Origin of the sequence: Streptomyces sp. NPDC046557 (genome assembly GCF_040645975.1) — a bacterium.
Classification (GTDB): domain Bacteria; phylum Actinomycetota; class Actinomycetes; order Streptomycetales; family Streptomycetaceae; genus Streptomyces.
Window position 1 is genome coordinate 1 of record NZ_JBEYZH010000013.1, and the last position, 56,805, is coordinate 56,805.

47 protein-coding genes (1 of these 47 only partly in view) are annotated in these 56,805 nt (G+C 73.8%); 20 read left to right on the forward strand and 27 right to left on the reverse strand.

The window, feature by feature from the left end:
* Positions 1–528: 528 nt before the first annotated feature.
* Complete coding sequence (locus ABZ934_RS21545; RefSeq protein WP_361315552.1) at positions 529–978, forward strand: PTS glucose transporter subunit IIA; 450 nt, start codon at positions 529–531, stop codon at positions 976–978.
* A gap of 73 nt (positions 979–1,051) precedes the next feature.
* Positions 1,052–2,722, forward strand: coding sequence for a phosphoenolpyruvate--protein phosphotransferase (gene ptsP / locus ABZ934_RS21550; protein WP_361315555.1), 1,671 nt, complete (start codon positions 1,052–1,054; stop codon positions 2,720–2,722).
* A 73-nt stretch (positions 2,723–2,795) separates the two neighbouring features.
* On the opposite strand, the gene ABZ934_RS21555 is transcribed toward ptsP, so the two are convergent.
* Both ABZ934_RS21555 and ABZ934_RS21560 read right to left on the reverse strand, forming a co-directional pair.
* Positions 2,796–3,761, reverse strand: coding sequence for a hypothetical protein (locus ABZ934_RS21555; protein WP_361315557.1), 966 nt, complete (start codon positions 3,759–3,761; stop codon positions 2,796–2,798).
* Between the two features lie 58 nt (positions 3,762–3,819).
* Positions 3,820–5,796 carry an acetoacetate--CoA ligase gene (locus ABZ934_RS21560; RefSeq protein ID WP_361315560.1) on the reverse strand — a complete coding sequence of 659 codons (1,977 nt, stop codon included), beginning with the start codon at positions 5,794–5,796 and terminating at the stop codon, positions 3,820–3,822.
* Positions 5,797–6,017: 221 nt separating this feature from the next.
* Between ABZ934_RS21560 and ABZ934_RS21565 the strand changes: the two genes are divergently transcribed.
* Positions 6,018–8,363: a TIM-barrel domain-containing protein gene (locus tag ABZ934_RS21565; protein ID WP_361315562.1), complete on the forward strand. Its 2,346-nt coding sequence runs from the start codon at positions 6,018–6,020 to the stop codon at positions 8,361–8,363.
* Positions 8,364–8,377: 14 nt separating this feature from the next.
* Here the strand turns inward: ABZ934_RS21565 and ABZ934_RS21570 are convergent, their stop codons facing one another.
* The gene (locus ABZ934_RS21570; RefSeq protein ID WP_361315565.1) at positions 8,378–8,887 is read right to left on the reverse strand and encodes an NUDIX domain-containing protein; all 510 of its coding nucleotides are present in this window, start codon (positions 8,885–8,887) and stop codon (positions 8,378–8,380) included.
* A gap of 29 nt (positions 8,888–8,916) precedes the next feature.
* Between ABZ934_RS21570 and ABZ934_RS21575 the strand changes: the two genes are divergently transcribed.
* The 3 genes from ABZ934_RS21575 to ABZ934_RS21585 all read left to right on the forward strand — a co-directional run bounded on the left by ABZ934_RS21575 (position 8,917) and on the right by ABZ934_RS21585 (position 11,376).
* Positions 8,917–9,627 carry a M15 family metallopeptidase gene (locus ABZ934_RS21575; protein WP_361315568.1) on the forward strand — a complete coding sequence of 237 codons (711 nt, stop codon included), beginning with the start codon at positions 8,917–8,919 and terminating at the stop codon, positions 9,625–9,627.
* 94 nt (positions 9,628–9,721) lie between these two features.
* Positions 9,722–10,189, forward strand: coding sequence for a zinc ribbon domain-containing protein (locus ABZ934_RS21580; protein ID WP_361315570.1), 468 nt, complete (start codon positions 9,722–9,724; stop codon positions 10,187–10,189).
* Complete coding sequence (locus ABZ934_RS21585; protein WP_361315572.1) at positions 10,186–11,376, forward strand: lipid-transfer protein; 1,191 nt, start codon at positions 10,186–10,188, stop codon at positions 11,374–11,376. The genes ABZ934_RS21580 and ABZ934_RS21585 overlap by 4 nt, the downstream gene beginning before the upstream one ends.
* 188 nt (positions 11,377–11,564) lie before the next feature.
* Here ABZ934_RS21585 and ABZ934_RS21590 read toward each other — a convergent pair whose 3' ends face one another.
* From ABZ934_RS21590 to ABZ934_RS21605, 4 genes are read right to left on the reverse strand one after another with little or no spacing between them, the layout of a single operon-like run.
* Positions 11,565–12,191 (reverse strand): ATP/GTP-binding protein, encoded by a 627-nt coding sequence (locus tag ABZ934_RS21590; protein ID WP_361315574.1) that lies wholly within the window; start codon positions 12,189–12,191, stop codon positions 11,565–11,567.
* The gene (locus ABZ934_RS21595) at positions 12,172–12,606 is read right to left on the reverse strand and encodes a DUF742 domain-containing protein (RefSeq protein WP_361315576.1); all 435 of its coding nucleotides are present in this window, start codon (positions 12,604–12,606) and stop codon (positions 12,172–12,174) included. Before ABZ934_RS21595 ends, ABZ934_RS21590 begins: the two co-directional genes overlap by 20 nt.
* Before the next feature lie 10 nt (positions 12,607–12,616).
* Entirely contained in the window at positions 12,617–13,054 is a 438-nt protein-coding gene (locus ABZ934_RS21600) for a roadblock/LC7 domain-containing protein (RefSeq protein WP_361315579.1), read from the reverse strand.
* Positions 13,051–15,885 (reverse strand): nitrate- and nitrite sensing domain-containing protein, encoded by a 2,835-nt coding sequence (locus tag ABZ934_RS21605; protein WP_361315582.1) that lies wholly within the window; start codon positions 15,883–15,885, stop codon positions 13,051–13,053. Before ABZ934_RS21605 ends, ABZ934_RS21600 begins: the two co-directional genes overlap by 4 nt.
* A gap of 433 nt (positions 15,886–16,318) precedes the next feature.
* Between ABZ934_RS21605 and ABZ934_RS21610 the strand changes: the two genes are divergently transcribed.
* Positions 16,319–16,753: a hypothetical protein gene (locus ABZ934_RS21610; RefSeq protein WP_361315584.1), complete on the forward strand. Its 435-nt coding sequence runs from the start codon at positions 16,319–16,321 to the stop codon at positions 16,751–16,753.
* A 92-nt stretch (positions 16,754–16,845) separates the two neighbouring features.
* Here ABZ934_RS21610 and ABZ934_RS21615 read toward each other — a convergent pair whose 3' ends face one another.
* The 3 genes from ABZ934_RS21615 to ABZ934_RS21625 all read right to left on the reverse strand — a co-directional run bounded on the left by ABZ934_RS21615 (position 16,846) and on the right by ABZ934_RS21625 (position 24,461).
* Positions 16,846–21,531, reverse strand: a complete 4,686-nt coding sequence (locus tag ABZ934_RS21615; protein ID WP_361315587.1) for a hypothetical protein — start codon at positions 21,529–21,531, stop codon at positions 16,846–16,848.
* A gap of 82 nt (positions 21,532–21,613) precedes the next feature.
* Positions 21,614–22,516, reverse strand: coding sequence for a hypothetical protein (locus ABZ934_RS21620; protein WP_361315590.1), 903 nt, complete (start codon positions 22,514–22,516; stop codon positions 21,614–21,616).
* A 406-nt stretch (positions 22,517–22,922) separates the two neighbouring features.
* Positions 22,923–24,461, reverse strand: coding sequence for a hypothetical protein (locus ABZ934_RS21625; RefSeq protein ID WP_361315592.1), 1,539 nt, complete (start codon positions 24,459–24,461; stop codon positions 22,923–22,925).
* Positions 24,462–24,576: 115 nt separating this feature from the next.
* Between ABZ934_RS21625 and ABZ934_RS21630 the strand changes: the two genes are divergently transcribed.
* The 3 genes from ABZ934_RS21630 to ABZ934_RS21640 are packed head-to-tail and all read left to right on the forward strand — an operon-like array spanning position 24,577 to position 26,848.
* Entirely contained in the window at positions 24,577–25,356 is a 780-nt protein-coding gene (locus ABZ934_RS21630; RefSeq protein ID WP_361315595.1) for a 5-oxoprolinase subunit PxpA, read from the forward strand.
* Positions 25,353–25,964: an allophanate hydrolase subunit 1 gene (locus tag ABZ934_RS21635; RefSeq protein WP_361315598.1), complete on the forward strand. Its 612-nt coding sequence runs from the start codon at positions 25,353–25,355 to the stop codon at positions 25,962–25,964. The genes ABZ934_RS21630 and ABZ934_RS21635 overlap by 4 nt, the downstream gene beginning before the upstream one ends.
* Complete coding sequence (locus ABZ934_RS21640; RefSeq protein ID WP_361315600.1) at positions 25,961–26,848, forward strand: biotin-dependent carboxyltransferase family protein; 888 nt, start codon at positions 25,961–25,963, stop codon at positions 26,846–26,848. The genes ABZ934_RS21635 and ABZ934_RS21640 overlap by 4 nt, the downstream gene beginning before the upstream one ends.
* Before the next feature lie 424 nt (positions 26,849–27,272).
* Here ABZ934_RS21640 and ABZ934_RS21645 read toward each other — a convergent pair whose 3' ends face one another.
* Entirely contained in the window at positions 27,273–28,670 is a 1,398-nt protein-coding gene (locus ABZ934_RS21645) for a HEAT repeat domain-containing protein (protein ID WP_361315603.1), read from the reverse strand.
* A 341-nt stretch (positions 28,671–29,011) separates the two neighbouring features.
* Entirely contained in the window at positions 29,012–29,434 is a 423-nt protein-coding gene (locus ABZ934_RS21650; protein WP_361315605.1) for an ankyrin repeat domain-containing protein, read from the reverse strand.
* 357 nt (positions 29,435–29,791) lie between these two features.
* Here ABZ934_RS21650 and ABZ934_RS21655 point away from each other — a divergent pair, with 357 nt between their 5' ends.
* Positions 29,792–29,986 carry a hypothetical protein gene (locus ABZ934_RS21655; protein ID WP_136210723.1) on the forward strand — a complete coding sequence of 65 codons (195 nt, stop codon included), beginning with the start codon at positions 29,792–29,794 and terminating at the stop codon, positions 29,984–29,986.
* A gap of 115 nt (positions 29,987–30,101) precedes the next feature.
* Positions 30,102–31,841, forward strand: coding sequence for a hypothetical protein (locus ABZ934_RS21660; protein WP_361315608.1), 1,740 nt, complete (start codon positions 30,102–30,104; stop codon positions 31,839–31,841).
* A 77-nt stretch (positions 31,842–31,918) separates the two neighbouring features.
* Here ABZ934_RS21660 and ABZ934_RS21665 read toward each other — a convergent pair whose 3' ends face one another.
* Entirely contained in the window at positions 31,919–33,421 is a 1,503-nt protein-coding gene (locus tag ABZ934_RS21665) for a PLP-dependent aminotransferase family protein (RefSeq protein ID WP_361315611.1), read from the reverse strand.
* Positions 33,422–33,602: 181 nt separating this feature from the next.
* On the opposite strand from ABZ934_RS21665, the gene ABZ934_RS21670 reads away from it, so the two are divergent.
* From ABZ934_RS21670 to ABZ934_RS21680, 3 genes are all read left to right on the forward strand, one after another.
* Positions 33,603–34,373, forward strand: a complete 771-nt coding sequence (locus ABZ934_RS21670; RefSeq protein ID WP_361315613.1) for a glycerophosphodiester phosphodiesterase family protein — start codon at positions 33,603–33,605, stop codon at positions 34,371–34,373.
* Between the two features lie 67 nt (positions 34,374–34,440).
* Positions 34,441–35,811, forward strand: coding sequence for an MFS transporter (locus ABZ934_RS21675; RefSeq protein WP_361315616.1), 1,371 nt, complete (start codon positions 34,441–34,443; stop codon positions 35,809–35,811).
* Between the two features lie 278 nt (positions 35,812–36,089).
* Positions 36,090–36,464 (forward strand): RNA polymerase-binding protein RbpA, encoded by a 375-nt coding sequence (locus ABZ934_RS21680; protein WP_007262928.1) that lies wholly within the window; start codon positions 36,090–36,092, stop codon positions 36,462–36,464.
* Positions 36,465–36,582: 118 nt separating this feature from the next.
* Here ABZ934_RS21680 and fxsA read toward each other — a convergent pair whose 3' ends face one another.
* From fxsA to ABZ934_RS21700, 4 genes are all read right to left on the reverse strand, one after another.
* Positions 36,583–37,170: an FxsA family membrane protein gene (gene fxsA, locus ABZ934_RS21685; protein ID WP_361315618.1), complete on the reverse strand. Its 588-nt coding sequence runs from the start codon at positions 37,168–37,170 to the stop codon at positions 36,583–36,585.
* A gap of 120 nt (positions 37,171–37,290) precedes the next feature.
* Complete coding sequence (locus ABZ934_RS21690) at positions 37,291–38,058, reverse strand: polyprenol monophosphomannose synthase (RefSeq protein ID WP_361315620.1); 768 nt, start codon at positions 38,056–38,058, stop codon at positions 37,291–37,293.
* 338 nt (positions 38,059–38,396) lie between these two features.
* A complete protein-coding gene (locus ABZ934_RS21695) occupies positions 38,397–40,019 on the reverse strand; it encodes an amidohydrolase (RefSeq protein ID WP_361315622.1) in 1,623 nt (540 codons plus the stop codon).
* Positions 40,020–40,262: 243 nt separating this feature from the next.
* A complete protein-coding gene (locus tag ABZ934_RS21700; RefSeq protein WP_168713945.1) occupies positions 40,263–40,703 on the reverse strand; it encodes an Lrp/AsnC family transcriptional regulator in 441 nt (146 codons plus the stop codon).
* 244 nt (positions 40,704–40,947) lie between these two features.
* Between ABZ934_RS21700 and ABZ934_RS21705 the strand changes: the two genes are divergently transcribed.
* Positions 40,948–41,346, forward strand: coding sequence for a hypothetical protein (locus tag ABZ934_RS21705; RefSeq protein ID WP_361315832.1), 399 nt, complete (start codon positions 40,948–40,950; stop codon positions 41,344–41,346).
* 29 nt (positions 41,347–41,375) lie between these two features.
* Here ABZ934_RS21705 and ABZ934_RS21710 read toward each other — a convergent pair whose 3' ends face one another.
* Positions 41,376–42,506, reverse strand: coding sequence for a phosphotransferase family protein (locus ABZ934_RS21710; RefSeq protein WP_361315625.1), 1,131 nt, complete (start codon positions 42,504–42,506; stop codon positions 41,376–41,378).
* Positions 42,507–42,581: 75 nt separating this feature from the next.
* Positions 42,582–43,715, reverse strand: a complete 1,134-nt coding sequence (locus ABZ934_RS21715; RefSeq protein WP_361315628.1) for a hypothetical protein — start codon at positions 43,713–43,715, stop codon at positions 42,582–42,584.
* A gap of 174 nt (positions 43,716–43,889) precedes the next feature.
* Between ABZ934_RS21715 and ABZ934_RS21720 the strand changes: the two genes are divergently transcribed.
* Positions 43,890–44,714, forward strand: coding sequence for a methyltransferase domain-containing protein (locus ABZ934_RS21720; protein WP_361315630.1), 825 nt, complete (start codon positions 43,890–43,892; stop codon positions 44,712–44,714).
* Between the two features lie 476 nt (positions 44,715–45,190).
* On the opposite strand, the gene ABZ934_RS21725 is transcribed toward ABZ934_RS21720, so the two are convergent.
* The 4 genes from ABZ934_RS21725 to ABZ934_RS21740 form a co-directional block, all read right to left on the reverse strand.
* The gene (locus ABZ934_RS21725; RefSeq protein ID WP_361315633.1) at positions 45,191–46,363 is read right to left on the reverse strand and encodes an acyl-CoA dehydrogenase family protein; all 1,173 of its coding nucleotides are present in this window, start codon (positions 46,361–46,363) and stop codon (positions 45,191–45,193) included.
* Between the two features lie 576 nt (positions 46,364–46,939).
* Positions 46,940–47,116, reverse strand: a complete 177-nt coding sequence (locus ABZ934_RS21730) for an SCO1431 family membrane protein (RefSeq protein ID WP_361315635.1) — start codon at positions 47,114–47,116, stop codon at positions 46,940–46,942.
* A 197-nt stretch (positions 47,117–47,313) separates the two neighbouring features.
* The gene (locus ABZ934_RS21735) at positions 47,314–47,760 is read right to left on the reverse strand and encodes an SPW repeat protein (protein ID WP_361315638.1); all 447 of its coding nucleotides are present in this window, start codon (positions 47,758–47,760) and stop codon (positions 47,314–47,316) included.
* Between the two features lie 86 nt (positions 47,761–47,846).
* On the reverse strand, positions 47,847–49,265 hold the full coding sequence (locus ABZ934_RS21740) for a peptidase C39 family protein (RefSeq protein ID WP_361315641.1): 1,419 nt from the start codon (positions 49,263–49,265) through the stop codon (positions 47,847–47,849).
* Positions 49,266–49,459: 194 nt separating this feature from the next.
* Between ABZ934_RS21740 and ABZ934_RS21745 the strand changes: the two genes are divergently transcribed.
* From ABZ934_RS21745 to ABZ934_RS21755, 3 genes are all read left to right on the forward strand, one after another.
* A complete protein-coding gene (locus tag ABZ934_RS21745) occupies positions 49,460–50,077 on the forward strand; it encodes a hypothetical protein (protein ID WP_361315834.1) in 618 nt (205 codons plus the stop codon).
* 377 nt (positions 50,078–50,454) lie between these two features.
* Positions 50,455–52,425 (forward strand): AAA family ATPase, encoded by a 1,971-nt coding sequence (locus tag ABZ934_RS21750; RefSeq protein ID WP_361315643.1) that lies wholly within the window; start codon positions 50,455–50,457, stop codon positions 52,423–52,425.
* A gap of 72 nt (positions 52,426–52,497) precedes the next feature.
* Positions 52,498–53,481 carry an aminoglycoside phosphotransferase family protein gene (locus tag ABZ934_RS21755; protein ID WP_361315646.1) on the forward strand — a complete coding sequence of 328 codons (984 nt, stop codon included), beginning with the start codon at positions 52,498–52,500 and terminating at the stop codon, positions 53,479–53,481.
* 74 nt (positions 53,482–53,555) lie between these two features.
* Here the strand turns inward: ABZ934_RS21755 and ABZ934_RS21760 are convergent, their stop codons facing one another.
* From ABZ934_RS21760 to hisG, 4 genes are all read right to left on the reverse strand, one after another.
* Positions 53,556–54,632, reverse strand: coding sequence for a hemolysin family protein (locus ABZ934_RS21760; protein WP_361315649.1), 1,077 nt, complete (start codon positions 54,630–54,632; stop codon positions 53,556–53,558).
* Positions 54,629–55,978: a hemolysin family protein gene (locus tag ABZ934_RS21765; RefSeq protein ID WP_361315651.1), complete on the reverse strand. Its 1,350-nt coding sequence runs from the start codon at positions 55,976–55,978 to the stop codon at positions 54,629–54,631. The genes ABZ934_RS21760 and ABZ934_RS21765 overlap by 4 nt, the downstream gene beginning before the upstream one ends.
* A 196-nt stretch (positions 55,979–56,174) precedes the next feature.
* Complete coding sequence (locus tag ABZ934_RS21770) at positions 56,175–56,636, reverse strand: PH domain-containing protein (protein ID WP_361315654.1); 462 nt, start codon at positions 56,634–56,636, stop codon at positions 56,175–56,177.
* A gap of 41 nt (positions 56,637–56,677) precedes the next feature.
* Positions 56,678–56,805 carry the end of an ATP phosphoribosyltransferase gene (gene hisG, locus ABZ934_RS21775; protein WP_361315657.1) on the reverse strand. It continues 721 nt past the right edge of the window, so only the last 128 of its 849 coding nucleotides appear in the window; its start codon lies beyond the right edge, outside the window; it ends in the stop codon at positions 56,678–56,680.

Consider the following 56,805-nt stretch of genomic DNA (forward strand, 5'->3'; position numbering starts at 1 on the left):
GGAACGGACGCTTCCTTCGTACTCACCCTCGCGGGTTTTCCTCCGGGCGCTTCCTTTGTTCTTCGTTTTGTTCTTGCGTTTCCGACTCTATCAGAGTCTTTCGCGCTCTTTTTCCGCCTCCCAGGTCTTCGCTTTCGCGCTTCCCTTTTCGGCGAGTCCGACTCTATCAGTGCTTTTCCGGCTCTCTGACCACTCGCCGTTCCGCCGGGAAGGCACACGAAGAGGGTCGAGCTCAAGATCGATACTTCAGAGGAGGGTTCCCGTCCATCGGCGGTTCGCGAGATGTTCACGCGGCACGTCCCGACGGGACTCACGACAGTACAGGGCCTGGAGTGCCCAGGCAAATTGATTCACGCTATGGTCTAGTCCACTAGGTTGGTGTCGCGGCAGCACGTCTGCACCCTCCTTCAGTGGGGGGAGTATTTCGTGCCGAACCGGGACATCTCATGACTTACCCTTCTCAAAGTAGGCCGTCCTGACAGATTGTGACGGCCACTCGAAGAAGCCCCACCCCCTGGGAGGCCCTCCATGACCAGCGTGACGTCCCCACTTGCCGGGCGTGCCATCGGACTCGCGGCAGTGCCCGATCCGGTGTTCTCCGGCGCGATGGTGGGACCGGGCACCGCTATCGACCCCGTGCGTGAGGCCTCGGAGGCGGTGGCGCCCGTGGACGGTGTGGTCGTCTCCCTGCACCCGCACGCGTACGTGGTCGTCGACGGTGAGGGGCACGGCGTGCTCACTCACCTCGGGATCGACACCGTTCAGCTCAACGGCGAGGGCTTCGAGCTGCTCGTCAACAAGGGCGACACCGTGACGCGCGGCCAGGCCGTCATCCGCTGGAACCCGGCGGCGGTCGAAGCCGCCGGCAAGTCACCCGTCTGTCCCGTCGTCGCGCTGGAGGCGTCCGCGGACTCCCTCTCCGACGTCGTCGAGGCCGGGGACGTGAAGGCGTCGGACGTTCTCTTCAGCTGGCAGTGACGTACCGCCCGCGAGGGCGCGTCGGACATCCACCGCGGCTGGCTGGGCCCGCCGCTCAATCGGAGACGGTGAAATGGAGACAACGCTGCGAGGCGTCGGCGTGAGCCACGGTGTGGCGATCGGCGAGGTGCGGCACATGGGCACGGCGGTCCTCGAACCGCCGGCCAAGCAGATCACCGCGGACGAGGCGGAGCGCGAACAGGGGCGCGCCCGTCAGGCCGTGGAGGCCGTGTCGGCCGACCTCATGGCGCGCGGCCACTTGGCCGGGGGCGAGGCACAGCACGTGCTGGAGGCCCAGGCGATGATCGCCACCGACCCCGAGCTGATGGCGGACGTGGACCGGCGGATCGCCGTCGGGAGCACCGCGGAGCGCGGGATCTACGACGCGTTCGCCTCCTACCGGGACCTGCTCGCGGGCGCCGGGGAGTACATGGCCGGGCGGGTTGCCGACCTGGACGACGTCCGCAACCGCATCGTGGCTCGGCTGCTGGGCGTGCCGATGCCGGGCGTGCCGGACAGCGACGAGCCGTACGTACTGATCGCGCGGGACCTCGCGCCCGCCGACACGGCACTGCTCGACCCCGCGCTCGTTCTGGGTTTCGTGACCGAGGAGGGCGGCCCTACCAGCCACAGCGCGATCCTCGCGCGGGCACTGGGCGTGCCGGCGATCGTCGCGCTGCCCGGGGCGTGCGAGATCGCGGAGGGCACGCTCATCGCGGTCGACGGCAGTACCGGTGACCTGTTCGTCAACCCGTCCGACCGCAAGCGGGCCGAGCTGGAGGCCGCGGCCGCCGAGCGGAGGGCGGCGCTCGCCGCGTCGTCCGGGCCGGGGGCCACCTCCGACGGGCACAAGGTGCCGCTGCTGGCGAACGTGGGAGGTCCGGCGGACGTGCCGGCGGCCGTCGAGGCGGGCGCGGAGGGCGTGGGCCTGTTCCGCACCGAGTTCCTGTTCCTGGACGACAGCAAGAAGGCGCCGTCAGAGGAGAAGCAGGTCGAGTCGTACCGCAAGGTGCTGGAGGCGTTCCCCGAGGGCCGGGTCGTCGTACGCGTCCTGGACGCCGGCGCCGACAAGCCGCTGGACTTCCTGACGCCGGGCGACGAGCCGAATCCGGCTCTGGGCGTGCGGGGTCTGCGGACCCTGCTCGACCACCCGGAGGTGCTGCGTACGCAGCTCTCCGCGCTGGCCAAGGCGGCCGAGGGACTGCCGGTCTACCTGGAGGTCATGGCTCCGATGGTGGCGGACCGGATCGACGCCAAGGCGTTCGCGGACGCCTGCCGCGAGGCCGGGCTCCGGGCGAAGTTCGGGGCGATGGTGGAGATCCCCTCCGCCGCGCTGCGGGCGCGCTCGATCCTGCAGGAGGTCGAGTTCCTGTCGCTGGGAACGAACGACCTCGCGCAGTACGCCTTCGCCGCGGATCGTCAGGTGGGCGCGGTGTCGCGGCTTCAGGATCCGTGGCAGCCGGCGCTGCTGGACCTGATCGCCATGTCGGCCGAGGCCGCCAGGGCCGAGGGCAAGAGCTGCGGTGTCTGCGGTGAGGCCGCTTCGGACCCGCTGCTGGCGTGCGTGCTGACGGGTCTGGGTGTCACCTCCCTGTCCATGGGCGCCGCCTCCATTCCGTATGTGCGGGCGACCCTGGCCAAGCACACGCTGGCGCAGTGCGAGCGGGCCGCGGCCGCGGCCCGTGCGGCGGACACGGCCGAGGAGGCCCGGGTGGCGGCGCAGGCGGTCCTCTCCGGCGAGTAGGAGCGGATCGCGGTAAGTCGGGTCGAGGGGTCTTCGCCGGTGGCGAGGGCCCCTCGACCGTTTCCGGCGCCGATCAGTGGTGGGGGTCCGGGTCGTCCACCTCGTAGCCCGGGCAGTACTCCACCCCTGGTTCAGGGGCCACGGGGTCACCGGTGTCTGCGTCGGTGCAGTAGGCGTTGAAGACCGCCGCCGCGGAGAGGGCGACCAGGCGACCACGGTCCAGACGCCAGCCGTGGACGCGGTCCGGGCAGTCCTCCGAGGTGCTGCGGAGCACCAGTCCCCCGGCGCCGCCGAGGGCGATGCCCGCGGCCAGGACGGTCACGAAGTCCATGCCTTCGCGACCCTCGATCCGGGGCCGGGACTCGGCTCCGGGCGCCTCGGCGTGCAGGACGGCGACGAGTTGTTCGGTGTCGGTGGGCACGCTGCAGACGAGGTGGTGGTGGCCGGGTCCGGCGCCGTCGACGAGACGTTTGAGCGCGCCGGCGGCGCGTTCGAAGGAGGCTTGGCCGATGTCCTCGCCGCAGTCCGCGCAGGTGCCGACGCCGGCGAGGAGTGTGGTGGCGTACTCCCAGGTGGCCTGCCGGACTGCCTCGTCGAGCAGGAGCGGGACGAGTTCCGCGATGGGTTGGCCGGTGTAGGGGAGGCTGCCGCTCGCGCCGGCGAGTTCGGCGGTGAAGCGGGTCCGGGCCTCGGCGGTGTCCGGGTCGAGGCCGTGCTCCGTGCAGTAGTCGGCGTACTCCTCGGGGTCGAAGAGGGCGACGGTGGCGTGTACGCCCTGCGCGGCGAGGGAGCGGAGCAGGGCCTCCACGTGTTCGAGGTAGTCGGCGTACTCGCAGTGGGTGTCGAACGGGAAGCTGCGGTAGTGGCGCATGGCCGCGAAGTCCCCGGCGTCGGCGAGGAGACCGAGGGTGCTGGGGACTTCGCGGCGCAGTCGGCGGCGCAGCGTTCGGCGGTCGGCGCGGCGGCCGGACGCGCCGGCGCGGGTGGACGTCGTGTCCGTGGTGCTGTCGCTGTGGGTGGTGGCGTTCGTGTGTGGCATGGCTCCCCCTGGGTGTCGCAACGAATTGCTCACTCAGAGTAACCACGGCCACTGACAGTCACCTCCGGCCGCGGCCCAGCTCCTCGTAGAAGGCCAGGAGTTCGGGACGGTCGACCGAACCGATGTTGACCGCCTTGCCCATCGGGGTGCCCTGGAGGAGGCGCTTGACGGGGACCTCGATGCGCTTGCCCGTGAGGGTGTGCGGGACCGCCGGGATCTCGATGATCTCGTCGGGCACGTGCCGCGGGGAGAGCTCCTCGCGGATCGTCGCCTTGATGCGCGCACGGAGGTCGTCGTCGAGGGTGGCACCGGGGGCGAGGTGGACGAACAGCGGCATCCAGTAGCCGCCGTTCGGCTCCTCCAGGCCGATGACCAGGGATTCCTTGATCTCGGGGAGGCGTTCGACGGCTTCGTAGATGTCGGCGGAGCCCATCCGGACGCCCTGCCGGTTGAGCGTGGAGTCGGAACGGCCGTGGATGACCACCGAACCGCGGTCGGTGATCGTGATCCAGTCGCCGTGCCGCCAGACGCCGGGGAACATCTCGAAGTAGCTCTCGCGGTAGCGGCTGCCGTCCGGGTCGTTCCAGAAGTGGATCGGCATGGACGGCATGGGGTTGGTGACGACGAGTTCCCCGACCTCCCCGACGAGCGGCTTGCCGGAGGGGTCCCAGGACTGGAGGTCCGTGCCCAACGAGGGGGCCTGGAGTTCGCCGATGTGGACGGGAAGGGTGGCGACGGCGCCCGCGAAGCAACTACAGACGTCGGTGCCGCCGCTGACGGAGGCGATCCAGAGGTCTTCGGCCACCTCGTCGTGCAGCCAGCGGAAGCCGTCGGGCGGCAGCGGAGAGCCGGTGGTGGCGACGCACTTCACGGCGGACAGGTCGTAGTCGCGCGAGGGGTGGACCTCGGCCTTGCGGCAGGCCATGACGTACGCGGCCGAGGTCCCGTACAGGGTGGCCCCGGTCAGTTCGGCGATGCGCCACTGGGCGCCGGTGTCCGGGTAGCCGGGGCTGCCGTCGTAGAGGACGACCGTCGTTCCGGTGAGCAGGCCGGAGACGAGCAGGTTCCACATCATCCAGCCGGTGGAGGTGAACCAGAAGAACCGGTCCTGCGGGCCGAGGTCGCTGTGCAGGCCGAGCTGCTTGAGGTGTTCCAGGAGGATGCCGCCCTGGGACTGGACGATCGCCTTGGGCAGGCCGGTGGTGCCGGAGGAGTAGAGGACCCACAGCGGGTGGTCGAAGGGCACCTGCTCGAAGACCGGCTCCACGTCCGCCCCCACCAGCTCCGGCCAGGCGAGGGCGCCCTCGGGGGCCGGCGTGCCGAGCAGCGGGATGTGGACGACGGCGCGCAGCGAGGGCAGCTCGGCGCGCAGTTCGGCGACGGTGTCGCGGCGGTCGTGTTCCTTGCCGCCGTAGCGGTAGCCGTCGACGGTGAACAGGACGGCGGGCTCGACCTGCTGGAAGCGGTCGAGAACGCTGCGGGCGCCGAAGTCGGGGGCGCAGGAGGTCCACACGCCGCCGACGGCGGCGGTCGCGAGGAGTGCGACGACGGCTTCGGGGATGTTGGGGAGGTAGCCGCTGACCCGGTCGCCGGGGCGTACGCCGAGGGCGCGCAGTTCGGCGGCGAGCGAGCCGACCTGGCGGCGGAGCTCGGCCCAGGTGACGGGAACCGGCCGGTGGGTCTCGTCGACGCAGAGCAGGGCCGGCTCCGCGGCGCGGGCCGGGTCCTCGGCGGCGCGCAGGGTGTGCTCGGCGTAGTTGAGGGTGGCGCCGGTGAACCAGCGGGCGCCGGGCATGGAGCGGTCGGCGAGGACCGACTCGTAGGGGGTGGTGAAACGGACGTCGAACCACTCGGCGACGGCCTGCCAGAACGTGTCGAGTTCGTCGACGGACCAACTGTGGAGGGCGGGGTAGCCGCCTTCGGCGGGGGCGCCGTGGTGCTCGGCGGCCCACGCCTGGAATGCGGTGATCCGGGCCGCGGCGATCCGTTCGGGGCCCGGGGTCCAGAGGGGTTCCGGCGGGGTGGCTGAGGTCATGGGTCGGCTCCCGGTCGACTGTGTGGCTCGCGCTTCGTGTGCGTACGGTGCCATCGCGCGATCGGTGCGCGCGCGGCGGCTCACAGGGACGATGCCATGTGATCGACATCCGCACCAGAGCGGTCCCGGGCGGCGGTGTGAACATCCCTCGGGCCCCGTCGGCGGGTGAACGGTAGTTGAACGCGGCCCGCTCGGCCGGGGCCGGTGGCAGGGTGAGCGCCATGGACGGTCGTGATCTGGTGCGTGGGGTGTGGGAGATCGGTACGGCGCGCGGACGGCGCGCCTGGCGTGCGGCGTGGGTGCGTCGGCGCGCGGACGCCGTGGGGCTTGCGCGCCGGGGCGCGGAGCGGGCGCGGGTGCCGGGGCTGCTGACGGGTACGGAGCCGAGGCCGGGCGGGGGTGTGCTGCGGTTCGCGCGTTCGGAGCTGCTGGTGCGGGTGACGGTGGGCGGCGCGGTGTTCTGGGGGTGGGACGGGGCGGGGCCGACGCCGTCGTACGCGGTGGTGGGCGAGGGCCCCGAGCCGGATCCGCGCGCCGTACTGGAACCGGACACCGGGGGCGGTTGGCGGGTGGTGTCGGAGCGGGTGACGGTGGCGGTGTCCCGGCAGGGGGCGGTGGAGGTGCGTACGCCGGGCGGGACGGTGTTGCGCCGGGAGGCGCCGCCGCGCTGGTGGGAGCCGGTCGAACCGGGCCGGGGCGGCGCGCGGTGGCAGGTGCGCGCGGACGTCCCGGCGGACGCGCGGTTCTTCGGGCTGGGCGGGCGGGCCGCGGGGCCGCGGCTGCGGGACGGCTCGTACCGGCTGTGGAACACCGATCCGAAGGGCGGTTTCGGGCCGGGTGACGATCCGCTGTACCTGACGATGCCGGTGCAGTGGGTGGTCGCGGACGCGGGGACGCACCTGATGTTCCACGACAACACCTGGGACGGGCACGTGGTGTTGCGCGAGGGCGAGGAGGGGGCGGGTTCGGGGGCGGACCGGCCCGGGACGACGGAACTGCGGGCGGAGGGCGGCCCGTTGCGCTGTTGGGTCCTGGTGGGGACGCCGGCCCGGGTGTCGCAGGTCTGGTCTTGGCTGACGGGGGCGGCGGCCGTGCCCCCGCAGTGGGCGCTGGGCTACCAGCACGCGCGGTGGGGGTTCGGCAGCGCGGCGGAGGTGCGGCGGGTGGTGGCGGGCTACGCGTCGCGGGGGCTCCCCTTGTCGGCGGTGCACCTGGACATCGACCACTACGACGACCACCGGGTGTTCACGGTGGACCGGGAGCGGTTCCCCGACCTGCCCGGGCTGGCGGCGGAGTTGGCGGCGGACGGGGTGCGGCTGGTGTCGATCGTCGATCCGGCGGTGAAGGCCGGCGACGCCCTGCACACGGAGGGGCTGGGGGTCGGCGAGCGGGGGGCGTTCGTGCGGGACGCGCGGGGTCGGGAGGTGCGGGGCGAGGTGTGGCCGGGCGAGTGCGCGTACCCGGACTTCACGGATCCGGCGGTGCGACGGTGGTGGGGCGGTCTGTACGAGGAGCGCCTCGCGCAGGGCTTCGCCGGATTCTGGCACGACATGAACGAGCCCGTCGCGTTCGCGGCGTTCGGTGACGCGACGCTGCCCCGTTCGGCGCGGCACGTTCTGGAGGGGGCGGGCGGGGACCACCGGGCCGCGCACAACGTGTACGCGCTGGGGATGGCGCGGGCCGGTTGGGAGGGGTTGCTGCGGCTGCGGCCCGCCGAGCGGCCGTTCCTGTTCTCCCGGTCGGGGTGGGCGGGGATGCAGCGGTACGGGGGCACTTGGTCGGGGGATGTGGAGAGCAGTTGGGAGGGGATGCGGGCCTCCCTCGCGCTGGTGCTGGGACTGGGCCTGTGCGGGGTGCCGTACTCGGGCCCGGACGTCGGGGGCTTCGGGGGGTCGCCGTCGCCGGAGCTGTTCCTGCGGTGGTTCGAGCTGGGGGCGTTCCTTCCGCTGTTCCGTACGCACGCGGCGATATGGGCGGGGCGGCGCGAGCCGTGGGAGTTCGGGCCGCTGGTCGAGGAGGCGGCGCGGGCGGTGCTGGCGGAGCGGGAGCGGTTGCGGCCCTACTTCGTGACGCTGGCCCACTTGGCGCGGCGGACGGGGGCTCCGTACGTGCGGCCACTGTGGTGGGGGGCGCCGGAGGACCGGAGGCTGCGGGACTGCGAGGACGCGTTCCTGCTGGGGGACGCGTTGTTGGTGGCGCCGGTGTTGGAGTGCGGGGCGGACCGGCGGGCGGTACGGCTGCCGAGGGGGCGGTGGTACGACACGGCCACGGGGGCGGCGCACGAGGGACCGGGGCAGGTGCTGCTGGACGCCCCGCTGGGGCGGACGCCGGTGCTGGCCCGGGCGGGGTCGGTGCTGCCGGTGCGCGGGGAGGACGGGGCGGTGGCGTTGGAGGTGTGGGCTCCGGCGCGGGGGCGGACCGGGGGCGGGGTGGTCGTGCGGGATCCCGGGCCGGGCTTCGAGCCGGGCCGGGTGGAGCGGTACGCCGTGCGGTGGGCCGGGGAGGCGGTGGTGGTGGAGGACGAGGCGGGCGAGCCGGTGGCCGGGGTGGTGGTGAGGGGGGTGTAGGGGGCGTCCGGTGATCAGGCGTACTGGCCGGCGAACCAGGCGCCGGCCGCCCGGGTGTGGAGGGGGAAGGCCAGCTCCGCCGGGTACCGCAGGATGTGCCAGCCGTCCGTCTCGTCGGTCGGCGCGGAGGGCGGGAGGGAGTCCGCGGGACGGGTCGGGAGGAGGCCGAAGAGGAGCAGGTGGCCGGCCGGGGAGCTGAGGGCGTCGGCCAGGACGACTCCCGAGGCGGGTTCCTCGATGCCCGTCTCCTCCCGGAGTTCGCGTACGACCGCGTCCTGCCACGGCTCGGCGAAGTCGACGAACCCGCCGGGAAGGGCGACTTCACCGAGGGCCGGTTCGATGGTGCGGGTGACGACGACGAGACCGGTGCCCTGTTCGTCCTCGACGGGGAGGAGGGCGACGGCGACGGGGAGCGGGTTGCGGTAGGTGGTGGTTCCGCAGGCGCCGCACCTACGGGGCCAGTCGGCGGTGTCGAACGGAGCTCCGCAGGTGGAGCAGTGCGAGTCCCTCGGGTGTCCCTGCATCCGGCGATGGTATGCCAAGGGGAATGAGGATGTCGGCCGTCGCGGCCTTGTTGTGGGTGCTGCTCGGCGGGTCGGCGGGGCCCGGTTTCGTGGCGCTGTCGGACGTCGATCCGACGATCGCGCAGGACGTGCGGTACGCGTCGGCGCACAACTTCACCGGCCGCCCCGTGGTGGGGTACGAGGAGCCGGTCTGTCTGCTCGCCCGGACCGCTGCCGAGGCGTTGCGGAAGACGCAGCGGGATTTGTCACGGCAGGGGTACGGGCTGCTGGTGTATGACTGCTACCGGCCGCAGCGGGCGGTGGACGCGTTCGTGCGGTGGGCCGGGGACGCGGGGGACCAGGCGACGAAGGCGGAGTTCTATCCGCGCGTGGACAAGAGCCGGCTGATCCCCGAGGGGTACATCGCGCCGAAGTCGGGGCACAGCCGGGGCAGCACCTTGGACGTGACGCTGGTGGCGTTGCCGGGCGGTCGGGCGCTCGACATGGGGACGACCTTCGATTACTTCGATCCGCTCTCCCACACGGACGACCCTCGGGTGGCCGGGCCGGCGCGGGCGCACCGGGAGCTGCTGGGTCGGGCGCTCGCCGCGCGGGGGTTCGTCAATCTGCCCGAGGAGTGGTGGCACTTCACGTACGCGCCGGAGGCGTACCCGGACACCTACTTCGACTTCCCGGTCTCCGACGGGGCCGTGCGTCACCGAGCGGCGTCGCTGAACGGCGTCACTGAACGGCGTCACTGAACGGCGTACGCAACCGAACCGGTGACCGGAGCGCGGCGCCCGTGCCACACTCACATCCTGACGGTCCGTCAGCTGAGGGAGTGAGGGAGGGGCCTTGGAACACACACGTACGCCCGTCGTGAGCGGATGGTTCACCGGCACGGAGGGGGCCGGGGAGTTCCGGCTGCTCGGCACCCGGTGTTCCGCCTGCGCCGCCGTGTTCTTCCCGCGCGAGGACGCGTACTGCCGCAACCCGCGCTGCGCGGGGGGCGGGGAGCTCGCCGAGGTGCCACTGTCCCCGCGCGGGCGGATCTGGTCCTACACCGACGGGCGCTACCGGCCGCCCGCGCCGTACGTGTCCGACCCGGACGCGCCCTGGGAGCCGTACACCCTGATCGCGGTGGAGCTCGAGGCCGAGGGGATGGTCGTACTGGGGCAGGGGGCGCCCGGGGTGACGGTGGCCGATCTGGCGGTCGGGATGGAGGTCGAGGTGGTCGGCGGGGTGCTGAACGAGGACGCCCGGACGGTGTGGACCACGTGGCGGTTCCGGCCGGTGGCCGCCGGGGCGGGGGTGAGCGCGTGAGCGCCGACATCGCCGTGCTGGGGGCCGGGATGCACCCGTGGGGCAAGTGGGGCCGCAGCTTCGTCGAGTACGGGCGGGCCGCGGCGAAGGCGGCGCTGGCCGACGCGGGGCTGGAGTGGACGGACGTCCGGTCCATCGTCGGCGCCGACACCGTCCGCTCGGGGTATCCGGGGTACGTGGCCGGGGCCACCTTCGCGCAGGCGCTCGGCTGGCAGGGCGCGCGGGTGACCAGCGTGTACGCGGCCTGCGCGTCCGGCGCCCAGGCCATCGGCGCCGCCCGGGCGCAGATCCTGGCGGGACTGGCCGAGGTGGTGCTGGTGGTGGGGGCCGACGCGGCGCCCAAGGGCTTCTTCGCCCCCGCGGGCGGGGAGCGGCCGGACGATCCGGACTGGCTGCGGTTCCGGGTGCTGGGGGCCACGAACCCGGCGTACTTCGCGCTGTACGCGCGCCGTCGGATGGCGCTGTACGGGGACGGCCCCGAGGATTTCGCGGAGGTGAAGGTCAAGAACGCGGCGGCGGGGGCGCTCAACCCGTACGCCCGCTACCGCAAGGCGGTCACCGCCCGGGAGGTGGCGGCCTCGGCGGTCGTCGCCGATCCGCTGCGCCTGCTGGACATCTGCGCGACCTCGGACGGGGGCGCGGCCCTCGTGCTGACCAGCATGGAGTTCGCGCGCTCGCGCGGGGTCGCCGACCCGGTACGGATCAGGGCGGTGTCGACGGTGACGCCCACGTACCCCCGGACCCTGTTGGACCTGCCGGACATCGCGACCGACGCGGTGACCGCCGCGGCTCCGGCCGGCGGGTCGTTCCGGGCCTCGATCGCGCGGGCGGCGTACGAGGAGGCGGGGCTGGGGCCGGACGACCTGTCGCTGGCGGAGGTGTACGACCTGTCCACGGCGCTGGAGCTGCAGTGGTACGAGGACATCGGGCTGTGCGGCGAGGGCGAGGGGGCCAAGCTCGTACGGGAGGGGGCGACGGCGCTCGGCGGGCGGATCCCGGTGAACACCAGTGGCGGTCTTGCCTCGTTCGGGGAGGCGGTCCCGGCGCAGGCGATCGCCCAGGTGTGCGAGCTGACGTGGCAGTTGCGGGGGGGCGCCGGGGACCGGCAGGTCGCGGGGGCGCGGGCCGGGATCACCGCCAACCAGGGGCTGTTCGGGCACGGTTCGGCGGTCGTCGCGGTGCGGTAGGCGCCCGACGCCGGTAGTGACCGGCGGGTGCTGTCCGAACGCTTGACGGCCCACGGTGGCGGGTTCACACTCTCCCCACGGTCCCGCGCACGACGGGCCCCCGAACCCCCCATGTGAGCCGCGGCCCGTACCCCAGTCGGCGGGGGTACGGGCCGCCTCCGCGTACGCGCGGCTGTGTCAGCCCCTCGTCAGGCTCCGGCCGTCAGGCTGTGGCGGCGGGCCCGGGCTTGCGTCATGGCGTGTTCCACGACCCCCACCAAGACGTCCTTGACCGACTCCCGGTCGCGGGCGTCGGTGAGCAGCACCGGCACCTCGGGGTCGAGGTCGAGGGCCTCGCGCACGGTCACCACCGGGTGCCGGTCCGCGCCGTCGAAGCAGTTGACCGCGACCACGAAAGGGATGCCGCGCCGCTCGAAGTAGTCGATGGCGGCGAAGCAGTCCGCGAGGCGCCGGGTGTCGGCGAGGACGACGGCGCCCAGCGCCCCCTGGGCCAGCTCGTCCCACAGGAACCAGAAGCGGTCCTGTCCGGGCGTGCCGAAGAGGTACAGCACCAGGTCCTCGCGGACGGTGATGCGGCCGAAGTCCATGGCCACGGTCGTGGTGTTCTTGCCCTCCACTCCCCCGGTGTCGTCGATGCCGATGCCCGGTTCGGAGAGGCGTTCCTCCGTCCGTAGCGGTCTGATCTCACTCACCGCACTGACCAGGGTGGTCTTGCCCACCCCGAAGCCGCCCGCGACCAGGATCTTGAGGGTCAGCGGCTCGACCGGCGACACGGCATGCATGGCGCCGGTGCGGCTAGAGCGCCCGAAGGCCATCGATCACCTCACGCAGAATGGATTCGTCGGGCAGTTCGGCCGGTGGTACCGGCCGGGTCACGTGGACCAGTTCGTCGTCGACGAGGTCGCCGATCAGGACGCGGACGACACCGACCGCGAGGTCGAGGTCGGCCGCGAGTTCCGCGACGGACTGGGGGCGTTCCCGGCACCTGCCCAGGATGTGGGCGTGTTCCGGGGACAGGGTCAGGTCCCAGACCGGATCGTCGGCCGCCGGTTCGGCGACGACGAGCGCGATCAGATCGAGACGGTGCTGGCCCGCGTGGCTGGTGCGCCCGCGGGTCATGGCGTACGGGCGCACGACGGGGCCCGCCTCGTCGTCGAACCAGTGCGGGTGTGCGGGATCGTCCGCCCCGTCCGGGGCTCGCTCGGGGTGGTACCGGCCTGAATCGCTCATGCCGTCCGACTCACCCTCCGGCTGGCAGCCCGGAGCGCGGGGCGGTTGCCAGGTGGTCGCCGACGCGCTTGACCATGAGGGTCATCTCGTACGCGACCTGGCCGACATCGGACTCGGCGTCGGCCAGCACGGCCAGACAGCTGCCGTCGCCCGCGGCCATCACGAACAGGAACGCCTCGTCCAGTTCGACGACGGTCTGGCGGACGCTTCCGGAGTCGAAGTGCCGGCCGACGCCCTTGGCCAGGCTGTGGAAGCCGGAGGCGACGGCCGCCAGGTGCTCGCTGTCCTCCCGGGTCAGGTCCTTGGAGCTGCCGGTGGGCAGCCCGTCGCCGGAGAGGACGACCGCCTTGCGGATGCTGCCCACCTTGTCGACGAGTTCGTCGAGGAGCCAGTTGAGCGGGCCGGAGCCGCGGCTCCTGGTGTCGTTGCCGGTCTGCGGTGCGGTCATCGACCGTCCCCTTCGTTCTCGGATCCGGGGCCCGGGGCGGCGGGGGTGCCGCCCTCGGCCTCGGACTGCTGCGGTGCGTGCTGGTTGCGGCCCGCCGTCCAGCCGCGCTGGAGGGCGGACATGCGCGTACGTACGTCCTCCGCGTCGCGGTCGGTGACCGGCTTCGCGGTGGTGTCGGCCGGTGCGGGGGCCGGGGCGTTCTTGAGCTGGGGCGCCAGGTTGGCCTGCCGGACCCGCCGGGGAAGGCCGCCGGGGCCCGGAGCGGGCGCGCTCGGACCGGAGGTCTCGCTGCGGGCCGACTCCTGTGCCTGCCCGGCGCGTCCGACCATCGACACCGTGCGGGGTTCGACGCGTCGGCCGTGGTCGGCGACCAGGGTCGGGGTCGGGCGGCGGCGGGGCAGGGGGATCGCCCCGGGGGTGCGGGGGGCGTCGGGATCGGGGCGCGGGTCGGTGCGCGGGCGCTCCATGCGGACGGGGCCGGTCGGGGCGACGCCTTCGCGGTCGCCGGCGGGGTCCGGGCCGCGCTCGCGGTGGCGGTCGCCGAGCCGGTCGGCCTTGCGGGCGGCGGGGCGCTCCGCGTGCCGGTCGGTGCCCGGGCGGCCCGCGGGGCGCAGTCCGAGGACGGCGCCGGGGATGCCGCCGGGCGGGGTCTCGTCGTCGAGGGTGGCCATCGGAGGACGGCCGCCGACTCCGGTGAGGCCGGCGATCCCGATGGTGATCTCGTCGAGGGTCGCGGGGTCGTCGTCCAGGCCGTCGGCGCCGTCCGGGCCGAGTACGCCGAGCGGGCCCTCCAGCTCGACGGGGCCGTTCAGTACCCCTGCGGGCAGCGGCCGGCCGGCCGGGGTGCCGCCGAGGGCCGCGGAACCGCCCTTGCCGGAGGTCACCTGCCATGCCGCCTTGCCGGTCTTGGCGTTCTTGCCGGCCTTGGCGGCCTTGAGCCCGTCGAGGCGGATGCCGGTGCCGTTGGTGTCGGGCGCGTCGGTGAGCAGTTCCGCCGGGAGGAAGACCACGGCGGTGGTGCCCCCGTACGGGCTCGGTTGGAGGACCACCTTCACGCTGTGGCGTCGGGCGAGGCGGCTGACGACGAACAGGCCGAGCCGGTCGGTGTCGGAGAGCTCGAAGTCGGGGCTCTCGGCGAGGCGCAGGTTCGCGTCGAGCAGCGCCTCGGGGGTCATGCCGAGACCCCGGTCGTGGATCTCCAGGGTGAAGCCGTTGGCCACGCGTTCGCCGTGGACCTGGACGGCGGTGTGCGGCGGGGAGAACACGGTCGCGTTCTCCAGCAGTTCGGCGACGAGGTGGGTGACGTCGGCCACGGCCGGGCCCTCGATGCCGATGCGCGGCAGCCTGCGCACCTCGATGCGCTCGTAGTCCTCGACCTCCGCGACGGCGGCCCGTACGACGTCCATCAGCTGCACGGGCTTGCGCCACTGGCGGGAGGGCGCGGCGCCGGAGAGGATCACCAGGCCCTCGGCGTGCCGGCGCATGCGGGTGGTCATGTGGTCGAGGCGGAAGAGGTCGGCCAGTTCCTCGGTGTCCTCGGTGCGCCGCTCCATGGTGTCGAGCAGGGTCAGCTGGCGGTGCAGGAGGACCTGGTTGCGGCGCGCCAGGTTGACGAAGACCTCGGAGACGCCCCGACGCAGTTCGGCCTGTTTGACGGCGGCTTCGACGGCGGCGCGCTGGAGGCTGTTGAGGGCGAGGGCGACCTGGCCCACCTCGTCCTTCTCGAATTCCAGCCTCGGTGCCTCGGTCTCCACGTCGATGAGTTCGCCGGCCGCGAGGCGGCGCATCACGCTGGGCAGCCGGACGCCCGACGCCTCGTGGGCGTCCTTGCGGAGCCGGGACAGGTCGCGGATGAGGTCGCGGCCGATGCGGACGGACATGACGAGGGAGACGATCAGGGCGATGAAGCCGAGGACGCCGGCGACGGCGGCCTGGAGCAGCACGTTCATGGCGACGGGCTTGACGCGATCCTGGTAGCGGTCGCCGGCGGCGGTGTTCATGGCGGCGAGGTCGCCGAGCACCTTGGCGGCGGCCTCGTCCCACTGGGCGGCGGTGAGGGTGCGCGGGGGCTTGGCGGCGCCACCGGAGATGAATCGTTCCTCCGCGTCGCGCAGCGCCTTGGTCTCGGGGCCGGACCAGTACTGCTCGAAGACGTCGCGGTCTTCGGCGGGGAGGATCGCGAGGTTGAACTCGTAGAGCAACGCGCGGTTGGCGGTGTAGTCCGAGACGCTGCGGACGTCGGCGGCGCCGACGTTGCGGGCGGCCAGGGCGGAGGCGATGACGGCGTCCTCGCGGGAGAGCGTCTCGCGGGCGCGGGTGATCCCGACGAGTGCGCGGCCCTCCTTGTCCATCTCCACGTCCTCCAGGGCGTGGAGGTTCATCAGGAACTCGTAGCAGGGGTCGACGAGCCGGCTGTAGAGGTCCAGGGCCTGGCCGGGGGCCAGGCTGTTCTGGTCGACGGAGTGCCGTAGCGCCGCGATGCCGTGGAAGGCGTCGAGGATGGAGCGCAGCCGCTGCGCGTTGGCGGGGCTGAGCTGGTCGACGACCTTGGGGTTGGAGGCGTTCGCGGTGATGTCCTGGACGGCCGTGTCGGTGGCGGTACGGCTCTTGGCGAGTTCGGCGGTGGCGGCCGAGGCGCGGGGGTCGCCGATGACGACGAGGGTCTGGCGGCGTTCCTTCTGCAGGACGCGGACGACGTCCTCGATGGGGTAGCCGACCTTGGCGATGACGGGGGCCACGCCGAGAAGCTGCACGGCCTGGCGGCCGGTGATGAAGGTGGCGAAGCCCCAGAGGGCGGTCAGGGAGACGAGCGGCACGAGGAGCAACGCCACGATCTTCCTGCGGATTGACTTCCCGCGAAAGCGCATGGCCTCCCCAGCCTCCCCCAGGTCAACCCCGTTGCCGGGGGTCGGTGTTCCGTCATTTAAACGGCGTGAGCCTACTACTGCCGGGGAGCGGCATCGAAGGCGTGTCCGGACGTTTTCGGCCTCTCCCCTTGCGAAGATCATGAGTTGTCCTGCGCTTCCGGGCAAGTCCGGCCCGTTATGTGCCAGATGATTGCTCGTGGGGTGTCGGTTCCCGGTCATGGATGGATGGCTGGAACTCTGCCGTCCGGCGACCGCGCGGGCCGCTGCGAACCGGTTTCGGATTCCGGGAATCTCCCGGCCTTGCCGATCGTCTTCCAGGAAGGACGGTCGAATCACCACATGGGGGTATGAGGTGAGGGTAGGCAACGCGGACCGTGCGGTGGGGAGTGAGTGGACCATGAGCACGACGGACGACGCAGTGACGGTGACGGCCACGAGGCGGTCTCTGTGGGTGGAGGAGCCGGCGCGCCGGTACCGGACGCCCGATCCGGTACGGACTTCGGCGGTACGGGCGGTACTGATAGTGGCCGTGACCCTGATGCAGGCGACGGTGAGTTTCTTCCTGACGCTCACCGGCTCGTGGCTCGCGTTGCCGATGGTGCTCGGCGCGATAGCAGGGACGGTGGTGGCCACCTGGGCCGTGCTGGACGTGGTGATCACCCGGCAGACGTGGAACCAGCGTCACGGGGTGGTGTCCCAGCCGAGCAGCACGGCGCGCGTCCGCCGCCGGGAGGAGCACCGGGCCGGCCGGGAGACCCGTGCGGGGGCCTCGGGCCGGGTGCCGCGCATACGGCCGGCCGAGGGCGGCCGGCTGGCTGCCCACGGCCGCTGACGGTGCGAGGCCGGCCGACGGGTCGGGGCTGACGGGTCGGGGCGGGGCCCACGGGTCGGGGCGGCCGTCGCCGCGGCCGTCCTCGCCCGGCGTCAGGCGCCCGCGGCGGAGCGGCGGAACATGCGGGTCGCAGTGATCTCGCCGTGGATGGTCTCGCCGTCGGGGGACTGCTGCGGCAGGCCCGGGCGCAGGTGCTCCTCGACGCTGATGTACTTCAGGCCCGCGCGCAGGTCCGCGTCGTTGCGCAACCGGATGACCAGCGGGAACTCCGCGAGGGCCGTGGTGTCGAACAGGCCGGTGGTGTACAGGAGTTGGACTCCGAGCGCGTCGGAGACGGCCCGCTGGAGTTCCAGCAGGTACGTGGCGTTCGCGCGGCCGATGGGGTTGTCGAGGAACAGGGTGCCCGCGTGGCGGTGCTTGTCGCGACCTCGGTCGTTGCTGCGCAGCGCCGCCATGGTGCAGTAGAGGGCGATCGCGGCGGTGAGCAGTTGGCCGCCGGAGAAGACGTCGCCCATCTGTCCGACCGGCACCCGCTCGGCGCGCAGTACCGCGTCGGGCTTGAGGATCTCCACGGCGATGCCCTTGGGCTCCAGGGCCGCCTGGACGCCGCGCAGTAGCAGGGACATGCCGTCGCGGCGGCCTTCGCCGAAGGAGGCGGTGCTGTTCTTCTTGACCGCGGCGCGGGTGGCCTCGTCGATGACCTCGCCGAGCCGCTCGGTGAGGGTGGCCTGGTCGGGTTCCTCGAAGCGGATCCGGAGGAACTCCTGGCCCGACCACTCCCCCAGGCCCTCGGGGAGCTGGGAGAGCCGCTGGGCGGAGCGAAGGGTGGCCAGGGCGGATTCGACGAGGCCGCGCAGCCGGTCGACGATGCTGTCGCGGTTGCGTTCCAGCTGCGCCAGTTCGTCGGTGAGCACGCGCAGGCGGGGGGCGAAGGCGGCGGCCCAGGCCGCCGCGTGCTCGGGCAGGGCGGAGGCGGGCAGTTCCCGGATCTGCTGGCGCGCGGGGGTGCGTACCTGCTCGTACCGGTTGGCGTTGGCGTGGCGGACCAGGATGTCGCTCGCCTCGCGGACCGCGGATTCGGCGGCCGACAGGTCGGCGGCGCAGGCGCGCAGCGAGCGGCGGGCCTCGGCGGCGGACTGACGGGCCTCCTCCAGGCTGCCCCGGTGGGGCGCCGGCTCCTGCTCGTCCTCCTGCTGCGTGTGGTCGCGCAGCAGGTCCCGCAGCAGGGCGGCGGTCTCGTCGAAGCCGCCCGCGCCGTCCTCGGCGGTGCGGTGGGCGCGCAGCAGGTCGCCGTGGGCGGCGCGGGCGCCCTCGACGGCGGCGGTGTGGGCGGCGAGCTGGGCCGTGGCGGTGCGCAGCAGGTTCTGCGCGTGCTCGACGTCCTTGGGGATCAGCTCGTCGGGGAGTTCGGTGTGCGCCTCGCCGTCGGCGGGGGCGTGCCGTTCGGCCTCGCCGCGCAGCCGGCCGAGCTGCTCGCTCGCCGCCGACGCCCGGGATTCCAGCATCTGTACGAGGGCCTCCGCGCGGGCGGCGGCGGCCTGCCGGGAGGGACCGTCGGCGCCGTCGGTGCCTTCGAGGAGCTGGGCGGCGCGGGTGCGGACCTTGTTGGTGAGCCGGTCGAGTTCGGCGAGGGCGGCGCTCTCGTCGCTTTCGGCGCGGGCCTGTTCGGCCCGCAGGTCGGCGCCGACGCCGACCTTCTCGTAGAGCCGGGAGGCGGCGCGGTACGCCTCGCGGAGGTCCGGCAGGGGGGCCTTGGGAGTGCCGTCGTCCGCGGGAAGGGGGTCGGGGGCGCCGGCGATGTCGGCGCGCTCGGCGCGCAGCGCGCGGGCGGTGCGGCGGGCGTCGTCGGCGGCCCGCTGGGCGGCGCGCCGGTCCTCGTCGGCGGCGCGGGCGCGGTCCAGGCACGCTTCGGCGCGGGCCTCGGACTCGGCCGCCTCGTCGGCGAGTTCCCGCAGCCGGGCCTGCCAGCCGGAGCGCTCGCGCAGGCGGTGGGCCAGGCCGGAGAGCACGTCCGCGGCCCGGCGGGCGCGCTGGGCGGCGTCCTGGCGCTCGTCGCGCACGCGGGCGGCGTCGGCGGCCGCTTCGTCGGCCTCGGCGCGTACGGTACGGGCCTCCGCGAGTTCGGCGTCGCATTCCTCGGCGAACGAGCGGGCGGCGGCGGCGTGTTCCGCGAGTTCGGTAAGGCGGCCGGCCGGGCAGCCGGTGCGCCAGGAGGCGAGCCGGGCGGCGAGTTCGCGGTCGCCGGAGAGGCGGGAGGCGAGTTCTCGGATCTCGGTGTCGCGGGCGGTGGCGCGGGCGCGCAGCGCCTGGCGTTCCTCGTCGGCGGCGTGTTCGTCGTGCATGGCCGGGTTCGGCGGAACGATGAAGATGCCGGAGCCCGCGGCGCTGTCGCCGTCGACCGGGGGGACGGGGGCCAACAGCGCGGCGGCGGTGCCGACGGCCACCGTGGAGCGGGGCAGCAGGGCGGCGCCGGAGAGGACCTCTCGGGCCCGGGAGTGGGTGTCGGGGTCGGTGATGACGACGCCGTCGACGAGTTCGGGGCGGGCGGCGAGTACGGCGGCGTGGTCGGCGGGGTCGACGGCCTGGGCGAGGTAGCGCCAGCCGGGGAGGGCGGGGATGCCGTGTTCGCCGAGGTATTCGACGGTGGCGAGCACGTCCGGGCCGGGTGGGAGCAGTCCGCCGTCGCCGAGGGCGCCCAGGATGCGGGCGTCGTCGGCCGCGGCGGTGCGCAGCTCGAACAGTTGGCGTTCGGCGGCGGCGACGTGGTCGGTGAGCAGGGTGCGCAGGTCCTCGGCGCCCCGGTCGAGGTCTGCGGCGGTGAGCCGGCCGGCGGTGGCCGTCAGGACCGGTCCGGCGTGGTGCTGCGTGACGGGGTGGTGGCCTTCGGCGGGGCCGGCGCCCGACCGGGGGCCCGGGACGTGGGCGTCGGGGGCCGCGGGGAGGCCGAGGAGTTCCGCGAGGCGCGGGGAGGCGGCGAGGGAGTCGGCGGCGCGCTGTTCGGCGGCGTGGGCCGCCTCGGCGGCCTCGGCGGCGTCCGCCGCGCGGGCGGCGGTGAGTTCGGCGCGCGCTTCGCCGGCCGCGGCCTCGCGGGCGGTGTCGGCGGCGGCGCGGGCCGCCTCGCGGGACTCGTCCCAGGCGGCGACGGCGCTCTTCTCGGCGTCGCTCGCGGCGAGGGCGGCACGGGCCGGGTCGGCGTCGGGCGCCGAATCGTCGAGCCAGCCGGCCCGTACGGCTTCGGCGGTCTCCTGCTGGACCTCCGAGAGTCGGGCGCGCAGGTGTTCGGCCTCGCTACGGGCGCGCTGGGCGGCCGTGGCGGCGGCGGTGGCGTCGCGGTGGGCGGCTTCGCCGACGGCCTGGAGGGCGGCGGACCGCTCCTCCTCCTCGTTGGCCCGCGCCTCGCCCTGTTCGGCGGCGGTGTGCAGGGCGCGGACGAGGTCGGTGGCGGCCGTGGCGCGGGCGGCCAGGGCCGGGGCGGCGTCGCGCTCGGCCTCCAGGATGGCGGCGGCGACCCGGGCGGACCGGTCGGCGGCGGCGCGGTGGCGCAGGACGATCTCGGCGGCCTGCCAGGCGGAGTGCAGGGTGCGGGCTTCGAGGAGTTCGCGGCGCTGGGCGGCCGCGGCCTTGTCGGCGACGGTCAGGGCCAGCGAGGCGTGCCGGTAGGCCAGTTCGGCGGCGATGGCGGCGCTGCGGTCGCGCGCGGACTCGGCGGCGGTCACCGCGTGGGCCGCGCCGGTCACCTGCTCGGCGAGTTCTGCGGCCCGGCCGCGCTCCTCGGTGGCGCGGGCGGACAGCCGCCGGGCGAGGGTGCGCGTGCGGCGTTCGGCGCCCGCGTGGACGTCGCGCAGCCGGGAGCGGGTCTCGGCCGCCTCGACGATCTTGGTGAGGAGTTCCACCGACCCGGCGGTGAAGTCGCGTTCGGCCATCAGCTCGGAGCGGCGGCCGAGCTTGTTGCCGAAGCCGTGGACCAGGTCGGCGAGGCCGTCGGTGTCCCGGGTGTCGGTGACGGCGCGCAGCAGCAGGTCGGTGAAGTCGGAGTCCTTCTTGACCGCGAAGAGACCGGCGGCCTCGCCCTCGTCGGCGTTCATCTCGCGCTGGTAGCGGAAGAGTTCGGGGTCGAGGCCGAGGTCGGTGAGGTGTTCGTTCCAGCGGTCGTGGATCTCCTCCCAGACCACCTCCAGGTGCGGGTACGCCTTGCCGGCCTCGGTGAGCGAGTCGCGGAAGCCCTTCATGGTGCGGCGCCGGCCCTGGGCGCCGGAGACGCCCTCGACGGGCGGGCGCACGGCGGTGGCCTCCGCGACGGGCAGGTTGTCGAGGCTCAGGCCCGGTCCCGGGCGGAAGGAGTACCACGCCTCCGCGAACTTGCGCGGGTCGTTGGACACCTGCCGGCCGCGCCATTCGCTGACCTTGCCCACGACGACGCATTCGCCGGTCTGGGTGTGCTGCCACTCCAGGGCGACGTGGCCGCAGTCGTCGGCGAGCAGGAACTTGCGCAGTACGCCGGAGCTGGCGCCGCCAAGGGTGTTGCGGTGGCCGGGCAGCATCACCGAGAAGATCAGCTTCAGCAGGACGGACTTGCCGCCGCCGTTCTCCAGGAAGAGCACGCCCGCGGGCGCGGGCCGGCGGGGCGGCCCGGTCGGCTCGTCCTCGAAGAACTCCGCCTGGGCGGGCGCCGGGTGGGGCACCGGCTCGCCGACTCCGCGCAGGTCGAGCACGGTGTCGGCGTAGCGTGCGCCGGCAGGCCCGATGGAGTAGAGGCGGATCCGGGACAGCTCGTACATGGCGGCGGGTTCTCGCGGTCTCTCGTGGTGCGTACGGGGGGCGGGGGGCGGGGGTGGCCGGCGGATCGGGGTCGGGTGTTCCCTAGGCGTGGAAGGGCAGGCCGGCGTCGGCGGCGAGCTCCAGGTCGTCGCCCTCGGGCGGCGGCAGCAGGGTGGCGGAGCCGTCGCTGACGGGGACCACGCCGAGTTCCAGGAGTTCGGCCATGGCCGCGCTGCCCGCCATGTCGCGGACCTGGAGCTGGTAGCGGGGGGTGGTGCGGTAGGTGCCGCCGGAGTCGTCGCCGGTGCGCTGGAGGAAACCGGATTCGGTGAGGAAGGCGGCGGCCTTGCCGACGATGCCGGTGGTGGAGCCGGCCAGCCGGCGGGCGTCCTTGGTGGCGCCGGTCGCGCTGCGGCGGGCGTAGACGCGCCAGGCGGCCTCCAGGCCGGGGGCGTCGGAGGCCGGGTCGGTGTTCTCGCCGAGTTCCTCGGCGCGCTCCTCCAGGCGGCGGCAGGTCTGCCGGACGAAGGAGTCGACGCCATTGACGGTGATGCGGCCGATGTAGCCGTCGTCGGCGAGGTCCTCGGGGCGGGGGAAGGCGAGCGCGGCGACGGCGAGGTGGGCGAGGCCGTGCAGGAAGCGGTCGCCGCCGTCGGCGGCGGTGCGGCGCGCGTAGTCGCCCATCCGGACGGCGAAGACGGAGTCCTCGTCGGCGGCCACCGCCATGCCGGCGCGGGGCGAGACCTCCAGCACGACGAGGCCGAGGCCGGTGGCGACGGCGTCGGCGAGGCGGCCGAAGGCGGGGTCCTCGCGGTAGCGGCGCAGCAGTTCGGCGTACTCGGCGTCGCGGGCGGGGAGCAGTTTGGGCTGGAGCCCGAAGGCGACGAGCCGGGCCGCGTCGGCGGCGTCGGCGGGGGTCACGGCCGCGGCGCCGGGCGCCGGCACCGGGCCCGCGGGCGCGTCGGGCTCGCGCCACGCGGGGGCTTCGGCGTGGTGGTCGCTCACGGATGGTGCCTTTCGTGGTGTGCGGTGGTTCGGTCGGCAGGCTGCGCGGCGGGCGACCCGGCCGGGTCCGGTCGGCGGCCCGGTGCGCATCGCCGGCGCGGGGCTTCCGGCCGGCGGCGCGCGGGTCGGTGCCGGGCGTGGCCCTGCCGGCCGTGCCCGAGCCGGTGTTCCGGATAGGGCTGCGGCCGGGCGCGGTCGTACCGAGCATCGCCCGCGCCGACCGGCCCGGCGTGGCCCTCGGGACGCTGCTCGGGGTGGGGCTGCGGGCGGGTGTGGCCGGCGCCATGCTCCCGGGCCGGCCCGGCGTGGCCCTCGGGGCCGTGCCCGAGGCGGTGTGCCGGGTGGGGCTCCGGCCGGGTGGCGGGGGCGGTTTTGGCTCGGGCCGTTCGCTCGGCGACGGCGGGGGTCATGCCGCCTCCGTCCGGTCGGCGGTCATCGCGGCGGCGTCCAGGAGGGCGGTGCCGACGATCAGGTCGGCGCCGCCGAACTCCGGGTCGTCCAACTCGGTGCCGTCGTCGACGGCGAACAGCAGCCGCTCCTCGCCCTGCCGGTAGGCCGTGCCCACCGCCGGGCTCGCCGCGTGCACGGCCAACAACGCGACCAGGTACGGAAGTTCGGGGTCGCTGCGCCGGGCCTCGGCGAGCAGGCCGGACAGTCGGCGCGGGGCTTCGTGCGGAAGATCGAGCAGTTCCATGGCCGCGGCGAGCTGCTCCTCGCTGAACCGGCTGTCGTCCGGGGTGGCGATCAGGTCGGGCTCGGGCATCTCCACGCCCAGGTGCTCGCGCTCCACGGGCGGCGTCAGCAGGATCTCCACCAGGTCGGCGACCCGCACCGAGACGGGGGTGCGCAGGCCGGTGCCCCGGGCGAAGAACGCGTCGGTGACCCGGGTGGCCCGCTCCAGCGGCAGCGGCAGCACCGGGGCGATCAACTGCCCGTACAGGTCGATGCCCGAGCGCGGCGCCGGGGCCGCGAATGCCTGCCGGTCCTGTTCGGCGCGGAAGAGCGGGCCCGCGTCCAGCAGTCGCGACTGGAGCTGGGTGTGCCGGCGGATGCAGTCCTTGACGATGTCGACCAACTCGGCCGCGCGCCGCTTGTTGTCGGGGTCCTCGGCCTCGTCGCGGGCCTTGCGGATGTTGGTGAGGATGGCGTTCTCGTGCCGATAGCGGTCGGCGACGTGGTCCAGGGCCTCGGCGATCATGTCCGGGACGGCTTCGAGCCAGTCCACGGCCCGCACGTTGCGCCGCGTCGCGTCCAGCGTCCGGCGCAGGGTTTCCGCGTACTGGACCGTGCGGTAGCGGGCCTGCTCGGCGGCGAGTTGGGCGTCGGCGAGCCGGCCGCGGCTGATCAGCACGTCCAGTTTGACCTCGGCGGCGATCTGCGCGCTGGTGACGTCGGTGTCCAGGGCGCCGACGAGTACGTTCACGGCTTCGTCGGTGGTGCGCAGGTAGACCGCGCCGCCGTAGCCGGGCACTTCCTCGATCAGCTTGAAGTCGTAGTCCCTGCGGACGTAGACGCCGTCGGGGCCGAAGGTGCCGTAGATCGCGCGGAAGCCGCGGTCCACGCTGCCGACGTTGATCAGGTTCTCCAGGACCCAGCGGGCCACCCGCTCGTGCTCTGCGGCGGGCCGGCCCGGGGCCTGGGCGGCGACGCGCGGCAGCAGTCGGGCCACTATCTGCTCGTGGTCGGCGCCCGTGTCGAAGTCCATGTTGAGGGTGACCAGGTCGATCGCGGCCAGCGCGACCTCCGCCATCGCGTAGACCCCGTACTCGCCGGCCAGATTGGCCTTGCGGACGTCGAGGTCGTGCAGCGGGGCGGTGCAGGCGAGGGCGCGCAGCCGCCGGGCCAGGCCCTCGTCGGCGGCCGGGCCCGGCGCCGGGGACACAAGGGGCTTCGCCGGGGCAGGGAGAGTCACGACGGAAAGACTAGGCGCTGACACGGACAACATCCCAAACGGCACGGTTCGGCCGGATCCTCCCCGGGGCCGGTGCGCGGCCCGTTCCGGTTCCCGGGCACGCCCCGCGCGGGCGCGTTCCGTACCGGGGCTGTTCTACCCTCACCGCATGGCTCCCGCGATCACACCCGTCATCGACCTCAACGCCGACCTCGGCGAGGGCTTCGGGCGGTGGACGCTGACGGACGACGAGGCGCTGCTGGCGGTCGTCACCAGTGCCAACGTGGCCTGCGGCTTCCACGCCGGGGATCCGTCCATCATGCGCCGGGTGTGCGAGCTGGCCGCCGAGCGGGGCGTACGGATCGGGGCGCAGGTCTCGTACCGGGACCTGGCGGGTTTCGGGCGGCGGGCGATGGACGTGCCGCCGCGCGAGCTGGCCGACGAGGTGGCGTACCAGATCGGCGCGCTGGAGGTGTTCGCGCGGGCGGCCGGCTCCGCCGTGTCCTACGTGAAGCCGCACGGCGCGCTCTACAACCGGACCGTGTCCGACGCGGGCCAGGCGGGCGCCGTCGTCGCCGGGGTGCTGCTCGCGGCCGGTCCCGGCGGGCTGCCCGTGCTGGGGTTGCCGGGTTCGCTGCTGCTGGCGGCCGCCGAGGAGGCCGGGCTGCCCGCGGTACGGGAGGCGTTCGCCGACCGGGCGTACACGGCGGCCGGGACGCTGGTGCCGCGCGGTGAACCGGGGGCGGTCGTGCACGACCCGGACGCGGTGGTGGCCCGGGCGGTCGCGATGGCCGCCGAGGGCGTCGTGACGGCGGCGGACGGATCGGCGGTCCCGGTGGGCGCCCGCTCGCTGTGCCTGCACGGGGACACCCCGGGCGCCGCGGACCTCGCGCTGCGGGTGCGGGACGCGCTGGGCGCGGCCGGGGTGCGGGTGGAGGCGTTCGCGTGAGGCCGCTCGTCGTGGGCACCGGCGCCCTGCTGTTGGAGACGGACTCCGCGGCGGAGGTCGTCGCGCTGCACGCGGAGCTGCTGCGGCGGCGCGCGGAGCTGGGCGGCGTACGGGACATCGTGCCCGCAGCGCGGACGGTGCTGCTGGACGGGGTGGCGGACCCGGCGGCGCTCGGGGCCCGGATCGCCCGCTGGGAGGTGCCCGCCCTGGCGGAGTCCGGGGGGCCGCTGCTGCGGGTGCCCGTGCGGTACGACGGGCCGGACCTGGCGGAGGTGGCGGCGCTGTGGGGCGTCGCGGAGGACGAGGTGTCGGGGATCGTCGGCGGCATCGTCTTCCGGGTCGCGTTCTGCGGTTTCGCCCCGGGTTTCGGCTACCTGACGGGGCTTCCGGCCCGCTTCCACCTGCCCCGGCGGGCCACGCCCCGTACGTCCGTCCCGGCGGGCTCGCTGGCGCTGGCCGGCGAGTACGCGGGGGTCTACCCGCGCTCCTCCCCCGGCGGCTGGCAGTTGATCGGTTCGACGGACGCGGTGGTGTGGGACCCGGAGCGGGAGCCGGCGGCGCTGTTCGCGCCGGGGGTACGGGTGCGGTTCGAGGAGGCGGGGGCGTGAGCGGGAGCGGGAGCGGGAGCGGGAGCGGGCTGCTGGTGGTGCGGGCGGGGGCGCTGACCACGGTCCAGGACCTGGGGCGCCCCGGGTTCGCGCACCTGGGCGTGCCCCGGTCGGGGGCGTTGGACGCGGGGGCGCACGCGCTGGCCAACCGCCTCGTGGGCAACCCGGCGGAGGCCGCCACCTTGGAGAGCACGTCGGACGGGGTGGCGTTGCGCGCGCGGGCCCCGGTCACCGTGGCCGTCACCGGCGCGCCCTGCGCGGTACGGGTCTGCGGGCGCCCGGCGGCCTGGGGATCGCCGGTCCGGCTGGGGGCGGGGGCGGAGCTGGAGGTGGGCCGGGCGGAGTGGGGGCTGCGGAGCTACGTCGCGGTGCGGGGCGGGTTCGCCGTCCCGCCGGTGCTGGGCAGTCGCTCGACGGACCTGCTGTCGGGGCTGGGGCCCGCCGTCCTGTCGGCCGGGACGGTGCTGCCGGTGGGCCCGGCGGGGGCCGACCCGGTCCGTGGGGCGGACGCCCCGGGCATGCCGGGGCCTCCGTCGGAGCTGGTGCTGCCGCTGCGGCTGGGGCCCCGGGCCGACTGGTTCGAGGCGGCTTCGGTGGCGCGGCTGCTGCGTTCTCCCTACCGGGTGTCGGCCCGGTCGAACCGGATCGGGCTGCGGACGGAGGGCGGACCGCCGCTGGCCCGCCGCCGGGGCGGGGAACTGCCGAGCGAGGGCATGGTCCTGGGCGCGGTGCAGATCCCGCCGGACGGTCTCCCGGTGCTCTTCCTGGCCGACCACCCCGTCACGGGCGGCTACCCGGTGCTCGGCGTGGTCCTCCCCGGCCGCCCCCTGGACGCGGCGGCCCAAGCCCGCCCGGACACACCGGTCCGCTTCGTCCCGGCATAGCCCTCCTCCGCCCCGACCGGCCCCCGGGTGTTCCGGACGGGCGGGACCCGGCGGTCTTCGAGTCCGGGAACCGCGCCATCTTCGGGGCTCGGGCCCCCGGCAGCTTCGGCCCCGCGGCCCGCGCCCCTCTTCAAGGCTCCCTGAGCCCGGCGGCTGCGGGGCGGCCGCCGGCGTTCCCCGCCCAGGGCGCGCCCGTCTTTCGGGCTCCGAGCGCGGCCGACAGCGGGCTGAGGCCCCGACCATTTGGGGGCTCGGGGGCCGGCGGGCTCGGGGGCCGCCGCCCCGTCGCTCCGGGCTCGGCCCCACTGTTCTCGCCCCGGCGGTTCTCGGCCGGGGCGGGCGGGCGGCCCCGAGGCTCGGAGCCCGGCTTCGATGCTCAGGGGCGATCTCGCGCGGTTCGGACGGAGCGCCCGGTGAAGTGTTCCTACACCGCCGACTCCGGGGCGATGCGGCTGCGGACCGCCGACTGGACGTCCTCTTCCTCCGCCGGGTCGGCTGCCAGGCGGCGCAAGCGGGGGGCCACCCGGGCATCGGCCGTCTCGGCGTGGCGGGCAGCGACCTCGCGGGTGGTCTCCTCGCAGTCCCAGAGACATTCGACCGCGAAGCCCGCGGCGAAGGACGCGTCCGTGCCGGCCAGGGCCCGGGCGACGCGCCCGCGCAGGTGGGAAGAGGCGGTTTCGCGGTAGATGTGGCGCAGTACCGGCGCCGCGCAGGCGATGGCCAGTCGGCCCGCCCCGTCGACGAGGGCGAACAGGCGCGGAGTGTCGGGGCCGTGGCCCCGGACGGTGGAGCGCAGGGCGCCGAGGACGTACCGGGCGTCCTCGGCTCCGCCGCGGGCGGCGAGGAGGGCGCCGGCGGCGGCTCCCAGGGCGTCGGGGCGGTGCACCCACAGGCGGGCCCGCTCGACGGCGGCGGGGCCGCACATCCGCTCGTAGGCGGCGACGGCGGGTTCATCGCCCGCGGCTTCGATGAGGTCCAGCACGGCCGGGTTCTCCGGTTCCGCGAGGACGAGGTGGTGCAGGGCCGTGGCGCGGGCGGCCTCGCCGTGGGCGCCGGCGGCGGCGGCCAGGACGGTGGGGCGGTCCTCGGGCGCCGCGACGGCCGCGAGGCAGCGGGCGGCGGGCACGTGCAGCGGGGTGCCGCGACGCAGTCCGTCGGCGGCCCACTCGAAGACGGCCCGGACGCCCCAGCCCGGCTGGGGGCCCTTGGGGGTGAGCTGGCGCTGCCAGCGGTCGAAGGAGCCCTGGGTGCGGGCGGCGCGCAGCCGTTCCCCGTGGGTCGGGGTCTCCTCCCACAGTCGCCAGGGTCGGGGCTCGTAGGCGTCGCGGACTGCGGCGGCGAGCCGCGCCTCGCCGTCCTGCGTCGCGGGGAAGCGGTCGAGCACGGGGCCGCCCAGGGAGCGCAGTCCTTCGTCGTCGTCGCGCAGGGCGAGTTCGTCGAGGGCCCACGACCAGTTCGCGCCGAGGGCGGCGTAGCGGCGCAGCAGCATCAACGCGTCGTCGCGGCCGTAGGCGGCGAGGTGGCCGAGCACGGACAGGGCGAGGCCGGTCCGGTGCTCGTCCTCGTCGAGGATGTCTTCGGTGCCGAAGAGGTGGGCCTCGATCTCGCCGAGGGGTCCGTCGAGGTCCAGGTAGAGGCGGGCGTAGTACAGCGAGCGGTTCTCGATCTGCCAGTCCTGGCGCGGATCGCTGACGACGCACCGGTCGAGGGCCGCGAGGGCCTCTGCCCTGGGCGCCGCGAGAGCGTGCAGCGTGCCGTCACCGCGGCCCCGCTGGAGGAGCCCGAGCAGGGTTCCGCTCGGCGCTATGACTGGTTCGAACATGGGAATGGCCTCAAATCAAGCTGGGGACGCAACCGGGAATCTCGATTCACAGGGCCGCGTAACAGCATGTGAGGACGTTCGCCGTCTTGTTCCGCTCGATGTTGACCATTGCCTTCTCACTCTCGTCGGTGCTTCGCGTGCAGTACGGCCGGTTCGGCGGGGGTGGGCGGGAACGGCGTTCGTGTCCAGCCCGCTCCTGCCCGTCCGTCATGTCCGCGAATCGAATCCGACGCCATGATGACCCAGGCGGTTTGTGCGCCGCGACCACATTTACGTCCGCCGTGACCAACCCGTGAGGTCGGGGACCGGTCGGAGTGCGCCTGGTCCCGGCCGGAAACGGACTACTCGGCTCCGAAAAGTGCGAGCAGGTCGGTCTTGGCGAACATGCGCGCCGTGTCCACGGCGGAGGGCGTCCCGGCGTTCGGGTCGGCCCCGCCCGCGAGCAGCGCTCGGATGACGGCCTCCTCGCCCTTGAAGACGGCGCCCGCCAGCGGGGTCTGGCCCCGGTCGTTGGCCCGGTCGGCTTCGGCGCCGCGCTCCAGCAGGGCGGTGACGGCGTCGGCGTGGCCGTGGTAGGCGGCGAGCATGACGAGGGTGTCGCCGCGGTCGTTGGTGAGGTTCGACGGGACCCCGGCGTCGAGGTACGCGGCCAGCGTGGCGGTTTCACCCTGCCGGGCGAGGTCGAAGATCTTGGTGGCCAGCTCGATGACGTCCTCGTCGGGGACGCCCTGCGATCCCGCGCCGTCCTGGGTGTGCTCGCTCATCGTTCGTACCGCCTTTCACTCACTGTCGTCGGCAAGAGTTTCCCCAGGCCGGGAGGGCAGGGGTGCGTACGGGACCGCGTCCGTACGGGTGAATCGCCAGGGTAGCGCCCGGGTCGGCACATGACGGGAAGGGTCCGAGGCAAGGATCGCCCTCGACCCGGTTCGACCCCCACCCGCCCGCCACCTCCACCCACCGCCCTGACCGTTCCGCGGCGGACGCGCCAGCCGGGCGCGGCCGGTCAAGTGAAAGTGAGCAGGATTCACCCGTATGCACCTTTTGTCGCATTGATACTTTCTGTGAGCCTGGAAGAACTGATGGTGACCGTCCCACGTCCCCACCCACCAGGAGAAGTCGTCATGGTCTTGTCCATCTCAGGCGTCGTTCTGCTCGGCATCATCGCCTTCCTCTTCTTCAAGAAGGACGGGATGAAGCTGACCCACGCGTTCGTGTGTTCGCTGTTCGGCTTCTTCCTCGCCGGCTCCGCCATCGCCCCCAGCATCACGGCGAGCACGGCGAGCCTCGCGAGCCTGTTGGGCGGGATCAAGCTCTGAGACCGCCGTACGCCGTTCAGGCCGGCCCGGGCCGGCCGGCCTGACGGGCCACCGGCCCGCCCCGCACCGCCCCCGCACGCACCGTCCCGCCACACCACAACTCCAGGAGACGCCCGTGGCCCGGCGCCCACTCCCCCGCATCCTCACCGGCGGCACCCCGTGGCCGGCCCGGGGCCGCGACCTCGCCCGCACGGCCGCCGACAGCGCCACGGACGTCCTCCATCCGCTGCTCGTCATCGGCCGCGGCCTGCGCGTCCTGGCTTCCGCGGGGCGGCGCAAGTGGGCCGACACCCCCAAGGACAAGCGCGGCCCCGCGCTGTTCCTGGCGGCCGCCGTCATCCTCGTCCTGGCGCTCGTGCCCTACGGCCCGCTCCTCGGCCTGATCACCCTGATGGCGACGGCGGCCTGGCACGGGCGGCCGCGCACCCCCGTGAAGACCGGTCCCAGCGACGCCGAGACCGAACGCCTCGGCTCGCTCTACGAGGCACTGGTGCCCTACTTCTCCGTCCCCGAGGACCCGAGCCCCTTGTTCGCCCACGGCGGAAGCTGGGATCAGGCGTTCAGCGACCCCGCGTTCGACGCGTCGGGCCGCATCACCCGGCTCGGCATCCGCTACCCGGCCTACTTCACCGACGGCGAGCCCGCCGCCCGGGCGCGGATCGAGGCGCTGCTGCACGCCAAGTCCGGGCGCGGACGGGAGTACCTCTTCGACTGGGACGAGGAGGGAAACCAGCTCGACCTGCGGGTCCTGGCGCCGCTGTCGACCGGCATCGCCGCCCAGCCGTTCGTCACCGCCCCCGGGGAGACGGTCCTCGGGTTCACCGACGCGGGCGGCGTGCAGCGCACCCTGCCCGTCCTGGAGGGCGACGAGCCGCGTGACGTGCCCCCGGTGATCTGGCGGACCGGCCCCCGTTCCACCGAGCCGCACCTGCTGGCGGTGGGCCAGCCGGGCAGCGGCACCTCCACCCTCCTGCGCTCGATCGCCCTACAGGCCCTGCGGCACGGCGGCGAGGTGCTGATCGTCGAGGGCGGGGGCAGCGGCGAGTACGCCTGCCTCACCGGCCGGGCGGGGGTGCTCGCGGTCGAGTGCGGTCCCGGCGGGGCCCAGGCCACGCTGGAGTGGGCGGCGCGGGAGACCGAGCGCCGGCTGCTCGCCGCCCATCGGGCCCGGGAGACCGGCGGCGCCATGCCCGAGGACACCCGTCGCCCGCTGTGGGTCCTGCTCGACCGGCCCGGCGTGCTCGCGCACCTGGCCGCCGCCGAGGGCGGCCCGGATCCGTTGGAGCGGCTCCAGGTGCCGCTGCGGCACGGGCGTGCCGCGCACGTCACGGTGGTGGTGGCCGAGCAGTTCGAGCAGTTGGAGCTGCTGGGCGACGCCGTCTGGCAGCACACCCGGGCCCGGGTCGTGCTCGGGCCGGCCGGGAGCCGGCAGATCGCCGAGGTGCTGGGAGCGCCCCCGCACACGACCCCGACGCCGCAGGCGCCGCCGGGGCGCGGGTACGCCCGGCTCGGGGCGGGTCCCGTCCACCGGCTCCAGGTGCCGGCCACGCCGGACCCGTACGACGACGCCGCGCATCCGGCGCACCGCCAGGCGGTGACGGAGCTGCTGCCGGAGCGGACGGCGCGGCGCACGCCCGGGCCGGCGGCTCCGGAGCCCGTCACCCAGGCGCCGCCGCTGCGCATCGTCCAGCCGCCGGCCCAGGCGCAGGCCCCCTCGATCGACGCCCGGGAGGTCGGGATCGGGGACGCGGAGTCGCGGGCGGAGGAGACGCGGGAGACGCGCGAGACAAGGGAGGTACGGGAGGTCGCGGCGGAGGCGCCCAAGGCCCGCGGCCCCTGGCCCGTGGGGCCCTGAGCCCGACTGCCTTGAAGCCGCCCCACCCCGAATCCGCCGCCCCCGCCGCCCCCGCCGCCTCCCGGTCCATGCCGGTTCTACGCCACGAACGTGCGCGGCGGCTCCGCACCGCTGCCCCCCGCGCCGGTACCGACCAGCCGGGCCGCCGCCGCCAACCGGGCGGCGGCTTCCTCGGCGACCGGGCCTCCCACGGTGAACGGCAGCCGGACGTACCCCTCGAACGCGCCGTCCACGCCGAACCGGGGGCCCGAGGGGACCCGTACGCCGACACGTTCCCCCACCTCGGCCAGGCGGGAACCGGACAGTCCGCCCGCACGGGCCCACAGCGTGAGACCGCCCAGCGGCACCTCGAACTCCCAGTCCGGCAGCTCCCGGCGCACCGCCGTGACCAATGCGTCCCGGTTGCCCCTGGCCTGGACGCGGCGGATCTCGACGGCCTCCTCCCAGCCGCCGGTACGCATCAGCCAGTTCACCGCGAGCTGCTCCAGTACCGGGGTGCCGAGGTCGGCGTAGGCGCGCGCCGCGACCAGGCTGCGGATGACGTCGGGGGCGGCGCGCACCCAGCCGATGCGCATGCCGGCCCAGAACGCCTTGCTGGCGGAGCCGACGGTGATCACCGTGGAGCCGGCCGGGTCGAAGGAGCAGACCGGCCGGGGCATGGTGAGGCCGGGGTCGAGCCGGAGTTCGGCCATGGTCTCGTCGGCGACCAGGACGGTGCCGGCCGAGCGGGCCGCCTCGACCATGGCGCGGCGCTGGTCGTCGGAGGCCAGCGCCCCGGTCGGGTTGTGGAAGTCGGCGACGACGTAGGCGAGGCGCGGCGCGGAGTCCCGCAGCACCTGACGCCAGACGTCCATGTCCCAGCCGCCGAGCCCGACCGACATCGCCACGGGGACGAGGCGCACCCCGGCCGCGCGCATGAGCTGGAGGATGTTGGCGTAAGAGGGGGACTCGACGGCGATGCGCTCGCCGCGGCCCGCGAAGAGGCTGCAGATGGCGTCGATGGCGCCCATCGCCCCGGTGGTCACCATGATCTGCTCGGGCATGGTGGGGATGCCGCGCTCGGTGTAGCGGTCGGCGAGCATCCGGCGCAGTGCGGGCAGCCCGGCCGGGTAGTCGCCGTGGGTGTGGGCGTAGGGCGGCAGTTCCTCCAGGGCGCCCTGGACGGCCTTGGTGAGCCAGGGCTCGGGGGCCGGGAGGGCGGCGCAGCCGAGGTCGATCATCGAGCCGAGGGACTCGGGCGGCAGCGGTTCCAGGCCCCGGGCGGGCAGCGGGTTCCCGGCGGGTACGGCGGTCCAACTGCCGGCGCCGCGGCGGGATTCGAGGAAACCCTCGCCGCGCAGGGCCTCGTAGGCGGCGGCGACGGTGGTGCGGCTGAGGGTGAGCGCCACGGCCAGCTCCCGCTCGGCGGGCAGCCGGGCGGCGACCGGGACGCGGCCTTCGAGGACGAGCAGCCTGATCCCGTCGGCCAGAAGGCGGTAGGCGGGGGGCTTGCGCGCCCCGGGTACGGAGGGCCGGTCCTGCTGCGAGGTGATCAGGCGGGCGAGCTGGGCGGCACCGACCGCTGAGGTCCACTGAGCCATGCTGTCCGGTCCACCTTCGTCGAATTGGCCCCGGCGGGCGGGCTCGGGGGCGGGTATTGGATCGTTCCTGCCGGGTCAGGGTGTCATGGAGCGGTCCATTCGGACCAGTGGGTCCCCTGCGTTCACCGTGGGTCCATCCGGCCGCTCACGTCGCACCGGCCACAACGGGCATACTGCCGCCGTGACGCACGTACGCCTTCGCCATCCGTACCTCGACCACCCCGCCCCCATCCCCTTCGCCCACCGGGGCGGCGCGGCGGACGGTCTGGAGAACACCGCCGCCGCCTTCCGCCGGGCCGCCGGGGCGGGCTACCGGTACTTCGAGACCGATGTGCACGCCACCTCCGACGGAAAGCTGGTCGCCTTCCACGACGCCACCCTGGACCGGGTGACGGACACCAAGGGCCGGATCGCCGAGCTGTCCTGGAAGCGGGTCGGCGCCGCGCGGGTGGCCGGGACGGAGCCGTTGTCCCTCTTCGAGGACCTGCTGGAGGAGTTCCCCGACGCGCGCTGGAACGTCGACATCAAGGCGGAGTCGGCGCTGTACCCGCTGGTCAACCTGATCGCCCGGGCCGGGGTGTGGGACCGGGTGTGCGTGGGTTCGTTCTCTGAGAGCCGGGTGGCCCGGGCGCACCGGATCGCGGGGCCCCGGCTGGCGACCTCGTACGGGGTCCTCGGTGTGCTGGGGCTGCGGCTGCGCTCGTACGCGATCCCGGCGGCCCTGCGGGTGGGCGCGGTGGCGGCGCAGGTCCCGGAGACCCAGGCCGGCGTGCGGGTGGTCGACCGGCGCTTCGTACGGACCGCGCACGCGCGCGGGCTCCAGGTGCACGTCTGGACGGTGAACGAACCCGAACGCATGGAGGCGCTCCTCGACCTGGGCGTGGATGGCATCATGACCGACCGGATCGACATCTTGCGCACGGTGCTGGACCGTCGCGGAGCCTGGGGCTGACCGCCCGACGGGCCCGCGCGCGGGCCCGGGCGGCCGCGGCGGTACGGGGACAGCGAGGGGGCACCGGATGACGGCGCAGACGACGGCCGAAGCGGAATCGGGGGCGGAGGACGGCAGATCCGCCGCCGCCCGCAAGCGCGAACAGCACGGCTGGTACTTCTACGACTTCGCCTGCTCGGTCTACTCGACGAGCGTGCTCACGGTGTTTCTCGGGCCGTACCTGACCGCGGTGGCCAAGGCCGCGGCGGACGCCGAGGGCTATGTGCACCCGTTGGGCATCCCGGTTCGGGCCGGATCGTTCTTCGCGTACTCGGTGTCGGTCTCGGTGATCGTCGCCGTACTGATCATGCCCCTGGCCGGCGCGGTGGCCGACCGGGGCGGCCGCAAGAAGCCGCTGCTGGCCGCGGCGGCCTACACGGGCGCGGCGGCGACCACCGGGATGTTCTTCCTGAGCGGCGAGCGCTACCTGCTGGGCGGGCTGCTGCTGATCGTCGCGAACGCGGCGCTCGCCGTCTCGATGGTGCTCTACAACGCCTACCTGCCGCAGATCGCCACACCCGACGAGCGGGACACCGTCTCCTCGCGGGGCTGGGCGTTCGGGTACACCTCGGGCGCGTTCGTACTGGTCCTCAACCTGGTGCTCTTCCAGGGTCACGACTCCTTCGGCGTCTCCGAGGGCACGGCCGTACGGATCTGCCTGGCCTCGGCCGGCCTGTGGTGGGGCGCCTTCGCCATCGTGCCGCTGCGCCGGTTGCGCGACCGGGCGGTGGTGCGGGAGCCGGGGGCGGCCCAGCCGGTCAACGGCTGGCGCCAGTTGGTGGCGACGCTGCGGGACATGCGGCGCTTCCCGCTGACGCTGTCGTTCCTGCTGGCGTACCTGATCTACAACGACGGCGTGCAGACAGTGATCTCGCAGGCCTCGGTCTACGGCTCGGAGGAGCTGGGGCTGGAGCAGTCGACGCTGATCGTGGCGGTGCTGCTCGTCCAGGTCCTCGCGGTGGCGGGTGCGCTGGGGATGGGGCGGCTGGCGCGTTCGTACGGCGCCAAGCGGACGATCCTCGGTTCGCTGGCCGCGTGGGCACTGACGCTGGCGGCCGGCTACTTCGTGCCCGCGCGGACCCCGGTGTGGTTCTTCGTGCTCGCCTCCATGATCGGGCTGGTGCTGGGCGGCAGCCAGGCGCTGTCGCGGTCGCTGTTCTCGCACCTGGTACCGGCGGGCAAGGAGGCCGAGTACTTCTCCGCGTACGAGATGAGCGACCGGGGACTGAGCTGGGTGGGGCCGCTGGTGTTCGGTCTGACCTACCAGGTCACGGGCAGCTACCGGACGGCGATCATCTCGTTGGTCATCTTCTTCGCACTGGGTTTCGTGCTGCTCGCCCGGGTGCCGGTGCGGCGCGCGGTGGAAGCGGCGGGCAATCCTGTTCCCGAACGGCTCTGAGAACGAATTCGGAACGAATTTCGACGTTGAAGCAAAGGGCCGGTAGTGTACGTCTTTGGCCTGCCAGGCGGACCGTTACTGCGCGCACAAGAAGGATAGGCGCTGGGTGACATCTGCTGCCAGATGTGACAAAACGGGCACTGGTGGGTACAACAAGGGGCGGCACGACGGGCGACGCACGACCCGGAGCGGGAATCTATACCGCCGACCGGACGTTGACCGGATGACGACGACAGCGACACCTGTCCTGTGGGCGACAAGCCCGGGAGGCACGATTCATGAGTGAGCGAGCTCTCCGCGGTACGCGGCTCGTGGTTACCAGCTACGAGACGGACCGCGGCATCGATCTGGCCCCGCGCCAGGCGGTGGAGTACGCATGCCAGAACGGACATCGATTTGAGATGCCGTTCTCGGTTGAGGCAGAAATTCCGCCGGAGTGGGAGTGCAAGGCGTGCGGCGCCATGGCACTCCTGGTCGACGGGGACGGGCCCGAAGAGAAGAAGGGCAAGCCCGCGCGAACGCACTGGGACATGCTCATGGAGCGACGCACCCGCGAGGAACTCGAGGAAGTGCTGGCCGAGAGGCTGGCGGTCCTGCGTTCCGGCGCCATGAACATTGCCGTGCATCCGCGGGACAGCCGCAAGTCCGCCTGACACCCGGACTGAGAACGACGCCGAGGGCCCCCGCCACTTCCTGTGGCGGGGGCCCTCGGCGTGCGTACGGCGGGCTCGGGAGGCGAGGAGAACCCGGTAGGCCGGGGGCTCAGAAGACTCAGGAGGCGAGCGGGGGACGGTAGCCGGAGTCGGGGTCGGGGCCGGAGGGGCCCCGCCCGGGCTGCGGTCGGTCATCGCGGATGACCTCGCCCCGCACGACCTTGCCGTCGGGCTGGTGGATGCGGGCCTGCTGGAACGCGGCCCCGAAACCGCCGGGGGCCGCCGACGTCATCCTGCGTTCCAGGGAGCGGGTGAAGCGGCGCGCGACCAGCGCCCGGACGGGCGGCACGAGCAGGAGCAGGCCGGCGACGTCTGAGAGCAGGCCCGGCAGGATCAGGAGTAGACCGGCCGCCATGATCAGGGCATTGCCCCCGCCGGGCTGCTGCGGGGCGGGAGCCGCACCCTGCTGCGCCTGCTGGAAGCCCGCCGCCAGTTTGCGGAACGCCCGGCGGCCGGCGCGCTTGATGACCACGCCGCCCAGGAGCATCCCGCCGACGATGAGCAGGGCGACGGTCAGGCCGCCCGCCGCTCCCGCGACCAGGCCGAGCAGCCAGATCTCCAGGATGAACCAGGCGGCGACCGCCAAGGGGAGGTACGTACGGGCGGCCGAGCGCCGCCGGGGAGCAGTCGAGGTGCCGGTCGTCATGACTCCAGTGTGCCTGGGGTGGCGTAAAAGCGGCCTCAGTCGGAGGTACCGGGCATCCCCTAAGGGTGGTCTGGGGCCGGTGGCCCGGGACCGGTGGGCGGGGTCGGCGGCCCGGTTCGGCTATGCCTCGGGCCTGCCGGTCAGCTTGGCCGTTCGGGTCTTGATGCCCCACTGGGTGACCCGCCACAGGGCCTCGACCACGATGTCCTTGCTCATCTTGCTGTCGCCGAACTCGCGCTCGACGAACGTGATGGGCACCTCGACGACCCGGAAGCCCTTGCGGACGGCCCGGCGGGCCAGGTCGACCTGGAAGCAGTAGCCCGCGGAGGCGACCTGGTCCAGGCCCAGCCCTTCCAGGGTCTCGCGGCGGAAGGCACGGTAGCCGCCGGTCACGTCGCGGATCGGGACGCCCAGCATCAGCCGGGAGTAGGTGGAACCGCCGCGGGAGAGGATCTCGCGGCTCTTGGGCCAGTTGACGACCCGGCCCCCGGGCACCCAGCGGGAGCCCAGGACCAGGTCGGCGCCGCCGAGCGCGGTCAGCAGCCGGGGCAGCTCCTCCGGCCGGTGCGAGCCGTCGGCGTCCATCTCGACCAGGACGCCGTAGCCGTGCTCCAGGCCCCAGGCGAAGCCCGCGAGGTAGGCGGCGCCGAGCCCTTCCTTGCCCTTGCGGTGCAGGACGTGGACGTGACCGTCGGATGCGGCCAGTTCGTCGGCGAGCTTGCCGGTGCCGTCGGGGCTGTTGTCGTCCGCTACGAGGATGTGCGCCTCGGGCACGGCGGCACGCACCCGGCCGACGATCAGTCCGATGTTCTCCGCCTCGTTGTACGTGGGGATGATCACCAAGGTGGTCCCGAGGGGCCCGTAGGTCCGCTGTCCGCCGTCGCTCACTGGGTCCCCTTGCATGCTTCTCGTCCAGCCCCGCCTCGTCCGTCCTGTCACGGCGGAACGATTTTAGAACAACGGTCGGGGCCCGCGGTCCTTCGGGCCGGCCCCGCTCCCGCTGGCTGCGGGTGACCGTGGCCGTTGTCTACTGGACCACCGGGCCCCGACCTGGGGCCACCCGCCCCCAACTGCCGCTGGGGGCCGCCCGCACCGGCGAAACCTTCCCTCGCCCCCGAGGCGCGGGCGCGCTGAGCGGACGGATCCGTCCGGAAGGGACGTCCTGTGGTGGACCCGGCCGAACCTATCCGGGTCGGGCCGCCGGTACCGAACCGAGGCCCCCCGGATCACCCCTGTGGCCGTACGAATACCTCCCGGCCGCCCACGACCGTCGCCAGGCACACGGGCAGATCCGCGCCGGGCGTCAGGTCGGGCAGTCCGGGGGTGCCGGAGCGCGGGTCGGTCGACCAGCGGGCGACCCGGTCGTCGGGGGCCTGCACCACGAGTTCCTCCGTGCGCCAGACGGCGTAGTCGGCGGGGGCCCCGGGCACGAGGGTGCCCGCGTCGTCCCGGCCGAGCGCCCGCCAGCCGCCGCGGGTGTGCGCGGCGAAGGCGGCGCGTACGGAGATCCGGTGCTCGGGGGTGCGGTGGAAGGCGGCGGCGCGGACGGTGCCCCAGGGGTCCAGCGGCGTGACGGGGGCGTCCGATCCGAAGGCCAGGGGCACGCCGGCCTTCAGCAGGGCGGCGAAGGGGTTGAGGGTCCTGGCCCGCTCGGCGCCCAGCCGGTCGGCGTACATGCCGTCGCCGCCGCCCCAGGCGGCGTCGAAGGCGGGCTGCACGGAGGCGGTCAGTCCCAGCTCGGCGAAGGCGGCGATGGTGGCCGGGGTCATCATCTCGGCGTGCTCGACGCGGTGCCGGGCGGCGCGGACGCGGGCGATGCCGACCTTGTCGGCGGCCGCCCGGACCCCCTCCACGACGGCGGTGAGCGCGGCGTCGCCGATGGCGTGGAACCCGGCCTGGAGTCCCGCCTCGGTGCAGGCGGCGACGTGCGCGGCGACGTCGCCCGCCTCCAGGTAGCCGGTGCCGGTGTGCGTCGCGTCGGCGTACGGGGCGTGCAGGCAGGCGGTGTGCGAACCGAGCGCGCCGTCCACGAACAGGTCGCCGGCGGCGCCGACCGCGCCGAGCTCCGCGGCCCGGTCGAGGTCGCGGTCGGCCCAGTAGCCGAAGACGCGCGGGCCGCGGTGGCCGGCGGCGAGGTCGAGCAGGGCGGTGAAGTCCTCGGGGGAGGAGATCTCGGGCCCGCCGCACTCGTGGACGGAGCCGATGCCGAGGGAGGCCGCGCGGTCCAGGGCGGCTCGCTGCGCCTCGGCGCGCTGGGCGGGGGTGACGGCGTCGAGCGCGGCCCGGCGGACGGCGTGGTGGGCGTCGCGGGTCAACGGCTCGTCGCCGGTCACGCGGACGCCGGGGACGAGGTCCAGCAGCGCGGTGGTGACCACGGCGGAGTGCACGTCGACGCGGCTGAGGTAGAGCGGGCGACCGCCGGTGGCCTCGTCCAGCTCGGCGCGGCGGGGGGCGCGGCGCTCGGGCCAGCGGGCGGCGTCCCAGCCGTGGCCGAGGAGCACCCGGTCGGCGGGGCGGCTGCGGGCGTAGGCCCGGACGAGGGCCAGGGCCTCGGGGAGGGAGCCGGCCGCGGAGAGGTCGAGGCCGGTGAGGGCGAGCCCGGTGGAGGTGGTGTGGACGTGGGCGTCGGTGAACGCGGGGGTGACGAGCGCCCCGTCGAGGTGGACTACCTCGTCCACGCCCTGCGCGAAGGCGTCGGCGGCGCCTTCGGAGCCGACCCAGGCGATGTGGCCCCGCTCGACGACCATCGCGGTGGCGAAGGGGTCGGCGGGGCTGTGCACCTCGCCGCCGCGGAGCAGGACGGTGCGGGGGGTTCCGGCGGCGGTGGCGGAGGCGGTGCGGTCAGTCATGCCCCCAGTTTCGCTGGTCGCCCACGCCCGCCCGGACACGCCCCCCTGCGGACGGCCGACCGGGCCTACGGCCGAGGCCCGTGCCGGACGCCCGACGGCGGGCGGCCGACGGCCCTGCCTCCGGGCCGGCGGACCTTGCCGGACCGGCGGACCCTGCCGGCCGACGGGCCCCTGCCGGACCGGACCCCGGACTCCGTCCGGGGGACCCTCGGCGCCGAGCCGCGCGGGGACCGCGGAAACGGGTCACACGCGGGGCGGACGGGCTTCGTAGGGGGTGGAGAGGACCACCGTCGTGCGGGTGGCTACATGGGCCAGGGCGCGGAGCCGGCCCAGCAGGTCTTCGAGTTCGAGGGGCGTGGCCACCCGCACCTTGAGGATGTAGTTCTCGTCTCCCGCGACGCTGTGGCACGCCTCGATCTCCGGGACCCCCGCGAGCCGCTCGGCGATGTCGTCGGGGGCGCTGGGGTCGAACGGTTTGACCGAGATGAAGGCCGTCAGCGGCAGCCCGACGGCCTCGGGGTCGACGACGGCCGCGTAGCCGCGGATGACTCCGCGCTGTTCCAGGCGGCGTACTCGCTGATGGACTGCCGACGTGGACAGTCCGGTGGCCTTGCCCAGGTCCGTGTAGCTCATCCGCCCGTCCCGCACGAGCAGATCCACGATCTGGCGGTCCAGCTCCTCCATTGCGCTCATAGCCGCTCAACCTATTGCCCAGAGCCGCTCCAGGCACAGCGGTGTCCACGGGGAAAGGGCACCTGCGGCGGGCATGTGACCAAGGCCACAGGGGTATGGATGCGTAGGCCCGGCTCTCGTGGTTACTCGTGCCGCGCGACGGGAAGTGCTTGCTGTGGCCGTGGCTGAAGAATCTGCCCGCCCGGCCCACCCAAGGGGGAGTACATCCATGCTGAACACCAATGGCGCCGGCCGTATGAGCGAATCCGAGTACGCGGACGACGCGGACTATCCCGACGACGCCGACGGGTTCGAGATCCACCACGCGGTCTGCCCGGACTGCGGGCAGTCGATCGCCTTGGTCGCCGACGAGGAGTACTTGCCGGAGCACGCGCTCTGCCTGACCCCGTGGAACCCGTTCGGGCTCACGGTGTGCGCGGGTACGGGTCGCCCGGCCTCGGAGGCACTGCCGACGGTCGGGGTGTTCCCGTCGGACGCGCAGGAGTCGGCCCCGGTGGTCGTACTGACGCTGCCGCAGGGGCTGGACTGGCGGACGCAGCCGTTCTCGCACGTCGGCGGTCCGGGCTCGCGTCCGGTGCGGACGGCGGCGACGCTGCTGCCGCCGCAGATGCGTCAGCACGCGCAGGCCGCCTGACCTGCCGGGCCCAGGGGCGTCCCGGGGGCCTACCAGTATGTTCCCTGCACCATGGCGGCGAGACTGTCGTGGTGCAGGATGAGGCCGTCCGCGTGGTCGCCGTCCGTCGGCTTCCCGACCTCGCCGAAGTGTGCCTGCCGGTAGGCGATGCGCAGCATCACGATGCCGTGCCGCAGGGCGGCGTACAGAGTGTGGAACTCCATGTCGCGCGGGGTGTGCCCGGTGAGTTCGGCGTAGCGGCGTTCGAGGTCGTCGCGGCGCAGGAAGTCCGGCAGGCCCGGCCGGCCGAAGCCGACGGTGAGGTCCTGGAAGAAACGGTGGAGGTAGATGGTCCAGCCGAGGTCCATCTCGCGTGGGGCGTACGCCGCCATCTCCCAGTCGAGTACGGCCACCGGTTCGAAGCCGTCGGCCTGGTAGATCACGTTGCCGATCCGGGCGTCGCCCCAGTTGAGGACGGGCTCGCCCTCGTCGGCGGGCCAGAGTTCCTCCAGCCGGTCGAAGGCACGCTCCAGCAGCGGTGACCGGGGCATGCCGTCCACCACCCAGGCGTAGTAGGCGCGTTGGGCCTCGACGTGCCGGCGCAGCGGGGTGCCGGTGCCGGGCGGGAGGAGGAACCGCGCTCGCGGGGCCGGAAACTGGTCGTGCAGGCGGGCGAGGAGGGACATGCTCGCCTCCTGGAGGAGGGCGCGCTCGGCGTCGGTGGCGGAGTGCAGCCAGTTGCCCTCGTAGGTGTACGGCATCACGTCGGGCGGCACGCGGCCTTCGGCGCGGGCCATGACGAAGAAGGGCGCGCCGAGCGGCCGCGGGTCCTCCTCCAGCCAGCGGACCCGGGGTACGGGCAGGTCGGTGTGTTCGGCGACCAGCCGCATCACGCGGTACTGGCGGCCCATGTCGTAGGTGGGGAAGACGGTGTAGGCGGCCGGGTCGGCGGCGAGACGCAGGGCGCAGGCGCGGTCGGAGGCGCCGGGGGCATCGGGGTGCTCGACGTCCGGGTGCTCGATGTCGAAGAGGAGGGTCTCGCTGGACATGCCGTTGGAGCCGGGTACGGAGGTGTTGGTGACCTTCGCGCCGGGGAGACGGGTGTCGAGCCAGGCCGTGAGGCGTCGGCCGAGTTCCTCGGGGTCTCGGGTGGTGGTGCGGGGACGCGGTGCCGTTGCCATGGACTACCCCTCCTGCTCTGTCCGGTTCGGTTACGGGACTTCGTGCGCGCGACTGCGTACGGGCCGAGTGCGGGGCTACGGCGCGACCGAGGCGTAGTCGGCGAAGCCGCTGGGATCGTGGCGGCCGAAGCTGCCGTGCTCGAAGATGCCGTGGCCGACCCGGCCGTCGAGGGTGAAGCGGGCCGAGTGGTCGGTGACGCCGAAGGCGGCCATGGGGTGGGCGCCCGGGTCGGAGAGGTCGTAGACGCGCCGGTCGGTCCAACCTCGGCCCTGCCAGGTGCCGTGCTGCCAGTCGGCGGCGGGCGGGTAGCCGGCGCCGACGGCGAGCGGGGAGGAGCTCAGGATCTCCACGCCGAGTTCGAGGGGTTTGCGCGCCGGATCGGTGAGGTGGACGACGGCGCTCTCGGGGTGGCGGCTGCCGGGGCGGTAGCGGATGTCGGTGTGCGGCCAGCCTAGTTGGACGTCACCGCGACCGCCGGCCTCGGGGAACACCTGGACGGCTTCGCTGAGGGTGCGGTGGCCGTCCGCGTCCTCCTGGGTGATGACCATGAGGAAGCGGTCTTCGAAGCGGACGGGCATCCAGAGCCAGTGGAAGCCTTCGGGACGGTATTCGTCGGCGGCGCGCCCGCCGTCTTCGCCGGGGATGGGGCGCACGCCCCAACTGCGGTCGCGCGTACCGGTCCAGGTTCCGGGGGCGAGGATGAACCGCTCACCCTTGGCGCGGATGGTGCCGGTGACGTTGCCCGCCTGGACGAAGCGGCGGCCTTCCAGCATGAGGCGGTCGCCGCGCCGTTGGATGTGGTGCGGTTCCCAGACGGCGGGGAACTCGGCGGTCCAGGTGATGTCGTAGGAGAGCCCCTGGGGGTCGGCGGGGTCGGCGTCGCACTGGAGGGTGATGCGTTTGAGGGGTGCGTCGACGGTGATCCGCAGGGGGCCGACGGAGAGGTTCATGCGGTCGTCGGTGAGGGCGTCGGAAGCGCGGACGGCGAGGAGTTCGTCGCCCAGGCGCAGGGTGGCGTAGGCGTCGATGACGCCGGCGTTGGGGTAGACGCCGAGGCCGAGGATGAGAACGGCCCGGCCGGCGTGGTCGAAGACGTGGAAGATGCAGCGGTCGTAGGAGTTGCGGTCGCCGCTGACGAGGTGCTTCATCGACAGCGGTGCCTGGTGGATGGGGTACTCGTCCAGGGGTATGGGCCGGTCGGCGGACATGACGAACCTCCTGCGTACGGTGGGCTCCGCGCGAGCGGATATGACGGTACGTCAGAAGCTGCTGCGCGTACCAGGGTTGTGGCACACCATGACACCCGGGCACACCCGGCCACCCCCCTTGTCACAGCTCCTCCCCGGGCCCGGCCGCGGCCTCGCGCGCCGTAGTGTGGGCGGATGACGACGACCGCATCACAGGAGGCGTTCCTGAGGGCTTTCCACGCCGAGCACCCGGCGGTCACCACGGAGGCGTTCGGCCGCGGCCGTGCTCCGGACGGCCGGTCCAGCTATGAGATCTTGTGCGATCGGGTGGCCGGAAGCAGGCGGGTGCTGGATCTGGGCTGCGGAGACGGCCTCCTGCTGGAACTCCTGGCCCGAGGGAACGGGAGAGACCTCGCGGGGGTGGACCTGTCCCCGCACTCCGTCGCGCTGGCACGACGTCGACCGGCACTGGCCGGAGCGAGGCTGGAAGAGGGTCGGGCCCAGGAGCTTCCCTTCTCCGACGACAGCTTCGACGCCTGCGTCTCCCACCTGGCGCTGATGCTGATGAGCGATATCGAGCACGTCGCGACCGAGGTTGCCCGCGTCCTGATCCCCGGCGGGGTACTGGCCTGCGTGGTGGGAGGTGGGGCCGTCGGCGGCGAGGCGTACGACCGGTTCCTCGGGCTGTTGCGGCGGACGATCGAGGCGCTGCCCGCCGCGCGGCGCATCCCGGCGTTGGGCGACCGCAGGGCGCGCGGTCGTGACGGGCTCGACGCCGTTCTCGGGCCGGCGGGCTTCACCGCTGTGGACTGGGAGACCGTACCCATCGATCTGAGCGGTCCGGTGGATCGGGTGTGGGCCACGGTCTCGGGTCTTTACGACCTCGGCCCGCTCGACGGCGCGAGTGTGGAGCGGTTGCGTGCGGCCTTCTTCGCCGAGGTCCGGGAGCTGACCACGCCGGAGGGGATCGTCCCCTGCGGGTTCAGCATCCACGTGGCGACAGCGGAACTGGGGTCCTAGAGAGACGGCCCGAGAGCCCGGGGCCCGGGGTGACGGGCGTCCCACCTCACGACCGCCACCGCCGTCGGCCGCCGCGGCAACCGCCGGCGACGCGGGCGGGGCGCACGCCGTGCGGGTGCGGGTCGGCCGCACAGGGGCCGCCCCCGGGCGGGGTGTGGGCGAGGACAGAGGCGGCCTGCCGGTCCTGGGCCGTTGGGAGGAGGCGGGTTCCGGGAGCGGACGCGATCCCGGCCGAGCTGGTCGTGCGGGCCCGCGGGGTCCGAGGCGCCGGGCACAACCGCGCGTCGGCGGTGCGAGCGCCCGAGAGCCGGGCCGGGTGGCCGGGCCTGCCGGCCCGCCGACGCCAGGAGCCCGACCTCCCGCGCCGGGCACCGCACGGTGCCGAACGGCAGCGCACCGGGCGGTGCCGGGGCAGCGGCCAGTGCGCCGGCATCGTCACCCCGGCCGTGCCCCGGGGGGGCCGGGGCGGGAGGGAGTCAGCGGGATTCCGGGCCGGCCAGGTGGCGGGCGATGACCATGCGCTGGATCTGGTTGGTGCCCTCGACGATCTGGAGGACCTTGGCCTCGCGCATCAGCCGCTCCACCGGGAAGTCCGCGGTGTAGCCGTAACCGCCGAGCACCTGGACCGCGTCGGTGGTCACGGCCATCGCCGCGTCGGTGCAGAACAGCTTGGCCATCGCCGCCTGCCGGGAGAACGGCTTGCCGGCGTCGCGCAGCCGCGCCGCCGCCAGGTACAGGGCCCGACCCGCCTCGATCTTCGTCGCCATGTCGGCGAGCATGAAGCGCAGCCCCTGGAAGTCCGCGATCGGGTGCCCGAACTGCTTGCGGTCCAGGGCGTAGCCGAGGGCCTCGTCGAGGGCCGCCTGGGCCACGCCGATCGCGCAGGCGGCGATGCCGAGGCGGCCCGCGTCGAGGGCGGCGAGGGCGATCGTGAAGCCCTGGCCCTCCTCGCCGATGCGCCGGGCGTCGGACACCCGTACGCCGTCGAAGTGCAGCTGCGCGGTGGGCGAGCCCTTGAGGCCCATCTTCTTCTCGGGGACCGCCGCCGTCAGGCCGGGGGCGTCCCCGGGGACCAAGAAGGCGGTGATGCCCTTGGGGCCCTCGCCGCCGGTACGGGCGAGCACGGTGTAGAAGTCGGCGATCCCGCCGTGGGTGATCCACGCCTTGGTGCCGTTGATCACCCAGTCGCCGCCGTCGCGCACCGCCTTGGTGCCGAGGGAGGCCGCGTCCGAGCCCGCGGCCGGCTCGGAAAGGCAGTACGCGCCCAGCAGGCCGCCGCCCAGCATCGCGGGCAGGTGGGCCTTTCGCTGCTCCTCCGTGCCGTACCCGGCCAGGCCGTGACAGGCCAGGGAGTGCACGCTGATGCCGAGCCCGACGGTCAGCCGGGCCGCCGCGAGCTCTTCCAGAACCTGGAGGTAGACCTCGTACGGCTGCTCGCCACCACCGAATTCGCCGTCGTACGGGAGGCCGAGCAGGCCGGAGTCGGACAGCAGGGTGAAGACCTCGCGCGGGAAGCGGCCGGCGTCCTCCTCCTCGGCGGCCCGGGGGCGGATCTCCCGCTGCGCGATCTCGCGTACGAGCGCGAGCAGATCGCGGGACTCTTCGGTGGGCAGCTGTCGTTCCACCGGCTGCGGGGCGCGGTCGTTCATGGCGGCGCTCTCCTCCCTCATCGGGCACGGCGACGGCGCGTGAGGTGTGGGACGCGCCGCCGGGTCTCGGTGCTCTCACAGCCGATACTGCCCTCCCGGATCACGGAAGGGCCTGTTCAGCGGCTGCGGCGGCTTGAGTATGCCCGATCAGGGGCTTCCCGTCACCGGTCGTTCATCGTCAAGATCCCCAACGATGCCCGAGTCCTCCTCGACTACGGGTGGAGTCGGGCATTCATGAATGAATCACCTGATCAGTGTCAAAAGTGACCCATGGTTGCCACACGCGGCAGCGCCGTCGCCCCCTCCGGCGGGACGGTGCGGTGGGCCCGCTCGGGACGGTGCCTGTTCGGTGCGGACGTGACCTTGTACCTGACCCCGGTTCAGCGGATGCGTCGAGGGACTGCCGTGCGTCACGTTCAGCCCCGAGGAGTTGCCTGCTCCCCCGGTCATCCGCCGTTCGTCTTCATGACGCGGGTCAGCGCCGAGCAGGCGTTGGTGACGTCGGACGTGATCGTCACGGACGGGCTTCGGCTGGAGGCGTCGTGAGCGCGCGTGGGCCGACGCGGGGCGGGGCGGTCAGAGCCAGCCGACCTGGGTGACGAACATGGCGACCACGACCACCAGGGTCCAGCCCAGTACGTGTTCCAGCCAGGCGTTGTCCTCCTTGGGTCCACCCGTGCCGACGAGACGGCGGGCGCGGGCGGTGAGGGCCTGTACGGAGAGGGCGGGGAGGGCGGCGGTGCGTGCGGTCATGCCGTCCAATGTGGCAGCCTTCGCGGCTTTCGCGGTAGAGACGAGCATCACGCGTGGCGCGCGTCACGCACGCGGCAGCGGCACGCGGCGCACAACACGTCACGCCCGCCGCGCTGAGCGGCGGGCGTGACGTGTCCGGCAGTCAAGGGATGGGATGGGTACGGGCTCGTACGGGCTCTCCGGTCGCCGTCGCGCGGTCAGGCGTGGCGCATCCGGCCGGCGCTGCGGCGTCCCGGGCCCGCCATGGCGGCCATCGCCAGGGCCAGCAGGGTTCCGACGGCGCCCGCGATGACGTTGCTGACCACCGAGCGGGTCGTGTCGACGTTGCCCGCGATGACCCACGGGGCGACGATCGTCCAGATGGCGATGCCGACGGCGGTCCACGCCATGGCGTGGGTGCGTTCGTACGCGGTCCCCAGTCCGCCCATGCACAGGCAGTACGCCAAGCCTGCGATGAGGTTGTTGACCGCCAGCGCGCTCAGCACGCTGAATCCGGCGATCCACGGCGAGGCCGCGATGTAGAGACCCGTGATGAGGGCCAGTGCCTCCACCGCCTGCGCGCGTGGTGTGCTGGTGACCTGCTCGAACCGCGTGCGCATCTCCGCGAGGTCGGGGTGGTGTTCGATGCTTGAGTGCGTGGTCATGTCGGACTGCCTCCTGTTGAAGCTGCTCCTACACCCCCTCTGCCCTCTTATGTCCCACTTACAACCCATTCGACGGTAAGAATTCGTCAGATCACTCCGACCGCGCGGAGGGCCGTGAGCTGCGCGACGCCGGGACGGGCCGGCACGTAGAGGTAGCAGACCCCGCCCGTGGCCTGGACCTCCTTGCCAGCGGCGTTGTGGCGCCGGGTGCGGAGCCAGACGTTCTCCCATTCGGCACGGCGGTAGACCCGGCGCACCGCGGCGTCGTCCGCCGAGTTGGGGTCGTTGGCGATCACGTCGCCGGCCCCCGTGAAGCCGATGACGGTCATGAGGTGGCCGGACGTGCCGTACCCGGCCCCGGTGAGCTCCTGGGGGAGGAAGGACTGCGAGGTGATGACCGGGATTCCCGCGCGGATCAGGGTTTCCAGGTCCGTGAGGGAGGCCAGCCGGGTGACCACGGCGGCCATGTCCCGGTACGTGGCGGCGTACGCGGCGTTGAAGGGCCAGTTGCCGCAGCCCTTGTAGGCGGCGTCATAGGTGGAGCGGGCGGCGTGGCAGACCTGCGGGTCGGAGTAGGAGGGGTTCACCCAGGCCAGGTCCCGGGCCGTGGGCTTGCGCCCCCAGGACTCGATGACCATCTGGGAGGACGTGGGGCTGCACCACGCCTCGCCGCCGTTGTCGTACTCGGGGTACCGGCCGATGTGGATCTCCTGCGAGTAGCGCGGGACCTTGAGCTCGTGGGCCGTGCCGGAAGGCTTGGACGGAGGCACGGTGAACCGGTCCGGGACGCCCGAGGCCATGGCGCCGGCGAGCCACACGATGGGTCCGCCGGTGGTGCCGGGCTTGCGGTGGAGGGTCAGGCGCAATTGCCAGTCGCGCAGGCGCAGGCCGCTCGCCTTCGCGGGCGGGTCGACGGCCAGGGTGTCGGTCCAGACGGTGGTGCGGCCGTCGCTCTGGCCGTCGACCGAGGTGCGGCGGATGTCGCTCTCCCCGGAGGCCCAGCGGCCCATCACGTACCAGGGAGTGGTCGTGCCGTCGCCATAGGTGCCGCGCAGCTCCGTCTGGATCCAGGTGCCGGCGGGGGTGCGCGCGTTCCAGGAGGCGATGGCCTCGGTGGCGGGGACGGCGGAGCGGTGTACGGGAGAGGTCCAGGTGGCGTAGTCCCAGGCGGCCTTCTTGCCGGTGTGCGGGTCGGTGTACTCCGTCCGGCCCGCCGGGGCCGCGATCTCCAGGCCGGGCCGGGCGCCGTCGACGGCCTTGGTGCCGTGGTGGGCGCCGGCCTGCCAGTGGGCGTACGCGTACCAGAACCGGTTGTCGATCGTCGGGGCGGTGGCGCCGGCCACGGAATCGGCGTCGGGCCCGGTCCCGACGTCGCTACCGGCATCCGCGCCGGCGTCCCTGCCGGGCCGGGCCGCGGCCGAGGCCTGCCCGCCCGGGACGGTGGCCGCGGCGGCGACCGCGAGGGCCGCGGCGAGCAGGGCCCTGCGCGGGGTGGGTGCGGTCATGGTGGAGGCCCCCCTGGGGTCGGTCGGTGCGGTGGATCGACTGGTCCACCCTTCCAGTTCCCGCGCGACGGGCGGCGGAAGCCGGGCGGCCGTGTCGGGGAACCGGGGGCACCGGATCCGGCCGCCGGGCCCACCGGTCATAGGCTGGCCGGGTGGAACAGCCCGAGCACTCACCCCTCTCCCCCGGCCGGCCGCTGGGCCCGCTCGCGCGGGAGCTCACCGCCCTGCCGCCGTCCCTCGGGCCGGTCCGGCTGATCGGCGTCGACGGGCACGCCGGCTCCGGCAAGAGCACCTTCGCGGAGCGGCTCGCCGGGGCGCTGGGCGGGGCTCCCGTACTGCATCTGGACGACGTGGCCACGCACGAGGAGCTGTTCGACTGGTACGGGCGGCTGCGCGCGCAGGTCCTGGAGCCGCTCGCGGCCGGCCGGCCCGCGCACTGGGCGCCGTACGACTGGGTGCTGCACCGGTTCGGCCCCGAGCGGGTGCTGGAGCCGGCCCCGGTGGTGATCGTCGAGGGTGTCGGGGCGGGGCGGCGCGCGCTGCGCCCGTGGCTGGCGCGGCTGCTGTGGATGGAGACGCCGCGCGAGCGGTCCTGGGGGCGCGGGCGGAAACGGGACGGGCGTGAACTTTCCGATTTCTGGGACGAATGGGAGCGCGCCGAGCTCGCGCACTTCTCGGACGACCCTTCGCGCCCCTTCGCCGACACCCTGGTACGCCAGAGCGGTACGGGATACGAGTGGACTTCCGGGGCTGCTGCGACCTCGGGAACCCCGACTTCCGTCACCGAACGTCACCGGCTCCCCCGGGCCTGAGCACCGCCCCCGCCGGCCCTCCACGGGGCCGTCCCGAGCCGCTTGACCGCGCCCCCGCGACGGCCTTACGTTCTGAATGCGCGGTCCGCGAGGATCGCGGCAGACGCGGAGCCCCCGATTGTTCCCCCGTGATCGGGGGCTTCGTTCTGTCCCGACGCGGGCCGAAGGCGACCGGCCGGGGTCGCGCACCCTCCCCGTCCTTCACCGAGAGTCACCGCCGCGACCGGGAGGGGTCTCCCACCCGCGACCGCCGCACCCTGGGTAAGGAGCGTCACCGCGGGTACGATGCAGCCCTGATTTCATCGGCATGGTGGACAACTCACGGGATCGTCGCGCGGGTTGCCGCGCACCACGGGGGCAGGCTTGTGGGGGATGTGATGGACTTCGGCATGCCGGGCAGCACCCACGCCCCGGCCGAACTCGCCTGGCTGCGCGGCGTCGACGCCTGCACCATGGGCGCCTACCCGCAGGCGGAGGAGGAGTTCCGCACGGCGGTGCGGCTCGATCCGGCGATGGCCGACGCCTGGCTGGGCCTGCACGCGCTCCGGGTGGACACCACCGACGCGTTGTTGCGCATGTACGCGCACCGGGACCGCTTCGGCGAGCAGCGCGCCCGGCACCGGCGGACGTTGAACTCCTGGTACTGGCTGGGCTGGTGGGTGCAGCCGGTGCTCGAGAGCCGCCGGGACCTGCTGCTGGCCCACGCCTCGCACTGGCTGGACGGTCGTCACGTGCCCGAGTTGGACCAGGCGCTGGCCGCGCTGCCCCCGGTCGACACCGATCCGCAGGTCCGCTTCCTGCACGCCTGCCGGGCCTACCTGGTAAAGGACTGGGACCAGCTGGTGCGACACACGGAACCGTTGGTGGACGATCCGCAACTGGGCATCGAGGCCCGGCTGTTCGGCGGGATGGCCCGGGTCCGGCTGGAAATGTACGGGCAGGCGGAACCGATGTTGGCGGCGGCGCTGATGCGATGTCGCAGCGAGCAGCCACAGCGCAAGGAGCTGCGGTACTGGCTGGCGCGGGCCCATGAGGGGACGGGCCGCAGCGCCGCAGCGCTGCCCCTGTACCGGGCGGTGCACCGGGTGGACCCCGCGTTCATGGACACCGCGGCCCGGCTGACGGCGATCGCCGACAGCAGCGACCCCGACGACATGGCCGGCTACGCGGGCTACGGGCACTCCGCCGAGGGTTTCGCCGGGTACGGGCCGGCCCCGGCGGGCGGGGACCTCGCCGTGGCCCTCGGCGGCGGGGGCGGCGGCCCCGCGCAGGACACCGCCGCGGACGGCCAGGCGGAGCCGGACCCGCTACTCTGCGACCCCCCGGAGGCCCGCTTCGGGCCGCCGGACGCCGGCCGGGCCGACGCGGGGCGGACGGACGCGGGCCGGGCCGACGGCATGCGCCACAAGGCGGCCTTACCGGCGCAGGGCGGGCCCGCCGGTCTGCCCGCCGGGCCCGCCGACCCCCGTGCGCTGGAGCGGGCGCTCGCCGAGCTGGAGCGGATGGTGGGACTGGAGCCCGTCAAACGCCAGGTGAAGGCCCTCTCGGCGCAACTGCACATGTCCCGGCTGCGCGCGAACCAGGGGCTCCCGGTACAGCCGCCCAAGCGGCATTTCGTCTTCTCGGGGCCCTCCGGCACGGGCAAGACCACGGTGGCCCGGATCCTGGGTCGGGTCTTCTACGCGCTCGGCCTGTTGGGCGGCGACCACCTGGTGGAGGCACAACGGGCCGACCTGGTGGGCGAGTTCCTGGGGCAGACAGCCGTGAAGGCGAACGAGCTGATCGACTCGGCGATCGGCGGGGTGCTGTTCGTGGACGAGGCGTACAGCCTCTCCAACTCCGGGTACAGCAAGGGCGACGCGTACGGCGACGAGGCGTTACAGGTGCTGCTCAAGCGCGCGGAGGACAACCGCGACCACCTCGTGGTCATCCTCGCGGGCTATCCGGCGGGGATGGACCGGCTACTGAGCACCAACCCGGGACTGTCCTCTCGCTTCACGACCCGGGTGGACTTCCCGAGCTACCGGCCCCCCGAACTCACGTCGATCGGCGAGGTGTTGGCGGAAGCGAACGGTGACCGCTGGGACGAGGAGGCGCTGGAGGAGCTGCGCAGCATCAGCGGGCACGTGGTCGAGCAGGGCTGGATCGACGAGCTGGGCAACGGCCGCTTCCTGCGCACCCTGTACGAGAAGAGCTGCGCCTACCGGGACCTGCGGCTGGCCGGTTTCGCCGGCGACCCGTCCCGGGACGACCTGTCGACGCTGCGGCTGGCGGACCTGATGCAGGCCTACGGCGAGGTCCTCTCGGGCCGGGGCCCCCAAGAACGCCCGGAGCCACCGCCCTTGTAGCTTGCCTCCCCCGCAGGGAACCACCTGTGATGCGCCTCGAGACGCCGGCGGGACGGCGGATAACCTGCCCCCATGCGTGCGGATGAGGGGGCCGGGGACATCGGCGCGGACCCTGACGATCGGGACTGGGGCGCCACGCGCTCCTGGGTGGAGAAGGCACTGGCGGAGGGGGAACACATCGACGAGGTGGTGCTGCTGCGCGGCGGTTGGACCTCGCGGATGCGCCGCCTGGACGTCCGCGGCCCCGAAAGCCGGCGCTCGCTCGTCCTGCGGTCCTTCGTCAAACCCTTCTACGTCCGGCACGCGGAGGGTCTGCTGACGCGCGAGGCGACCGTCCTGCGCCTGCTCGCCGACACCGACGTCCCCGCGGCCACCGTCGCGGCCGTCGACGCGACGGCGCGGCACTGCGACCACCCCTCCCTGCTGATGTCCCTCCTGCCGGGGGACGTCCGCCTGGACGACGCGGACGCCGAGCGCCGCGCCGAACTCCTGGCCCGGCAACTCGTGCGCATCCACCGGCTGCCGGTGCCCGGGCCACGACGGCCCCGCACCTACCAAGCCTGGACCTCCCCCGAACGGGTGAGCCCGCCCGCGGCGACCGTGCGGCCCCGGCTCTGGCGGTGCGCCGTCGACGTCATCCGCCGCGATCCCCCGGCCTACCGAGGTCGCTTCCTGCACCGCGACTTCCACCCGGGGAACGTCCTCTTCACCGGCAGCGGCGACGACCTTCGGATCAGTGGGGTGGTCGACTGGGTGGAGACCTCCTGGGGCCCGGCCGACCTGGACGTGGCCCACTGCTCGACGGCCCTGGCCCTGCTGCACGGGGGGCCCGCCGGCATCGCCTTCGCCGACCGCTACGCGGCCGCGGGAGGGACGTTGGCCGATGACGGCGCCGACCACCTCTACTGGCGGCTGCTGGACGCCCTGGCGTTCGCCCCGGACGCGGAGAAGGTGGCCGTCCCCTGGCGCGACCTGGGCCGCGTCGACCTGACGGCCGGGGTCCTGACCCGCCGGCTGGAGGACTACCTCGAAGCCCTTTTCGACCGCTACGCCTGACCGCCCGGCCCCGGAACCGGCGGTACGGGTTCGGGGACCGGGCGGGTCTGCCGGCCGGGGTCACCACGCCCCGGTCAGCCGGCCATGGCGTCTTCCGGGGCGGGGGCGCGGCGGGCCGGCGGGGGCGTGCGGTGGGCGGGGTCGCGTACCTCGCCGACCAGCATCTCCAGGACGTCCTCCATGGCGACCAGGCCCAGCACCCGGCCGCCAGGGTCGGCGACCTGCGCCAGGTGGGTGGCGTCGCGGCGCATCACCGTCAGGGCGTCGTCCAGCGGGAGGGTGGAGGACAGCGTCGTCATCCGGCGCCAGACCCGCTGGGGTACGGCCCGTTCCCGCTCCTCCAGGTCCAGGACGTCCTTGACGTGCAGGTAGCCCATGAAGGCGCCGTTGCCGGAGCGGACGGGGAAGCGCGAGTAACCGGTGCGCACCGTCAGCTGTTCGATCTGCCGTGGTGTCACGTCGGGGCCGACGGTGACGAGCCGGTCCCGGGCGAGGAGGACGTCGGTGACGGGGCGGGTGCCCAGTTCCAGGGCGTCCTCCAGCCGCTCCTGTTCGACCGGCTCCAGCAGCCCGGCCTGCCGGGAGTCCTTGAGGAGCCGGCCGAGCTGGGCGCTGGTGTAGACGGCTTCGACCTCGTCCTTGGGCTCCACCTTGAAGAGCCGCAGGACGAAGGTGGCGCAGGCGCCGAGCGCGGTGGTGACCGGTCCGCACAGGCGCGCGAAGGCGACCAGGCCGGGGCTGAACCACAGGGCCGTCTTCTCGGGTGCGGCCATGGCGAGGTTCTTGGGGACCATCTCGCCGATGACCAGGTGGAGGAAGACCACGGCGGCGAGCGCGACCGCGTAGCCGAGCGGGTGGATCAGGCCCTCGGGGACGTGGACGGCGTGGAAGACGGGCTCCAGCAGCCGGGCCATCGTGGGTTCGGCGACCGCGCCGAGGGTGAGCGAGCACAGGGTGATGCCGAACTGCGCGGCGGCCATCATCCGGGGCAGGTTCTCCAGGCCGTGCAGCACCTGGCGGGCCCGCTTGGAGCCGGCCGCCAGGGGTTCGATCTGGCTGCGGCGTACGGAGACGAGTGCGAACTCGGCGCCGACGAAGAAGCCGTTGGCCAGGACGAGCAGCAGGGCGAAGAGCAGTCGGAGCGCGTTCACCGGCCCACCGCCTCCAGTTCGGCGGGAGCCGTGAGCGGGGCGGTGCGCACCAGCCGGACACGTTCGGCCCGGTAGCGGCGCACCTGGCGGACGGACAGCTTCCAGCCGGGCAGTTCGGCGCGGTCCCCGGGGGCCGGAATCCGGCCGAGCAGGTCGGCGACGAGACCGGCGACGGTCTCGTACGGGCCTTCGGGTACCTCCATGCCTATCCGGCGCAGGGTGTGCACCCGGCAGCTGCCGTCGGCCTCCCAGGAGGGGCGGCCGTCCTCGGCGGCCACGGCGGCCAGCTCGGGGCCGTCGTCCTCCGCGAGGTCGTGTTCGTCGCGGACCTCGCCGACGAGTTCCTCCACGATGTCCTCCAGGGTGACGACTCCGGCGGTGCCGCCGTACTCGTCGACGACGACGGCCATCGGCTGTTCGCTGCGCAGTCGCTCCAGCAGCGGCTGTACCGGCAACGAGCCGGGCACCAGCAGCGGGGCGACGCAGATGCGCGTCACGGTGGTGCGGGCGCGCTCCGCCTCGGGTACGGCGAGGGCGTCCTTGAGGTGGACGACGCCGGCGATCTCGTCGATGCGCTCGCGGTAGACGGGGAACCGGGACAGGCCGGTGGCCCGGGTCAGGTTGAGCACGTCGGCCGCGGTGGCGGTGTGCTGGAGGGCGCTGACCTTCACCCGGGGCGTCATGACGTGCTGGGCGGTGAGTCCGCCCAGGGACAGGGTCCGCACGAAGAGGTCGGCGGTGTCCTGCTCCAGGGCGCCGGCCTGGGCCGAATGGCGGACGAGGGAGAGGAGCTCGCCGGGGGTGCGGGCGGACGCCATCTCCTCGGCCGGCTCCACGCCGAGCGCCCGTACGAGACGGTTCGCCACGGCGTTGAGGGCGGCGATGACCGGCCGGAAGGCACGGGAGAAGGTCTGCTGCGGTCCGGCGACGAACCGGGCCACCTGGAGCGGCCGGGAGACCGCCCAGTTCTTCGGGACGAGCTCGCCGACGACCATTTGCAGGGCGGAGGCGAGCAGCATGCCGATGACGACGGCGGCGCCGGAGACGGCGCCCGCGGGCAGGCCGGTGGCGCCGAGCGGGCCTGACAGCAGGGCCGCGAGGGCCGGTTCGGCGAGCATGCCGACGACCAGCGAGGTGATGGTGATGCCGAGCTGGGTCCCGGAGAGCTGGAACGACAGCTCGCGCAGGGCGGCGACGACCGTGCGGGCACGGCGGTCCCCGTCGGCGGCGGCGCGTTCGGCCTCGGGCCGTTCCACGGTGACGAGGCCGAACTCGGCCGCCACGAAGAAGCCGTTGGCGAGGATCAGGGCGAACGCCGCCACGAGAAGGAGTAGCGGGGTGGTCATGCCGCCGCCTCCGGGGGGAGGGCGGCGCGGGTACTACCGGACGATCCGTCCATTGCTGGAGGGAGTCACTCCTCAAGTCGCAGGTGCCCACGGGCCACAGGGTCCCGGGGCCGGTGGGAGGGCGCACGATCGCGCCCCGCCACCAGGGTAGTCATTGGGATCGCCGCCGCAATGGGACGCAGCGGGGAACGCGGGCTCAGTGCTCCTTCGCACCGCTCCCGCGGGCCTCGGCGAGGGCGCGCAGGGCCCGCGCGTCGCCGATGGCCCGGGCCTTGGCGACGCCGGGCTGGATGCCCAGGACGGGGAGGCTGGTGCCGTCGCTCAGGTCGAGGAAGACCCAGGGATCGCCCGGACGGAGGTTCACCCGGACGATCTGCGCCCATGCCAGGCGGCGGGTCCGGGTGAGGTTGACGACGGTGACGCCCGCCTCGTCCGCGACCACCTTGGGGCGGCTGAGCAGGACGAGGACGGAGCTGAGCAGGACCGCGGTGCAGACGAAGCTGATCCGTTCGCCGGGGTGCAGGTCCAGGAGCAGGGCGATGGCCGTGATGGTGACGAAGATCGCCAGGCCGGCGCCCAGCAGGACGGCCCGGGTGCGGGTCGGCCGGAAGGTGACCGGCAGGGCGGGCGGTGCGGGCTGGGCGGCGGCGTCGGCCATGGTGTGTGCGCTCGGTTCTGCGAGGTTCCGGAGGGTCGGGGTCAGAGACGGCAGGCGTGGATCGAGGTGGTGAGGATCGCGCGCGCGCCGAGCTCGTACAGGTCGTCCATGATCCGCTGGGCTTCCTTGGCGGGAACCATGGCGCGGACCGCGACCCAGCCCTCGTTGT

Bases quoted from the DNA above. Each gene is read 5' to 3' on its own strand.
- ABZ934_RS21565 (WP_361315562.1), top strand. From the start codon at position 6,018: ATGGACGGTCGTGATCTGGTGCGTGGGGTGTGGGAGATCGGTACGGCG.
- ABZ934_RS21770 (WP_361315654.1), bottom strand. From the start codon at position 56,636: ATGGCCGACGCCGCCGCCCAGCCCGCACCGCCCGCCCTGCCGGTCACC.
- ABZ934_RS21700 (WP_168713945.1), bottom strand. From the start codon at position 40,703: ATGGAGGAGCTGGACCGCCAGATCGTGGATCTGCTCGTGCGGGACGGG.
- ABZ934_RS21615 (WP_361315587.1), bottom strand. From the start codon at position 21,531: ATGTACGAGCTGTCCCGGATCCGCCTCTACTCCATCGGGCCTGCCGGC.
- ABZ934_RS21665 (WP_361315611.1), bottom strand. From the start codon at position 33,421: ATGGCTCAGTGGACCTCAGCGGTCGGTGCCGCCCAGCTCGCCCGCCTG.
- ABZ934_RS21650 (WP_361315605.1), bottom strand. From the start codon at position 29,434: ATGAGCGAGCACACCCAGGACGGCGCGGGATCGCAGGGCGTCCCCGAC.
- ABZ934_RS21595 (WP_361315576.1), bottom strand. From the start codon at position 12,606: ATGAGCGATTCAGGCCGGTACCACCCCGAGCGAGCCCCGGACGGGGCG.
- ABZ934_RS21725 (WP_361315633.1), bottom strand. From the start codon at position 46,363: ATGAACGACCGCGCCCCGCAGCCGGTGGAACGACAGCTGCCCACCGAA.
- ABZ934_RS21655 (WP_136210723.1), top strand. From the start codon at position 29,792: ATGGTCTTGTCCATCTCAGGCGTCGTTCTGCTCGGCATCATCGCCTTC.
- ABZ934_RS21705 (WP_361315832.1), top strand. From the start codon at position 40,948: ATGAGCGAATCCGAGTACGCGGACGACGCGGACTATCCCGACGACGCC.
- ABZ934_RS21740 (WP_361315641.1), bottom strand. From the start codon at position 49,265: ATGACCGCACCCACCCCGCGCAGGGCCCTGCTCGCCGCGGCCCTCGCG.
- ABZ934_RS21765 (WP_361315651.1), bottom strand. From the start codon at position 55,978: ATGACCACCCCGCTACTCCTTCTCGTGGCGGCGTTCGCCCTGATCCTC.
- ABZ934_RS21645 (WP_361315603.1), bottom strand. From the start codon at position 28,670: ATGTTCGAACCAGTCATAGCGCCGAGCGGAACCCTGCTCGGGCTCCTC.
- ABZ934_RS21675 (WP_361315616.1), top strand. From the start codon at position 34,441: ATGACGGCGCAGACGACGGCCGAAGCGGAATCGGGGGCGGAGGACGGC.
- ABZ934_RS21545 (WP_361315552.1), top strand. From the start codon at position 529: ATGACCAGCGTGACGTCCCCACTTGCCGGGCGTGCCATCGGACTCGCG.
- ABZ934_RS21555 (WP_361315557.1), bottom strand. From the start codon at position 3,761: ATGCCACACACGAACGCCACCACCCACAGCGACAGCACCACGGACACG.
- ABZ934_RS21570 (WP_361315565.1), bottom strand. From the start codon at position 8,887: ATGCAGGGACACCCGAGGGACTCGCACTGCTCCACCTGCGGAGCTCCG.
- ABZ934_RS21610 (WP_361315584.1), top strand. From the start codon at position 16,319: ATGAGCACGACGGACGACGCAGTGACGGTGACGGCCACGAGGCGGTCT.
- ABZ934_RS21720 (WP_361315630.1), top strand. From the start codon at position 43,890: ATGACGACGACCGCATCACAGGAGGCGTTCCTGAGGGCTTTCCACGCC.
- fxsA (WP_361315618.1), bottom strand. From the start codon at position 37,170: ATGACGACCGGCACCTCGACTGCTCCCCGGCGGCGCTCGGCCGCCCGT.
- ABZ934_RS21710 (WP_361315625.1), bottom strand. From the start codon at position 42,506: ATGGCAACGGCACCGCGTCCCCGCACCACCACCCGAGACCCCGAGGAA.
- ABZ934_RS21695 (WP_361315622.1), bottom strand. From the start codon at position 40,019: ATGACTGACCGCACCGCCTCCGCCACCGCCGCCGGAACCCCCCGCACC.
- ABZ934_RS21625 (WP_361315592.1), bottom strand. From the start codon at position 24,461: ATGTTGTCCGTGTCAGCGCCTAGTCTTTCCGTCGTGACTCTCCCTGCC.
- ABZ934_RS21730 (WP_361315635.1), bottom strand. From the start codon at position 47,116: ATGACCGCACGCACCGCCGCCCTCCCCGCCCTCTCCGTACAGGCCCTC.
- ABZ934_RS21560 (WP_361315560.1), bottom strand. From the start codon at position 5,796: ATGACCTCAGCCACCCCGCCGGAACCCCTCTGGACCCCGGGCCCCGAA.
- ptsP (WP_361315555.1), top strand. From the start codon at position 1,052: ATGGAGACAACGCTGCGAGGCGTCGGCGTGAGCCACGGTGTGGCGATC.
- ABZ934_RS21750 (WP_361315643.1), top strand. From the start codon at position 50,455: ATGGACTTCGGCATGCCGGGCAGCACCCACGCCCCGGCCGAACTCGCC.
- ABZ934_RS21600 (WP_361315579.1), bottom strand. From the start codon at position 13,054: ATGACCGCACCGCAGACCGGCAACGACACCAGGAGCCGCGGCTCCGGC.
- ABZ934_RS21630 (WP_361315595.1), top strand. From the start codon at position 24,577: ATGGCTCCCGCGATCACACCCGTCATCGACCTCAACGCCGACCTCGGC.
- ABZ934_RS21575 (WP_361315568.1), top strand. From the start codon at position 8,917: ATGTCGGCCGTCGCGGCCTTGTTGTGGGTGCTGCTCGGCGGGTCGGCG.
- ABZ934_RS21680 (WP_007262928.1), top strand. From the start codon at position 36,090: ATGAGTGAGCGAGCTCTCCGCGGTACGCGGCTCGTGGTTACCAGCTAC.
- ABZ934_RS21715 (WP_361315628.1), bottom strand. From the start codon at position 43,715: ATGTCCGCCGACCGGCCCATACCCCTGGACGAGTACCCCATCCACCAG.
- ABZ934_RS21755 (WP_361315646.1), top strand. From the start codon at position 52,498: ATGCGTGCGGATGAGGGGGCCGGGGACATCGGCGCGGACCCTGACGAT.
- ABZ934_RS21735 (WP_361315638.1), bottom strand. From the start codon at position 47,760: ATGACCACGCACTCAAGCATCGAACACCACCCCGACCTCGCGGAGATG.
- ABZ934_RS21590 (WP_361315574.1), bottom strand. From the start codon at position 12,191: ATGGCCTTCGGGCGCTCTAGCCGCACCGGCGCCATGCATGCCGTGTCG.